53 protein-coding genes, 1 tRNA gene and 2 pseudogenes (2 of these 56 cut by a window edge) are annotated in these 55,818 nt (G+C 72.8%); 22 read left to right on the top strand and 34 right to left on the bottom strand.

From position 1 onward, the window contains the following. Together ACI793_RS00545 and ACI793_RS00540 are read right to left on the bottom strand one after the other, a co-directional pair. Positions 1-583, bottom strand: the 5' end (the start) of a protein-coding gene (locus tag ACI793_RS00545) for a sensor histidine kinase (RefSeq protein ID WP_456604417.1). The gene continues 791 nt to the left of window position 1, outside the view; 583 of the gene's 1,374 nt are visible here — the first part of the coding sequence; its start codon is at positions 581-583; the stop codon falls past the left edge of the window. After that, the gene (locus tag ACI793_RS00540; RefSeq protein WP_456604416.1) at positions 580-1,293 is read right to left on the bottom strand and encodes a response regulator; all 714 of its coding nucleotides are present in this window, start codon (positions 1,291-1,293) and stop codon (positions 580-582) included. The genes ACI793_RS00545 and ACI793_RS00540 overlap by 4 nt, the downstream gene beginning before the upstream one ends. Before the next feature lie 131 nt (positions 1,294-1,424). Between ACI793_RS00540 and ACI793_RS00535 the strand changes: the two genes are divergently transcribed. Beyond that, complete coding sequence (locus ACI793_RS00535) at positions 1,425-1,781, top strand: STAS domain-containing protein (RefSeq protein WP_456604415.1); 357 nt, start codon at positions 1,425-1,427, stop codon at positions 1,779-1,781. Next, positions 1,781-2,044: an STAS domain-containing protein gene (locus ACI793_RS00530; RefSeq protein ID WP_456604785.1), complete on the top strand. Its 264-nt coding sequence runs from the start codon at positions 1,781-1,783 to the stop codon at positions 2,042-2,044. Before ACI793_RS00535 ends, ACI793_RS00530 begins: the two co-directional genes overlap by 1 nt. 62 nt (positions 2,045-2,106) lie before the next feature. Here the strand turns inward: ACI793_RS00530 and ACI793_RS00525 are convergent, their stop codons facing one another. Next, positions 2,107-2,940: a hypothetical protein gene (locus ACI793_RS00525; RefSeq protein WP_456604784.1), complete on the bottom strand. Its 834-nt coding sequence runs from the start codon at positions 2,938-2,940 to the stop codon at positions 2,107-2,109. A gap of 1,081 nt (positions 2,941-4,021) precedes the next feature. Between ACI793_RS00525 and ACI793_RS00520 the strand changes: the two genes are divergently transcribed. Continuing rightward, positions 4,022-6,190 (top strand): KAP family P-loop NTPase fold protein, encoded by a 2,169-nt coding sequence (locus ACI793_RS00520; RefSeq protein ID WP_456604414.1) that lies wholly within the window; start codon positions 4,022-4,024, stop codon positions 6,188-6,190. Positions 6,191-6,613: 423 nt separating this feature from the next. Here ACI793_RS00520 and ACI793_RS00515 read toward each other — a convergent pair. Next, positions 6,614-6,700: transfer RNA gene (locus tag ACI793_RS00515), tRNA-Ser, on the bottom strand. 14 nt (positions 6,701-6,714) lie between these two features. Beyond that, a complete protein-coding gene (locus ACI793_RS00510) occupies positions 6,715-9,393 on the bottom strand; it encodes a putative bifunctional diguanylate cyclase/phosphodiesterase (protein WP_456604413.1) in 2,679 nt (892 codons plus the stop codon). A gap of 233 nt (positions 9,394-9,626) precedes the next feature. Between ACI793_RS00510 and ACI793_RS00505 the strand changes: the two genes are divergently transcribed. After that, positions 9,627-10,775 carry an MFS transporter gene (locus ACI793_RS00505; protein WP_456604412.1) on the top strand — a complete coding sequence of 383 codons (1,149 nt, stop codon included), beginning with the start codon at positions 9,627-9,629 and terminating at the stop codon, positions 10,773-10,775. Positions 10,776-10,871: 96 nt separating this feature from the next. Here the strand turns inward: ACI793_RS00505 and ACI793_RS00500 are convergent, their stop codons facing one another. The 12 genes and pseudogenes from ACI793_RS00500 to ACI793_RS00445 form a co-directional block, all read right to left on the bottom strand. Continuing rightward, positions 10,872-11,903 (bottom strand): ABC transporter ATP-binding protein, encoded by a 1,032-nt coding sequence (locus ACI793_RS00500; protein WP_456604411.1) that lies wholly within the window; start codon positions 11,901-11,903, stop codon positions 10,872-10,874. After that, positions 11,900-12,970 carry an ABC transporter ATP-binding protein gene (locus ACI793_RS00495; RefSeq protein ID WP_456604410.1) on the bottom strand — a complete coding sequence of 357 codons (1,071 nt, stop codon included), beginning with the start codon at positions 12,968-12,970 and terminating at the stop codon, positions 11,900-11,902. The genes ACI793_RS00500 and ACI793_RS00495 overlap by 4 nt, the downstream gene beginning before the upstream one ends. After that, positions 12,967-13,923, bottom strand: coding sequence for an ABC transporter permease (locus ACI793_RS00490; protein ID WP_456604409.1), 957 nt, complete (start codon positions 13,921-13,923; stop codon positions 12,967-12,969). Before ACI793_RS00490 ends, ACI793_RS00495 begins: the two co-directional genes overlap by 4 nt. A gap of 76 nt (positions 13,924-13,999) precedes the next feature. Further along, entirely contained in the window at positions 14,000-14,941 is a 942-nt protein-coding gene (locus ACI793_RS00485; RefSeq protein ID WP_456604783.1) for an ABC transporter permease, read from the bottom strand. Beyond that, a complete protein-coding gene (locus ACI793_RS00480) occupies positions 14,938-16,455 on the bottom strand; it encodes an ABC transporter substrate-binding protein (protein WP_456604408.1) in 1,518 nt (505 codons plus the stop codon). Before ACI793_RS00480 ends, ACI793_RS00485 begins: the two co-directional genes overlap by 4 nt. A gap of 188 nt (positions 16,456-16,643) precedes the next feature. Beyond that, on the bottom strand, positions 16,644-16,799 hold the full coding sequence (locus ACI793_RS00475; RefSeq protein ID WP_456604407.1) for a hypothetical protein: 156 nt from the start codon (positions 16,797-16,799) through the stop codon (positions 16,644-16,646). Positions 16,800-16,812: 13 nt separating this feature from the next. Continuing rightward, a complete protein-coding gene (locus tag ACI793_RS00470; protein ID WP_456604406.1) occupies positions 16,813-17,613 on the bottom strand; it encodes a class E sortase in 801 nt (266 codons plus the stop codon). 250 nt (positions 17,614-17,863) lie between these two features. Next, a pseudogene (locus ACI793_RS00465) lies at positions 17,864-18,646 on the bottom strand (acyl-CoA dehydrogenase family protein); the annotation flags it as partial. Positions 18,647-18,745: 99 nt separating this feature from the next. After that, positions 18,746-19,078: pseudogene (locus ACI793_RS00460) on the bottom strand (acyl-CoA dehydrogenase family protein); the annotation flags it as partial. An 89-nt stretch (positions 19,079-19,167) separates the two neighbouring features. Next, positions 19,168-20,037: a MaoC family dehydratase gene (locus tag ACI793_RS00455; RefSeq protein WP_456604405.1), complete on the bottom strand. Its 870-nt coding sequence runs from the start codon at positions 20,035-20,037 to the stop codon at positions 19,168-19,170. Beyond that, entirely contained in the window at positions 20,037-21,389 is a 1,353-nt protein-coding gene (locus tag ACI793_RS00450) for a 3-oxoacyl-ACP reductase (protein WP_456604404.1), read from the bottom strand. The genes ACI793_RS00455 and ACI793_RS00450 overlap by 1 nt, the downstream gene beginning before the upstream one ends. Before the next feature lie 84 nt (positions 21,390-21,473). Further along, entirely contained in the window at positions 21,474-22,769 is a 1,296-nt protein-coding gene (locus ACI793_RS00445) for an acetyl-CoA C-acetyltransferase (protein WP_456604403.1), read from the bottom strand. A gap of 60 nt (positions 22,770-22,829) precedes the next feature. Between ACI793_RS00445 and ACI793_RS00440 the strand changes: the two genes are divergently transcribed. Together ACI793_RS00440 and ACI793_RS00435 are read left to right on the top strand one after the other, a co-directional pair. Beyond that, positions 22,830-23,531: a TetR family transcriptional regulator gene (locus ACI793_RS00440; protein ID WP_456604402.1), complete on the top strand. Its 702-nt coding sequence runs from the start codon at positions 22,830-22,832 to the stop codon at positions 23,529-23,531. Next, the gene (locus ACI793_RS00435; RefSeq protein WP_456604401.1) at positions 23,528-25,576 is read left to right on the top strand and encodes an acyl-CoA dehydrogenase family protein; all 2,049 of its coding nucleotides are present in this window, start codon (positions 23,528-23,530) and stop codon (positions 25,574-25,576) included. The genes ACI793_RS00440 and ACI793_RS00435 overlap by 4 nt, the downstream gene beginning before the upstream one ends. An 84-nt stretch (positions 25,577-25,660) precedes the next feature. On the opposite strand, the gene ACI793_RS00430 is transcribed toward ACI793_RS00435, so the two are convergent. Then, positions 25,661-28,381, bottom strand: a complete 2,721-nt coding sequence (locus ACI793_RS00430) for a SpoIIE family protein phosphatase (protein ID WP_456604400.1) — start codon at positions 28,379-28,381, stop codon at positions 25,661-25,663. A gap of 183 nt (positions 28,382-28,564) precedes the next feature. On the opposite strand from ACI793_RS00430, the gene ACI793_RS00425 reads away from it, so the two are divergent. Next, a complete protein-coding gene (locus tag ACI793_RS00425; RefSeq protein WP_456604399.1) occupies positions 28,565-29,662 on the top strand; it encodes an EAL domain-containing protein in 1,098 nt (365 codons plus the stop codon). Between the two features lie 64 nt (positions 29,663-29,726). Next, entirely contained in the window at positions 29,727-29,900 is a 174-nt protein-coding gene (locus tag ACI793_RS00420) for a DUF1059 domain-containing protein (protein ID WP_456604398.1), read from the top strand. A 68-nt stretch (positions 29,901-29,968) separates the two neighbouring features. Here the strand turns inward: ACI793_RS00420 and ACI793_RS00415 are convergent, their stop codons facing one another. Further along, a complete protein-coding gene (locus tag ACI793_RS00415) occupies positions 29,969-30,892 on the bottom strand; it encodes an aldo/keto reductase (protein ID WP_456604397.1) in 924 nt (307 codons plus the stop codon). Between the two features lie 265 nt (positions 30,893-31,157). On the opposite strand from ACI793_RS00415, the gene ACI793_RS00410 reads away from it, so the two are divergent. Further along, positions 31,158-31,445: an HU family DNA-binding protein gene (locus ACI793_RS00410; RefSeq protein ID WP_311346105.1), complete on the top strand. Its 288-nt coding sequence runs from the start codon at positions 31,158-31,160 to the stop codon at positions 31,443-31,445. A 130-nt stretch (positions 31,446-31,575) separates the two neighbouring features. Next, entirely contained in the window at positions 31,576-32,832 is a 1,257-nt protein-coding gene (locus ACI793_RS00405; RefSeq protein WP_456604396.1) for a serine hydrolase domain-containing protein, read from the top strand. A gap of 109 nt (positions 32,833-32,941) precedes the next feature. Here ACI793_RS00405 and ACI793_RS00400 read toward each other — a convergent pair whose 3' ends face one another. Continuing rightward, a complete protein-coding gene (locus ACI793_RS00400; RefSeq protein WP_311347146.1) occupies positions 32,942-33,403 on the bottom strand; it encodes a MaoC family dehydratase in 462 nt (153 codons plus the stop codon). A 69-nt stretch (positions 33,404-33,472) separates the two neighbouring features. Here ACI793_RS00400 and folP point away from each other — a divergent pair, with 69 nt between their 5' ends. After that, positions 33,473-34,333, top strand: coding sequence for a dihydropteroate synthase (gene folP / locus ACI793_RS00395; protein WP_456604395.1), 861 nt, complete (start codon positions 33,473-33,475; stop codon positions 34,331-34,333). Between the two features lie 4 nt (positions 34,334-34,337). Here folP and ACI793_RS00390 read toward each other — a convergent pair whose 3' ends face one another. Further along, on the bottom strand, positions 34,338-35,438 hold the full coding sequence (locus tag ACI793_RS00390; RefSeq protein WP_456604394.1) for a DUF1648 domain-containing protein: 1,101 nt from the start codon (positions 35,436-35,438) through the stop codon (positions 34,338-34,340). Then, positions 35,435-35,869: a GntR family transcriptional regulator gene (locus ACI793_RS00385; protein WP_456604393.1), complete on the bottom strand. Its 435-nt coding sequence runs from the start codon at positions 35,867-35,869 to the stop codon at positions 35,435-35,437. The genes ACI793_RS00390 and ACI793_RS00385 overlap by 4 nt, the downstream gene beginning before the upstream one ends. A 191-nt stretch (positions 35,870-36,060) precedes the next feature. On the opposite strand from ACI793_RS00385, the gene ACI793_RS00380 reads away from it, so the two are divergent. The 3 genes from ACI793_RS00380 to ACI793_RS00370 all read left to right on the top strand — a co-directional run bounded on the left by ACI793_RS00380 (position 36,061) and on the right by ACI793_RS00370 (position 38,909). Then, a complete protein-coding gene (locus tag ACI793_RS00380; protein WP_456604392.1) occupies positions 36,061-36,486 on the top strand; it encodes a PaaI family thioesterase in 426 nt (141 codons plus the stop codon). A 74-nt stretch (positions 36,487-36,560) separates the two neighbouring features. Then, the gene (locus ACI793_RS00375; protein WP_456604391.1) at positions 36,561-38,159 is read left to right on the top strand and encodes a 4-coumarate--CoA ligase family protein; all 1,599 of its coding nucleotides are present in this window, start codon (positions 36,561-36,563) and stop codon (positions 38,157-38,159) included. A gap of 102 nt (positions 38,160-38,261) precedes the next feature. After that, positions 38,262-38,909: a lysophospholipid acyltransferase family protein gene (locus tag ACI793_RS00370; RefSeq protein WP_456604390.1), complete on the top strand. Its 648-nt coding sequence runs from the start codon at positions 38,262-38,264 to the stop codon at positions 38,907-38,909. 1 nt (position 38,910) lies between these two features. On the opposite strand, the gene ACI793_RS00365 is transcribed toward ACI793_RS00370, so the two are convergent. Further along, positions 38,911-39,906: an AraC family transcriptional regulator gene (locus ACI793_RS00365; protein WP_456604389.1), complete on the bottom strand. Its 996-nt coding sequence runs from the start codon at positions 39,904-39,906 to the stop codon at positions 38,911-38,913. Positions 39,907-40,056: 150 nt separating this feature from the next. Between ACI793_RS00365 and ACI793_RS00360 the strand changes: the two genes are divergently transcribed. After that, positions 40,057-40,728, top strand: coding sequence for an NAD(P)-dependent oxidoreductase (locus ACI793_RS00360; protein ID WP_456604388.1), 672 nt, complete (start codon positions 40,057-40,059; stop codon positions 40,726-40,728). Between the two features lie 23 nt (positions 40,729-40,751). Next, positions 40,752-41,744, top strand: coding sequence for an NAD(P)H-quinone oxidoreductase (locus tag ACI793_RS00355; protein WP_456604387.1), 993 nt, complete (start codon positions 40,752-40,754; stop codon positions 41,742-41,744). Between the two features lie 54 nt (positions 41,745-41,798). Here ACI793_RS00355 and ACI793_RS00350 read toward each other — a convergent pair whose 3' ends face one another. Further along, on the bottom strand, positions 41,799-43,031 hold the full coding sequence (locus ACI793_RS00350) for a cysteine desulfurase-like protein (RefSeq protein WP_456604386.1): 1,233 nt from the start codon (positions 43,029-43,031) through the stop codon (positions 41,799-41,801). A gap of 89 nt (positions 43,032-43,120) precedes the next feature. Between ACI793_RS00350 and ACI793_RS00345 the strand changes: the two genes are divergently transcribed. Further along, positions 43,121-43,663 (top strand): bacterial proteasome activator family protein, encoded by a 543-nt coding sequence (locus tag ACI793_RS00345; RefSeq protein WP_456604385.1) that lies wholly within the window; start codon positions 43,121-43,123, stop codon positions 43,661-43,663. Positions 43,664-43,721: 58 nt separating this feature from the next. On the opposite strand, the gene ACI793_RS00340 is transcribed toward ACI793_RS00345, so the two are convergent. From ACI793_RS00340 to serS, 4 genes are all read right to left on the bottom strand, one after another. Further along, positions 43,722-45,362, bottom strand: a complete 1,641-nt coding sequence (locus ACI793_RS00340) for a methyl-accepting chemotaxis protein (protein WP_456604384.1) — start codon at positions 45,360-45,362, stop codon at positions 43,722-43,724. 95 nt (positions 45,363-45,457) lie between these two features. Continuing rightward, positions 45,458-46,261: an HAD family hydrolase gene (locus tag ACI793_RS00335; RefSeq protein WP_456604383.1), complete on the bottom strand. Its 804-nt coding sequence runs from the start codon at positions 46,259-46,261 to the stop codon at positions 45,458-45,460. Next, positions 46,254-47,165: an HAD family hydrolase gene (locus tag ACI793_RS00330; RefSeq protein WP_456604382.1), complete on the bottom strand. Its 912-nt coding sequence runs from the start codon at positions 47,163-47,165 to the stop codon at positions 46,254-46,256. Before ACI793_RS00330 ends, ACI793_RS00335 begins: the two co-directional genes overlap by 8 nt. Further along, positions 47,162-48,457: a serine--tRNA ligase gene (gene serS, locus ACI793_RS00325; protein WP_456604381.1), complete on the bottom strand. Its 1,296-nt coding sequence runs from the start codon at positions 48,455-48,457 to the stop codon at positions 47,162-47,164. Before serS ends, ACI793_RS00330 begins: the two co-directional genes overlap by 4 nt. Positions 48,458-48,607: 150 nt before the next feature. Between serS and ACI793_RS00320 the strand changes: the two genes are divergently transcribed. From ACI793_RS00320 to ACI793_RS00310, 3 genes are all read left to right on the top strand, one after another. Next, on the top strand, positions 48,608-50,035 hold the full coding sequence (locus tag ACI793_RS00320; RefSeq protein WP_456604380.1) for a GuaB1 family IMP dehydrogenase-related protein: 1,428 nt from the start codon (positions 48,608-48,610) through the stop codon (positions 50,033-50,035). A gap of 7 nt (positions 50,036-50,042) precedes the next feature. Continuing rightward, on the top strand, positions 50,043-50,390 hold the full coding sequence (locus tag ACI793_RS00315; protein WP_456604379.1) for a metallopeptidase family protein: 348 nt from the start codon (positions 50,043-50,045) through the stop codon (positions 50,388-50,390). 123 nt (positions 50,391-50,513) lie between these two features. After that, positions 50,514-50,849, top strand: a complete 336-nt coding sequence (locus ACI793_RS00310) for a GroES family chaperonin (RefSeq protein ID WP_311347123.1) — start codon at positions 50,514-50,516, stop codon at positions 50,847-50,849. 10 nt (positions 50,850-50,859) lie between these two features. On the opposite strand, the gene ACI793_RS00305 is transcribed toward ACI793_RS00310, so the two are convergent. The 3 genes from ACI793_RS00305 to ACI793_RS00295 all read right to left on the bottom strand — a co-directional run bounded on the left by ACI793_RS00305 (position 50,860) and on the right by ACI793_RS00295 (position 52,052). After that, positions 50,860-51,294 (bottom strand): hypothetical protein, encoded by a 435-nt coding sequence (locus tag ACI793_RS00305; protein ID WP_456604378.1) that lies wholly within the window; start codon positions 51,292-51,294, stop codon positions 50,860-50,862. 60 nt (positions 51,295-51,354) lie between these two features. Continuing rightward, positions 51,355-51,795, bottom strand: a complete 441-nt coding sequence (locus tag ACI793_RS00300; protein ID WP_456604377.1) for a hypothetical protein — start codon at positions 51,793-51,795, stop codon at positions 51,355-51,357. A 101-nt stretch (positions 51,796-51,896) separates the two neighbouring features. After that, on the bottom strand, positions 51,897-52,052 hold the full coding sequence (locus ACI793_RS00295; protein ID WP_456604376.1) for a hypothetical protein: 156 nt from the start codon (positions 52,050-52,052) through the stop codon (positions 51,897-51,899). Between the two features lie 42 nt (positions 52,053-52,094). On the opposite strand from ACI793_RS00295, the gene ACI793_RS00290 reads away from it, so the two are divergent. Next, complete coding sequence (locus ACI793_RS00290) at positions 52,095-52,436, top strand: hypothetical protein (protein ID WP_456604375.1); 342 nt, start codon at positions 52,095-52,097, stop codon at positions 52,434-52,436. Between the two features lie 101 nt (positions 52,437-52,537). Here the strand turns inward: ACI793_RS00290 and ACI793_RS00285 are convergent, their stop codons facing one another. Then, on the bottom strand, positions 52,538-53,011 hold the full coding sequence (locus ACI793_RS00285; protein ID WP_456604374.1) for a MarR family winged helix-turn-helix transcriptional regulator: 474 nt from the start codon (positions 53,009-53,011) through the stop codon (positions 52,538-52,540). 78 nt (positions 53,012-53,089) lie between these two features. Here ACI793_RS00285 and ACI793_RS00280 point away from each other — a divergent pair, with 78 nt between their 5' ends. After that, positions 53,090-55,195: an MMPL family transporter gene (locus ACI793_RS00280; protein ID WP_456604373.1), complete on the top strand. Its 2,106-nt coding sequence runs from the start codon at positions 53,090-53,092 to the stop codon at positions 55,193-55,195. Between the two features lie 101 nt (positions 55,196-55,296). On the opposite strand, the gene ACI793_RS00275 is transcribed toward ACI793_RS00280, so the two are convergent. Further along, positions 55,297-55,656, bottom strand: coding sequence for a hypothetical protein (locus tag ACI793_RS00275; RefSeq protein ID WP_456604372.1), 360 nt, complete (start codon positions 55,654-55,656; stop codon positions 55,297-55,299). Positions 55,657-55,749: 93 nt separating this feature from the next. Then, positions 55,750-55,818, bottom strand: partial view of a prephenate dehydratase gene (gene pheA / locus ACI793_RS00270; RefSeq protein ID WP_456604371.1) — the 3' portion only. 879 nt of this gene lie beyond the right edge of the window; the window shows 69 of its 948 coding nt (coding positions 880-948); its start codon lies off the right edge, out of view; its stop codon occupies positions 55,750-55,752.

The raw sequence follows: 55,818 nt of genomic DNA, 5'->3' as shown, positions 1-55,818 counted from the left end.
CGACCTGCTCGAGCGGCTGCACGGCCCGCCGGCTGGCCCACACGCCGACGCCCGCGCCCGCCGCGGTGGCCGCGACCGCCGACGCGGCCAGCACCGCCGACAGCGTCGCGAGCACCTGCCGCAGCTCGGTGAGCCGGCCGACGGCGTAGAACTCGACGCCCACCGAGCGCAGCGGCACCCCGACCACGAGCGCCGGCCCGGCGGGTGCGTCGATGCGCACGGTCCCCGCCGCGCCACCGGCCACGATGTCCTGCAGCTCCGTCGGGACGTCCCGGGCACCGATGTCCAGGGTGGAGGAGTACCAGGAGTCGCCGCTGCGCAGGACGACGTCGGCTCCTCCCGAGGGCACCAGCTCGGTCAGCAGCTCGCCGACGTCGGTGCCGGCGGTGGCCAGCCGGCTGTTGAGCACGTTCGCGTCGGCGAAGGCCTGGCGGGTGAGCGAGTCCTCCCGCTGCTCGAGCAGGTAGTTGCGGGACAGCAGGAACGTGGCGGTCACCAGCACGATCGACACGAGCAGCGTGACCGCGGCGAACCCGAGGACGATGCGCGCCCGGAGCCCGCGCGGCCCGAGCGCGAGCCTCACTGGGGATCGAGCCGGTAGCCCAGCCCCCGCACGGTGATCACCAGGCGCGGCGCACTCGGATCGGTCTCGACCTTCGTGCGCAGCCGCCGCACGTGGACGTCGACGATGCGCTCGTCGCCGAAGAACCCGTGCTCCCAGACCCGCTCGAGCAGCGCCTGGCGGCTGAACACCCGGCCCGGCGAGCCGGCGAGCTCGCACAGCAGCCGGAACTCGGTGAGCGTCAGCGGCAGCTGCTCCTCGCCGCGGTGCACGGTGCCGCGTCCCTCGTTGAGCACCAACGGCGCGGCCGGGTCGGAGTCCAGCACCACCGCCTCGGGAGGCCGCTCCGAGCTGGCGCCCCCGGCCCGCCGCCGCAGCGCCCTCAGCCGCGCGGTGATCTCCTTGACCTCGAACGGCTTCGTCACGTAGTCGTCGGCACCGGCCTCCAGGGCCGCGACGATGTCGTGCGTGTCGGCCCGGGCGCTGACCACGATGATCGGCAGGTCGTGGTCGCGCCGGACGTCGCGGATGACGGCGTACCCGTCCATAGAGCCCAGCATCAGGTCCACGACCATCAGGTCGGGTGCGGCCATGGCGACCGCCCGCACGGCGTCCTCGCCCGATGCCGCCTCGGCGACGTCGTAGCCCTCGTCCTCCAGCGCCCACCGCAGGGCGGTGCGGATCGAGTCGTCGTCCTCGACGACCAGCAGACGGAGGGGCACGGCCGACATGCTGCCACCGCCGCCGGACCGGCCGCCCAGGCGGTCGGCACCGTCATGCGATCGCAAAGCACCGTCCCAGCGGATCGCAACAACGCTCAGCGACGCTGAGGCTCCCGCCCCCGGCGTCGAGGAGATGCTGCATGACCACCACCGCTGCTGCCCGCCCTGCGGCCGCCGGCCGGGTCGACGCGTCCGGGGACGAGGTGACCATCCACCTCGACGACTCGCTGTTCGCCGACGGTCTGGCCGACGTCCGGTGGCTCCTGCACGACGCGCTGCTGGCCGGCGCCCGGCGGCTGGTGGTCGACCTGACCCGCGTGCAGAACCTGTCCAGCACCGCGGTGGCCAGTTTCCTGTGGGCCCACCGCATCTGCCGCGCCCGCGGCGGCACCGTGATCCTGCGCGGCGCCAACCGGCGCACCCTCGACCTGCTGCGGCGCACCGGGCTGTGGCGCGTCCTCCGGCTCGAGAACGGCCGGGAGAGGAACGCGGCGTGATGCTGTCCGAGACCGTCGATCTGCGGATCGGGTTGATCCGGGCCTCCGGCCACCTCACCGCCCAGGGCGCGGACCTGCTGCGCGGCACCGCCGACTCGCTCCGCGAGGGCGGGCACCGCCGCGTCGTCCTCGACCTCGCCGGGGTGCGGGCCGCCGACGACGCCGGGCTGGATGTGCTGCGCCGCTTGCGCACCGACTTCGCCGAGGACGGCGGCGAACTCGTCCTGCAGCACGCCGGCCAGCTCAGCCCCGAGCCGGTCTGAGCGAACGCCCCGGAGAACCTCCGCCCGGGTCGGCCCGGCGCGGGGCGGGCCGACCCGGCCGGTCAGCGCAGTGCGGTCACCAGCGCGCACGCGGTGGCCCCGGTCGGCTCCACGACGAAGCCGAGCTGCTCCAGGACGTCGAGGATCGCTGCGTTCATCAGCCGCTGCACGGCTTCGTCGGCGGTGGCGCCCCGGGAGTGCTGCAGGCTCATCCGGTCGTGCGGTCGCCAGCTGACCAGCAGTCCGCCCGCGTCCTGGTCCGGGACCAGGCAGACGCCGCCCCCCGACTGCCCGGGTCCGGAGTCGTGCAGCGGCAGGCCCGCCTCGACCAGGGCCGCCGCGACCTCGACCACGAGGGTGGTCAGCGGGTCGGTGTCGGTGAGCAGGTCGTCCCACTCGGCGGGCAGCCGGTCCAGGTGCCGGCCCAGCTCGCCCAGCCAGGCCCGCTCCTCCGGTGAGGGCTTGGGCTTGACCGTGCCGTCGGTGCGCCGCGTGCCGAAGACCGTCACGGCGGAGAGCTCACCGGCGAAGGCGGCCCAGTCGGCGTCGATCCGGTCGGAGAACGGGCCGGCCAGCACCTGGGCGGACTCCCCGACCAGCCACCAGCTGGGACCGCCCTCGGCGACCGCTGCCGGCGCGGGGCGGACCGCGACGCTGCCCGACCGCCCGGCCCCGGCCCGGGCCGGGGCCGCTGCCGCGTCACCGGAGCGGGCGGGGGCACGACGGCCGGCGGGGTGGTTCGCCGACCGCGGGGTGGCCGCCCGCGCGGGCTGCTGCGCACCGTTGCGCTCGAACTCGTACCGGGCCGTGGAGCTGGCTCCGAGAACCACCACCACCCCGACGAAGAGCAGGAAGCCCAGCACCACAACTGCCGGCCAGACCAGCGTCGCGCCCATGGTCACGCGGGTACTCCTCAGCGCCTCTGCCGCGGCGGGGAAGTGCCGCGGACAGGGCAGACGCTAGGGCTGTCCGACGTCTCCCTCGGCAGTCCTGGACCCGCATGTGACCGCCCCGTCACCGGATCGTTGCGGGGGCCCCTCCAGGGGTGTGGTGACCCCTCGCCCAGGGCGGCGTCTTGTCGACAAACAGCCCCCTGACCAGCGTGAAAAGCCACGTCGCGGGGTCGGTCACCCCGAGAGGCACGTCCCGCGTGGCGTGTCGGAGGTGTCGCGCGCAGGGGGACGAGCAGGAGCGGAGGGCGTGGGATTCGACCTACGATGGGTGTTACCCCATAGCGGTTCTCAAGACCGAGCTGCGGTAGGTCTCTGAGCTTGCCGCGGTTGCTCTTGATTTGGATCGCGCTGGTGGAAGCCCGGCCCGGATTGCAGTGGGAACACTGCGGTTCGTCTTGGCCGCGCTCGGGGTTACTGCAAGGAGGCTGCACGCACCAAGGCGATCCTCCTGGGCGCCCTCACTCTCTGTGGATCATGGCGAGAGCGCGGGCGACTGGGCAGACACATCTGTTCCGATGCGGCGTCGGCCGATAGCCGCTCGCGAATGCGTCGGCCGAGGCCGTCGACCACCACCGCCGGACCCCGATCAGTCACCTCGGACGGCTGCAGCCGTTACCGTCCCCTCACGGAGAAGCGCACCACTCCTAGGAGGACATCACGGTCGGCATCGGCGAACCCGAACCGGCAAGACCGCCGCCCGCGCATCCCCGCCGCCCTTGTCACTCTGGGACCCTGCTGGCCACACGCAACAGGTGGGCCCTGCTCGACGCTACCCAGGACATGCGCGCCACCACCGGCAGCAGCTGAGTCCTCGACCCCCAGACATCACCAACGAACCCGCCAGCAGGTGGTGAGACCCGCCGGACGCGTTGCTGCCTCTTCGTTTTTCGGCACCCACTTCGACCACCGTGCGCCACAGACTAAGCGACCCACAGGGCCATTTGCGGCTTCACGTCGACACCAGGATGCCAGACCAGCACCCTCCCGCGGTTGGCCCGTTGTCAAATCTCGATGAAGGAGCGTCATGGCGGCTATCCGCATGTCCGACGAGGCGATCGACGGAAACGGCACAGAAGATCAGTTGGACCGACAGCTGTTCGCGCGGCAACTTGCCGTGACGCTTAACGCTGTTCGTCGCCAGGCGGAATCCGGAGTTCTAGCGGTCATAGGTTCGTGGGGGTCGGGCAAGACCTCAGTCCTCAACATGACTATGACCGAGCTCCAAAATGGACCCTGGGCAATCGCCGAGTTCAACCCGTGGCTATACCCAAACGAATCCGAACTTCAAAATGGCTTTTTTGCCGAACTCCGCGCCGCGATGGAGGGCGAGGCCTGGAGCGAGAGTCGTCGCCAAGTGGGCGCCTTGGGGCGAGCGCTGAGCCCTCTTGGGAAGCTAACAACACTAGCCGCCTTGCCCGACGCAAGCGATTTTTTGAAGGCAATTGCCGGTCAGGTCGAAGGAGACACGAGCGCATCCAAGACTAAGACAATGGCCGAGAAGGCCCTACGAGAAGCTGGACGACCCATTCTAGTGGTCATGGATGACTTGGATCGTTTAACCCCTGACGAACTCCTGCTTACCTTCAAGCTGGTCCGACTTGTTGGAAATTTGCCTAATGTCTACTATCTCTTATCCTATGACGAACGCACGCTTCTTGATGTCTTGAGTGCAACTTCACTTGTGGGCAAGGGGGACAAATCCCGGGCGAGCGATTACCTCGAGAAGATTGTTCAAGTCCGCCTCGATCTGCCACACTTCCGCCAGCACCAGAAGGACGCACTGGTTAATGTCCGTTTCGCCGCTCTTTTGGATCAACTCAACCTGGTCGACAGAGTCGAAGTATCTCGCGTGTCGACGGCATACCGTGCGCATCTATCTCACAGGCTGCAAACGCCAAGATCTGTCAATAGATTTTTCGCGCAAGTTGCCGCAACCTTCCCCACGGAGAGCGCAGCCGAACTCGACTTTGTCGACTTCTTCCTGATCACATGGCTGCGGACATCTGAACCTCGACTGTACTCAATGTTGGCACCCTGGAAGTCAGAGCTGACCGGGGGATCGATCCGCAATCCATACTCAGCACTTGCCGGCGCCATGGGGGGCAAGCCGTCCACTCGCGAAGAAAAGCTGCAGCTATGGCGCCACCGTCTGGAGACGTCGGGTGTCCATACAGACAACATCGGTGGCGTCCTGGAGATTCTGGGCCAGTTGTTCGTTCCGCTACGCGCGCTTATAGGAAATAGCAGTGACAATGCGGCCGCCTATCGTGACGTCGGCCGTCGACAGGGCGTCGGCCATTCCGACTACTTCGACAGATATTTCGCTTACGGCGTGCCGTCCGAAGATGTTCCCGACTCACTGATTTCTGCGGTCATCATCGAGAACACGGAACACAACCTGCTAGGATTCGGAGAGCAGACCAAAGCACTTTTCGAACTCCCCGTGGATGACACTGCGCTAGTAATCCGAAAGTTCGTGACCCGATTCGACGAAGCCCCTCCGAGAATAGGACTTCTGTGGCCATTTAGTGTGCTCTATGCGCGGATGGAACGCCAAGGCGGCCTTGGCGACCCGTCCGAGCTACTGGTCGAGCTAGCCGCCGCTGGATTAAGAGCTGGAATCGGCGAAGATGTCCTAGCATTCTTCGAGCAGATGCTCCAGGTCGATAACGAGGTCTCTGTCCTATTCTTGGCTCGGGCACTACAAGAGATTAGCCACAAGTCGGAGCGAGAGGATCGGGAGCTTCCCTCCTGGTTCGAATCCGCATCCGAACGACTGCGGCAGGCGATCCGCGACTTGTTCTCGGCATCCTCGTTCGATGATGTAACAGTCATGTCGCGCGACCAGATGATGCTGGTTTGGGCTTGGGGCGAGCTTGAACCCGACGACAGAAAAAGTTGGCTGCGGGAGCAGGTGACGTCTGGGCGGTGGACTGTCGTCGAACTTTTTGCCGCACTGCAACAAGGATCCGGCATCTACGGTGCAACGGGATTGATTCCTACTGTTGGCGATGTGCACCTGAGCAAGTTTGAGGATTACATCGGCTTGGACTTTGCTCTGGACAACGCTCGGGAGTCGCTCGAGGAGTTCGAGCTGGTCTCGATCGATTCGCATCGCACGGAGCCGACATTCGCTGATCGTCGAAATGCGGTTGCTAGCGCATTGAAGCGAGAGTTGCTGGAGCGTCAATAGCCGGCTGAACCGCACCGTCGGTATGCCAGCTTACTGCAGGATGGCCAGCCTGGACCGGCACAACCCGACTTGGATTAGGCGACTACTAGGACAGCAGGCGCTGCCCGGGCCCGGGTCGACCGCATCGCGGGCACCGGCCAACGAAGCGGCTCAGAGCAGCCGATGAGCACGGCCAAACCCAGCGGAGCGGCGCCCTGCCATTCACGGGGACGGACTCAACTCGGCCAATGTACCTTCTCCGCGACGCTGCGCTTTCCAGTCGGAACCGCACAGCACACCTCGAGGCATTGCTCTCCGTGATCGACCGCAAGGCTGCACGGCGAAGTCGGGAGCTTCACACTCCCGCCATGGCTGCGTCCTGGCTGCGCGGACGCCCGAGCGACGTCAGGGCTATCCAAGACACGTGCCAACGCGCTCGTCGAGCGGAGGGCGTGGGATTCGAACCCACGATGGGTGTTACCCCATAGCGGTTTTCAAGACCGCCGCCATCGGCCACTAGGCGAGCCCTCCTGGCGGCACCGAGGCTAGCCGGTGACCCGGATCGGCTTCAGGAGGTCGGGTTCAGGACGCCGCGGCGAGGGGATCCGCCGCGCGCTCTCCGCGGCGGCAGCGGTCAGCGGGCGGGACAGCAGGTAGCCCTGCGCGAAGTCGCACCGCTGGTCGCGGAGCCACGCCAGCTGCGCGTCCTCCTGGACGCCCTCGGCGACCACGGTCAGCCCGAAGGTGTGCGCGGCCCGGATCATCAGCTCGACGAGCTCGGCGTGGCCGGACTCCGTCGAGGCGATGAAGCTGCGGTCGATCTTCAGCATGTCCACCGGCATGCCGGCGAGCTGACCGATGGAGGTGTAGCCGGTGCCGAAGTCGTCGATGGCGACGGCGACCCCCAGCTCGCGGAGCGCGACGAGGTGCCCGAACGCGGCCGGCTCGTTGACCAGCACGGTCTCGGTGACCTCGACGACGAGCAGCTCGGGGGGCAGCCCGGACGCGAGCAGGGCGTCGGTGACGTCGCGGACGACGCGCGGGTCCGAGAGGTGGCGACCGGAGACGTTCACCGCGACGGTGAGCCCCGCGGCCGCGCGATCCTCGGCCCGCCACTCCGCGACCTGGCGGGTCGCCTCGTGCAGCACCCACCGGTCCAGGTCGCAGATCAGCTTGCTGCTCTCGGCCACCGGGATGAAGTCGTTCGGCGGGACCATGCCGACGCCGGGGCGGTTCCAGCGGACGAGCGCCTCGTAGCCGTCCAGCCGGCCGGAGCCCAGGGCCACGACGGGCTGGTAGTGCACCTCGAACTCGCCCGCGGCCAGGCCGGCGGACAGCGCCTCCTCCATCTCGACGTGGGCGGACAGCTGGGCGCGCAGCACCTCGTCGAACAGCTCCACCCGCCCCCGGCCGTGCGCCTTCGCGCGGTAGACCGCGGCGTCGGCCTCGGCGAACAGCGCGTCGGCGTCGATACCGGCGTCCTGGGTCACCGCGATGCCCACGCTCGCGCCCACCCGCAGCACCTGGCCCGACCGGCGGATCGGCCGGCTGACCGTGGTGATCAGCCGCTCGGCGAGCTCCACGAGGTCCCGTTCGGCGGAGACGGACTCGACGAGGACGACGAACTCGTCGCCACCCAGCCGGCAGACGACGTCCCCCGGGCGCAGGGTCGCGCGCAGCCGGTCGGCGACCACGCGCAGCACCGTGTCGCCCGTGGCGTGACCGTGCCGGTCGTTGACCGCCTTGAACCCGTCGAGGTCGACGAAGAGCAGACCGGTCATCGTGCCGGCCCGCCGGCCGCGGTGCAGCGCGGCGGTGGTGAGGGCGCGGGCCTGCGTGCGGTTGGGCAGATCGGTGAGCGGGTCGTGGGCGGCCTGGTGCGCCAGCGCGGTCTGGAGCTCCTCCCGCTCGCGGACGGAGTCCACCAGCTGCTCCACCGAGGCGTGCAGCAGCTCCCCCAGCGGCCCGGGGAGCGGCTCGGCGAGCACCGGTGCGGAGAGGTCCCCGCGGGTGACGGCGGCGGCCTGCGCCTGGATGCGGCGGAGCCCCGCCACGGTGGTCGCCAGGGCTGCGGAGACGGTGCGCGCCTCGCGGGGCCCGGTGCGGGAGATGTCCACGAGCTGGCCGTGGCTGATCTGCTCGGCCTCGTCGGCGAGCAGGCGCAGGGCCCGCGACACGGTGCGTCCGACGAGCACGGCGCCGCCCAGCGAGGCCAGCACCAGCAGGACGGCGGTAGCCAGCAGCCGGTCCCGCCGGCCGGTGGCCGCCTCGCGGTCGGCGGTGGAGAGCGCCTGGGCCTCGGCCACGGCGCTGTTCAACAGGTCGGTCAGCTGCGTGTCGCGGGCCGTCGCCTGCTGGACTAGGTCGATCAGCTGCGGGATCGACAGCGTCGTGCCGGCGCCGTCCAGATGGGCTTCCAGGACGCCGTCGACCGCCGCGAACGGCGGGGAGTCCGCGACCTCCCGCCAGTGCTGCTCGAGGACGGGCTGCGAGAGCTCGGCCAGGTTTTGGGTGGCGTGCTGGTAAGCGGCCCAGTTGCCGACCCAAATGGCGTCGTCGATCTCGGTGGCACCGGCCAGCTGCGTGCCGATGAACTCCGGGACCAGCCGTGCCGCCACGGTGGCGACCTCCGCGATCAGCTGCACGTCCCGCGTGGCGGCCGTCGTCACGACCGGGGCCTGCTCCGCACGGGCGGTCCGGGCCGCCTCCCGCTGTCCGACAGCCAGGTCGTCGGCCAGCGCGAGGAAGTCGTCGTAGAGCCCTACGAGATCCCCGCCGCCGGCGTCGGCCGCGTCTCGCACCCAGCCGATGCGGCGCACGGCGGCGGCCGCGGCTGCCGCGACGCCGGAATCAGCCCGGATGTCCTGCAGCGCCCGATCCGTCGCCACGCGGGTCTTCGCCAGGAGCTCCCGGGCCGGATCCCGGAGTCGGGCCACGGCGGCGCCGTCGGCCCCCAGGACGGCACTGCTGACAGGGCTGTCCACGAGCACCACGGTGAGGGTCGGGACGATCTCGCGGATGACGGCGCTGCGCGCGGCGTGCAGTGAGGCGAGCGCGCCGACCGCTGCCTCCGAGCGTGCCGCGCTGTCGGCCTCCTGCACCGCGATACGGAGGATCGCGCCGGTCAGCGCGAGCACGCCGACCAGCGGCACGAGCACCAGTGCCGTCAGGTAGAGCCACAACGGGGTGCCGCGCCGACGCCGGGCAGAGCCCTTGATCCGCATGGACCCTGCGTCGGCGCGCGGGGAGCGGTCCTTGAGCGGCGGCCTCCCCCCTCCGGGGCAGGCACTACCCATGGCCGGTTTCGAGCCGCCCGACGGCGACGTCCGCCGGCCACCGACAATGACGGACGCCGCGCGCCGTGCGGCGGAGCGGGGGGAACGTGTCGCAGGGGCTCTCGGCGGATGCCGGCCAGGGAGGGACCACGAGGCGCCGGTGGTGGATCGCGGCCCCGGCCGTGGCGCTCGTCCTCGTCGCGCTGTGCCTGCGCGCGCCCTTCGCCGCCGTCGGCCCGCTGCTCGGCCAGCTGGGGGACGAGCTCGGTCTGTCCACCGGCTCCCTGGCCGTCGTCACCGCGCTGCCGCTGGTCTGCTTCGGGCTGGTGTCGCCGTTCGCGCCGGCGCTGGCCGCCCGCTGGGGCGTGCACGGCGCCGTGCTCGCCGGGGTCGCGCTGATCGCCGCGGGCGTGCTGCTCCGGGTCGCCGGGGCACCGGGCCTGTTCGCCGGCACCGTGCTGCTCAGCGGCGGCATCGCGGTGGGCAACGTGCTCCTGCCCGCCGTCGCCCGGGCCGAGTACGGGGCGCGGGCCGCCGTCGTCCTCGGGCTGATCACCGCCGCGATGTCGGGCTCGGCCAGCATCGGCGCGGGGCTGGCCCGGCCGCTGTCCGACGCCGCCGGCAGCGCCGTCGCGGGCCTGCTGCTGTGGGGCGTGCTCGTGCTGGTCGCGCTGCTGGCGATGGGAGCACTGGCCCGCGCGCGGCGCGGCGTCCCGCGGCCCGAGGCCGCCCCGTCCGGCGCCCGCACCGGGATGCTGCGCGATCCGGTGGCGCTGGCGGTCACCCTGTTCTTCGGGTTCCAGTCGCTGTCGTTCTACGCGATGCTCACCTGGCTGGCCGACGTGCTGGAGGCGGAGTCCGGCGTCTCCCCCGTCGCGGCCGGCGGGCTGCTCGCCGTCGCCACCGGGCTGGCGGTGCCGCTGGCCCTCGTCGTCCCGGGGCTGTCCGGCCGCCGCCCCGGCCAGCAGCCGTGGGTGCTGCTGGGCACCCTGCCCGTGGTGGTGGCGATCCTCGGGCTGCTGGTCGCCCCGGCCTCGGCGCCGCTGCTGTGGGCGGTGCTCTACGGGCTGGGCAGCGGCACGGCGTTCCCGCTGTCGATGATGCTGATCGTCGCCCGCAGCCGCGACGTCGCGCAGACCGGCCGGCTGTCGGCCACCGCGCAGAGCGTCGGCTACCTGCTCGCCGCGACCGGCCCGCTGGGCGTGGGCCTGCTGCACGACGCCACCGGGGCGTGGGAGCCGGGGCTGGCGCTCATGCTCACCGCCGTCGTCCTCCAGCTGGTCGTGGGGCTCGCCGCCGCCCGGCCCCGGTTGGTGAGCGCCGCCGCCTGACCCCCGCGCCGCCATGATCAGGTGACCTGATCATGGCGCCTCCTCCCTCACGGTGGGCGGTGAGGGAGGACGCTCGGCGGTGAGGGAGGACGTCGTTCAGGACTCGGCGGTGACGCCCTCCGGGGCGGTCGCCGGGGTGCCGACGACGCCGTGCAGGTGGCACGCCGCCTGCTGGCCGGGCGCCCCGACGGGCTGCAGCGCGGGATCGACGTCGTCGCAGGGCTCGAACACGTACGGGCACCGGGTCCGGAAGCGGCAGCCACTGGGGACGGCGGCCGGTGAGGGGACGTCGCCGGTGAGCACGATCCGCTTGCGCTGCCGTTCGAGCTTCGGGTGCGGCAGCGGCACCGCGGAGAGCAGCGCCTGCGTGTAGGGCATCTGCGGATCCGTGCCGACCGCGTCCGCCGGGCCGATCTCCACCACGCGGCCCAGGTACATGACCGCGATCCGGTCCGAGATGTGCCGCACCGCCGAGAGGTCGTGCGAGATGAACAGCAGCGTGAGCCCGAGCTGCCGCTGCAGCCGGCGCAGCAGGTTGAGCACCTGCGCCTGCACGCTGACGTCCAGGGAGGCGATCGCCTCGTCGCAGACCAGGAAGTCCGGCTCCCCGGCCAGCGCCCGGGCGATGCCGACGCGCTGGCGCTGACCGCCGGAGAACTCGTGCGGGTACCGGCCCGCGACGGCCGGGTCCAGCCCCACCAGCTCGAGCAGCTCGGCCACGCGGGCGACCTTGTCGCGGCCCGTGCGGAGCCCGTGCACCTCGAGTGGCTCGCTCACCGTCTGGGCGACCGTGCGGCGGGGGTCCAGGGAGGCGAACGGGTCCTGGAAGACCATGCCGGCCCGGCGGCGCAGCTCCTTGAGCCGGCGCCCCTGCAGCCCGGTGATGTCGGTGCCGTCGAAGCTGATGGTGCCGCCGGTCGAGGGCACCAGCCGGAGCAGCGCGTTGCCCAGCGTCGACTTCCCGCAGCCGGACTCGCCCACCAGGCCCAGCGTCTCCCCGCGGAGGATGTCCAGATCCACGCCGTCCACGGCGCGCAGCACCCCGGTGGGCGTCTTGCGGAACCCGCCTCCCCCGACCGGGAAGTGCACCTCCAGTCCGCGGGCGGAGACGAGGACGTCGTCGCTCATCGCGGGCCTCCTCCCGCGTGGGGAGCCAGGCGAGCGGCCGTGCTCCCGGAGCCGGGCGCGCCCTCCGTGCACCAGGTGGCGGCGCGGTGCGGCAGGGCCACGTCCGCCGACCCGATGACCGCCAGCGGCGGCTGCTCGGTCTCGCAGCGGGCGTCGCCGCGCACCGGGCAGCGCGGCCAGAACACGCAGCCCTCCGGCAGGTCGGTCGGGGCAGGCGGCACACCGGGCACCGTGGCCAGGTCGGGGACGACGCCGTCGACGGCCGGCTGCGCCAGGTCGGGCAGCGCGCCCAGCAGCCCGCGCGTGTAGGGGTGCGACGGGTTCTCCAGGACGTCGTCGACCGTGCCGTCCTCGACGCACCGCCCGCCGTACATGACCAGCACCCGGTCGGCGATCCCCGCGACCACCCCGAGGTCGTGGGTGATCCAGATGACCCCGGTGCCGTGCTCCTCCTGCAGCTTCGCGACCAGGTCGATGATCTGCGCCTGCACGGTGACGTCCAGCGCCGTCGTCGCCTCGTCGGCGATGAGCAGCGCCGGGGAGTTCGACAGCGCGATCGCGATGATCACCCGCTGCCGCATGCCCCCGGAGAGCTCGTGCGGATAGCGGTCCAGCGCACCGACGGGGTCGGGCAGCCCCACCTCACCGAGCAGGTCGGCCGCCCTGCGCCGGGCGGCGGCCTTGTCCATGTCGCTGTGCGCACGGATGCCCTCGACCAGCTGCCGGCCGACGGTGAGCACCGGGTTGAGCGAGGTCATCGGGTCCTGGAACACCATGCCGGCGCCCGGTCCGCGGACCTGCCGCAGCCGCTCCGGCTTCATGGTGAGCAGGTCCTCGCCCTGCAGCAGCGCCCGCCCGGTCACCGTCGCCACCCGCGCCGGCAGGAGCCCCAGCAGGGCCAGCACCGAGACGCTCTTGCCGCTGCCCGACTCCCCCACCACGGCCACGGTCTCGCCGGGGCCGACGCTGTAGGACAGCCCGTTCACGACGTCGGCCGGGCCGCGCGGGGTGCGCAGCCGGACCCGCAGGTCCTCGACCTCCAGCACCGGCGCCGTCGATCCCGTCATCGCCCACTCCCGGCCATGAGCGTGCGCTGGCGTGGGTCGAGGACGTCCCGGAGCCCGTCCCCGAGCAGGTTGAAGCAGAGCACGGTCAGGAAGATCGCCATCCCGGGGAAGAAGGCCAGCCACCAGGCGTCCTGGATGAACCCGCGCCCCTCGGCGAGCATCCGCCCCCAGGACGGGTTGGGTGGCTGCGTGCCCAGGCCGAGGAAGGAGAGCGCCGCCTCGGCCAGCACCGCGAAGGCCAGGCTGATCGAGGTCTGCACGATGATCGGCGGCGCGGCGTTGGGCAGCACGTGCCGGGTGAGCAGCCGGAAGTCCGAGGCGCCCACCGAGCGGGACGCCCGCACGTAGACCTCCTCGCGGACGCCGAGGACGCTGGCCCGCGTCACCCGCGCGAAGATCGGGATGTAGACGATGCCGATCGCCAGCGCGGTGTTGCCCGAGCCGGCCCCGCGGACGGCGAGGATGGCGATGGCCAGGAGCACCGCCGGGAAGGCGAAGAGCATGTCCATGATCCGCATGAGGACGTCGTCGACCCACCGGCCGTAGTAGCCCGCGAGCAGGCCGATGAGCGTGCCGATCAGCAGCGCGATGCCGACCGCGAGGAAGCCCACCCGGAGCGAGACGGCGGCGCCGAGGATCACGCGGCTGAGGATGTCCCGGCCGATGTCGTCGGTGCCGAACGGGTGCGACCAGCTCGGCGGCTGCAGCCGGTCCTCGACGGAGGTCTCGTTCGGTCCCTGCGGCGCGAGCGCCTCGTCGAAGAACGACATCAGGATGATGCCGATGAGCACCACGCCGGCGACGGCGGCCGTCGGGTTGCGCGCCAGCAGGCTCAGCGTCTCCCGCCACCGCGGGCGGGCCGGGCGCAGGGTCGTCGGTCCCGGAGAGGTGTCCTTCGCGTCGCCCTGACCGGCGACCGGGGAGTCCGGCGGGGGCACTGGCGCGCCGGTCATGGCAGCAGGCCTCGGCTGGGAGTCACCGGCAGCAGGCCCCGGTTGGGAGTGACCGGCGGCAGGCCCCGGGTGCGCGTCATCGCCGGATCCGCGGGTCGATGGCGGTGTAGAGCAGGTCCACGACCAGGTTGATGACCAGGAAGACGACGGCGAACAGCAGGATCGCGCCCTGCAGGACCGGGTAGTCGCGGGCCTCGACCGACTGCAGCGCCAGCTGCCCCAGGCCCGGCCAGGCGAAGACGATCTCCACGACGACGACGCCGGACAGCAGGTAGGCCAGTTGCACGCCGGTGACCGTGACCAGCGGCAGCAGCGCGTTGCGCAGCACGTGCCAGGTGAACACCTGCCGCTGCGGCAGTCCCTTGGCCTGCGCCGTCCGCACGTGGTCCGCCCCGATCGCCTCCAGGACGCTGGACCGCACGAACCGGGTGATCACCGCACCCGACACCGTGCCGGTCACCACCGCCGGCATGACCAGCCGCTGCAGCCAGCCCAGCGGGTCGTCGCTGAGCGGCACGTACCCACCCGTCGGCAGCCAGCCCAGCGTCCCGGCGAACACCAGGATCAGCACGATCGCCATCCAGAAGTCGGGCACCGAGATGCCGAACTGGCTGATCACCGTGGCGAACCGGTCGACCAGCGATCGGGGCCGGAGTGCGGAGATCGTGCCCAGGGGGATCGCGATCAGCAGCGCCACGAGGATCGAGGCGAAGGCGAGGGTGAGCGTGGCGGGCAGGCGCTCGGCGATCAGCGAGGTGACGGTCTCCCCGCTGCGGAAGCTGACCCCCAGATCGCCGGTGATCGCCCCGCCCAGCCAGGTGAAGAACTGCTGGATCAGCGGCAGGTCCAGGCCGGACCGCTCCCGCAGGGTGTCGTAGGTCTCCTGCGAGAAGCGGGTGCCCAGCGAGAGCCGCACCGGATCACCCGGTACGAGGTGCACCAGGGCGAAGACGATGACGCTGACCCCCGCCAGCACCACCACCGACTGACCGGCGCGGCGGAGGAGGTACCCGGTCAGGGCAGCTCCACGTTCTCGAAGTTGATCGCCTTGTCCGCGCGGATCTGGTAGCCGGACAGCTCCGGGTCCCAGGCCTGCACGACGTCGGGGTTGTAGAGGTAGAGGTAGGACACGTCGTCGACGATGATCTTCGCCGCCTGGTCGTAGATCTCCTTGCGGGCCTCGTCGTCGGTCTCCGTCGCGCCCTGCTGCAGCAGCGCGTCGACCTCCGGGTTGCTGTAGCCCTGGTAGTTGTTCGGCCCGTCGGTCTGGTGCTGCTCCTGGTAGTAGGCCGCGGGGTCGAGGTTGCCCAGCCACCCCAGGTAGAAGGCGTCGTACTCACCCTCGCCCTGGCGGTCCAGCCAGGTGGCGAAGTCCAGCGTCTCGATCTGCACGTCGATGCCGATCTCGTCCAGCTGGCTGGCGATGACCTGGGCGGCGGTGACCGTCTCCGGGAACTCGTCGGTGACCATCAGGCCCATGGTCAGCGGGGTCGTCACGCCCGCCTGCTGGAGCAGCTGCCGGGCCTGGTCGACGTCGCGCTCGAACGGGGCGTAGTCGTAGTGGAAGAAGCTGTCCTCGGGGATCGCGGTCTGGTTCGGCTGGGCCGCGCCGAACCAGGCGGCCTCCGCCACGGCCTCGCGGTCGACCCCGTAGGAGATCGCGCGCCGCACGTCAGGGTTGTCGAACGGCGGGCGGTCGTAGTTCATGGACATGTACCAGTAGTCGACGCTGGGCGTCGTCTGCAGCTCCACGGAGTCGTCGCCGGCCAGGGACTCGATCCGCTGCGGCGGGACGTTGTCGGTCCACTGCACCTCGCCGTTCTGCAGCGCCGTCAGCGCCGCGGCCGGCTCGGTGATGTAGCGGAACTCGACGCCGTCGACGCTGGGTTCCCCGCCCCAGTAGTCCTCGTAGGCGGTGAGGACGGTGCTGCTGGCGTCGGAGCTCTCCAGCTCGAAGGGGCCGGTGCCGTTGGCCTCGGTGGTCAGGTCCAGGTCCTCGGCGGCGTTCTCCGGCAGGATCGCCATGCCCTTGAACGAGCCGATCCGCTCGAGCAGGTTCGGCGTCGGCTGGGAGAGGGTGATGACGACGGTCTGCGGGCCGTCTGCCTCGACCGACTCGACGTTCTGGAACCGGAAGGCGTTGCTCAGCTCCTCGTCGATGATCCGGTTGTAGGAGTAGACGACGTCCGCGGAGTCGAACTCGCTGCCGTCGTGGAACGTGACGTCGTCGCGCAGCGTGAAGGTCCAGGTGAGCCCGTCCTCGCTGGTCTCCCACGACTCGGCGAGGCTCGGCTCGAAGGTGAGGTCCTCAGCACTCGGGACCACCAGGGTGTCGTAGACGTTCTCCAGCACCTGGAAGCTCGGGTACGCCGTGGTGACGTGCGGGTCGAACTGGTCGGGCTGGGCGCTGACGGCGGCGACCAGCGTGTTGTCACCACCGCCACCGCCGGTGTCCACGGACTCGCCGCCACCGCAGGCGCTCAGCGCGAGGGCGCCGGTCGCAGCCAGCGCGAGGGGTCGGATGGCGCGCACGGGGGCCTCCAGGTGCATCGAGGATCGTCGTCCGCCCTCGACCTTTCACCCGTCCGCGCAGGTCGGCCACCCGAAGACGGCCCTGACGGCGATCGTTGCCGTCTCGCAACATCACGCCCCGCCCCACCCGAGGGAGCGTTCCGCTTGTCCCGGAGAAGCAGGCGGCTTCTCCGCGGAGAAGCCGGGGATCAGTCGACGGTGACGTCGTTGAACGGCAGCCGGGGCTCCACCCACGGGAAGACGACGAACAGCAGCAGCGCGACCACCGCGGCCAGCAGGACGAGCGAGAGCACCGCCCTGCTCGCGGTGCCGCCCGGGAGGTGGCGCCAGATCCAGCCGTACATGCGGGCCTCCGGGTCAGCGGTCGTACAGGGCGTCGGGGCCGTCGGGGTACTGCGCCTTGCTGAGCGCACCGCCGTCGAGACGCGCGTGGATGATCAGCCGCTGCCGCGCGGAGTAGCGGGGATGGCAGGTGGTGAGCGTCAGGTAGGCGCCCGAGGGCGGCGCGCCCGCGGCCGCGTTCGGCGTCGGCGAGACGACCTCCACCGCGGACGGGCTGACGATGTGCATCCCGGGGATGCCGGACGGGTCGGCGTCGACGTCGCCGGTCGCGGGGTCGCCCAGCACCCGGTAGACGAACCAGCTGTCGGCGGTCTCCACGACGATCGGGTCACCGGGCCGCATCGTGTCCAGCTCGAGGAACGGCGAGCCCTTGCCGACCCGGTGGCCGGCCAGCCCGACGTTGCCCGGCTCCCCCGGCATCGCGGAGTCCACGTAGTGGCCCGGGCCCTGGGAGAGCTGCTCCTCGTCCGTGCCCTCGAGGATCACCCGGGTGTAGTCCTCGCCCAGCCGCGGGATGCGCAGCACGGCGAACGGGTCACCGACCTCGACCGGGGGGACCGTCGCCGACGCCGCAGGGACCGCGTCCGGCGCCGGGTCGGGCGACGATTCCCACTCGTCGCGCCGTTCCGAGGATTGCCACTCGTCGCGCAGTTCCTCGGCCAGTTCGTCCTGCCGCTGCGCTGTCAGCAGGTCGGTCACGTAGACCTCGTAGACGACGAACAGGAGCAGGACCAGTCCGGCGGTGACCAGCAGCTCGCCGACCCCGCGGGCCGCGGTGCGCCACCACTGCGAGCTTCCGGGCTCCGGACCTCGCACCTCTGCTCCTCGACGTCGTGGGCACGGTGCCCCGGCCGCGGGCCCCAGCATGCCCGAGACCCGGCATCCGGGACCGCCGCGGACGGACCGGTCCACTGCTCGTGCGGCGCAGTTCAACCCTGCGGCATCCCCCGTTCACCTGTCCGGCGAGAGCCCACCCCCGCTTACCGAGACGGACCTCGCCATACGGCAGCGGACCTCGCGGTGTACCCCGAGGTCCGCCACCGCACGGCGCGGGCCGGACGAGCGGTCAGCGGACGTGGACGCCCGAGATCGTGCGGGCGATGACCAGCCGCTGGATCTCCGAGGTGCCCTCGAAGATCGTGTAGATCTTGGCGTCGCGCGCCATCCGCTCGACCGGGTAGTCGCGCGTGTAGCCGTTGCCGCCGAGGATCTGCATCGCCTGCTCGGTGACCCGCACGGCGGTCTCCCCCGCGACGAGCTTGGACATCGAGCCTTCGGCGGCGGTGAACTGCTGGCCGTTGCGGGCCATCCACGCAGCCCGCCACACCAGCAGCCGGGCGGCGTCGATGGAGGTCTTCATGTCGGCGAGCATGAAGGCGATCGACTGGTTCTCGATGATCGCGCGCCCGAACTGCTCGCGCTGCTTCGCGTACTCCAGCGCGTAGTCGTAGGCGGCGCGGGCGACGCCGATGGCCTGGGCGCCCACCGCCGGGCGGGTGCGCTCGAAGGTCGCCATCGACGGCTGGGTGCGGCCGGTCCGCGCTCCCTCGCGGGCGCGGGCGAGGCGCTCGTCGAGCTTCTCCCGGCCACCGAGCAGGCAGTCGGCGGGGATGCGGCAGTCCTCGAGGACGACCTCGGCCGTGTGCGATGCGCGGATGCCGTGCTTGAGGAACTTCTGCCCCTGCGAGAGGCCCGGCGTCCCCGGCGGGACGACGAAGCTGGCGTGCCCGCGGGCCTTGAGCTCCGGGTCGACGACGGCGTTGACCACGTGGATGTCGGCGATGCCGCCGTTGGTCGCCCACGTCTTGGTGCCGTTGAGCACCCACTCGTCGGTCTTCTCGTCGTAGACCGCGCGGGTGCGCATCGCGCCGACGTCGGAGCCGGCGTCGGGCTCCGAGGAGCAGAACGCGGCGAGCTTCGGCTCGGCCTCGGTGCCGAACATGGCCGGCACCCACTGGCCGACCTGCTCGGGGGTGCCGTTCGCGCTCACCGACGCCGCGGCGAGGCTGGTGCCCACGATCGCCAGGCCGATCCCGGCGTCACCCCAGAAGAGCTCCTCCATGGCGATGGGGATGCCGAGACCGGACTCCTCGAAGGACTGCGTGGCGAAGAAGTCGATCGAGTAGAGCCCGATCTTCGCGGCCTCCTGGATGACCTCCCACGGGGTCTCCTCGCGCTCGTCGTACTCGTGGGCTGCGGGGCGCACGACGTCCTCGGCGAACTGGTGCACCCACTTCTGCAGCTCGATCTGGTCCTCGGTGAGTCCGAACGACACGGCCATCTGGGGGAACCTCTCTCTTCCGGTATGTCTGGCGGCCCCGTCCGGGCCCCGCCCCTGCGAGGGGTGGGAGGAGGGGGTCGGTCAGTCCTTCACAGTGCGCGGATCGTTCCGACCAGGTGCTCGGTGCCGCTGGTCGCACTCCGGACCGCCACGTCCCAGCCCCCGGCCACCTCGGCGGTGGACAGCGTGACGGTCGAGGGCAGGAACAGCGGCTTCCGGAAGGCGACGTCGACGTCGAGCGCCTCGGGCAGCCGGCCGGCCAGCCCGCCCAGCACCCGGGCCTTCACCCACATGCCGTGCGCGATCGCCCGCTTGAAGCCCAGTGCCTTCGCGGTCAGACCCGACAGGTGGATCGGGTTCACGTCACCGGAGACCTTGGCATAGCGGCGTCCGGCGTCGTCGGGCACCCGCCAGGTCGCCGCCGGGCGCTCCAGCGCGCCGACGGCGACGTCGACGTCGGCCTCGGGCGCCCCCGCCGGCGCCTTCGCACCCCGCGACAGGTAGGTCGAGCGGGAGCGCCAGACCTCCTGCCCGCCGGCCGTCGCAGTGGCGCACAGGTCGACCGTCGCGCCGCTGCGGTGCGCGGCGAAGCGCTCGGCCCACACCTCGAGGTCCAGCGCCTCGTCGGCGCGGACCGCGCGCAGCACCTCGATGCGGTTGCGCACGTGCACCAGCCCGACCATCCCCAGCGGGAAGGCGCGGTCGGTCATCAGCGCCATCTGCAGCGGGAAGGTGAGCATGTGCGGGTAGGTCGCCGGCAGGACGTCGCTCAGCGGCATCCGGCACACCCGGGCGTAGGCGGCCAGGTGGTCGCGGTCGACGGTCACGCCGTGCCGGGCCAGGTGCGTGTCGGGCAGGTCGCCGCCCCGCCCGCGGGCGGTGAGGGCGGCCTTCGCGTACAGCGCACCCAGGTTGGGCGCGGCCTCCAGGACCGTGACGTCCGACCGCGGGGCGTCCATCAGGCGCCCAGGAGCGACTGGCCGCACACCCGCACGGTCTGCCCGTTGACGCCGGCGCTGGTCGGCTGCGACAGCCAGGCGATCGTCTCGGCGACGTCGACCGGCAGCCCGCCCTGGTTCAGCGAGTTCAGCCGGGCCCCCACCTCGCGGGTGCCGAACGGCATCTTCGCCGTCATCTCGGTGACGATGAAGCCGGGGGCGACGGCGTTGATGGTCGCGCCGCGCTCGGCGAAGGCGGGCGCCCACGCGCGCACCATGCCGATCACGCCGGCCTTGGACGCCGCGTAGTTGGTCTGCCCGCGGTTGCCGGCGATGCCCGACTGCGAGGAGACGCAGACGACGCGGGCGCCGGGGTTGAGGACGTCGCCGTCGAGCAGCGCCTGGGTGATGTCCAGCTGCGCCTGCAGGTTCACCGACATGACCGAGTTCCAGCGGGCGGCGTCCATGTTGACCAGCAGCTTGTCGCGGGTGATCCCGGCGTTGTGCACGATGACGTCCACGCCGCCGTGCCGCTCGCGCAGGTGCTCCACGAGCCGCTGGGCGGCATCGGGAGCGGTGATGTCCAGCTGCAGCGCCGTCCCGCCGATGCGGTTGGCCACCGCCGCCAGGCTGTCGCCGGCCGCGGGGATGTCCACGGCCACGACGTGCGCGCCGTCCCGGGCCATGACGTCGGCGATCGAGGCGCCGATGCCCCGGGCCGCGCCCGTGACGACGGCGACCTTGCCGGCCAGCGGCTTCCCGGCGTCCTGAGCGGCGGGCACGTCGGCGGCCGAGAGCGTGACGCCCTGCCCGTCGACGTAGGCGGAGCGGCCGGAGAGGAAGAAGGTCAGCGGCCCGGCGACGCCCGACTCGGCACCCTCGGGCACGTAGATCGCGTTGGCCGTCGAGCCGTCGCGCAGCTCCTTGCCGATCGAGCGGGTCAGCCCGTCGACGGCCTGGCGGGCGGCGGCCTGCGCCGGGGAGTCGGCGTCGGCCGGCGGGTCGGTCAGGATCACCACGCGGCCGTTGGCGCGCAGCCGCTTGACCGCCGGGGCGAGGAAGTCGTGCGCCGCGGCGAGGTCGGCCGGGCCGGTCACGCCGGTGGCGTCGAGGACGACCGCGCCGAGCTTCTCCCCGCTCGCATCGCCGTCGGCGACGACGGGTGACAGCACCGTCACCCCGGCGTCGCGGAGGACGCCCGTGACGGTGTCGCGCAGCCGGCCCTGCCCGGCCGAGCCGACGACCGCCGGCCCCTCGAGCAGCGGGTCGCCGGGCTCGTAGCGGCGGAGCACGCCGGGCCGGGGCAGGCCGAGCTGCTTGGTGAGGGTGGTGCCGACGCCGGAGTTCGCGAAGTTGGTGTACCAGTCAGCCACGGGGGTGTTCCTTCCGAGATCCCTGCTTCTCCGCGGTGAAGCGGCGCGCTCTACCGCGGAGAAGCAGGAGAGGGGGGGTCTGGGTCAGGACTCGAGGATGGCGACGACGCCCTGGCCGCCGGCGGCGCAGATGGAGATCAGACCGCGCTTGCCCGGGCCCGCCTCGTGCAGCATCTTCGCCAGCGAGGCGACGATCCGGCCGCCGGTCGCGGCGAACGGGTGGCCGGCCGCCAGCGAGGAGCCGTTGACGTTCAGCTTGGACCGGTCGATCGAGCCCAGCGGCGCGTCGAGGCCCAGCTTCTCCTTGCAGAACGCCGGGTCCTGCCAGGCCTTCATCGTCGAGAGCACCGTGGAGGCGAAGGCCTCGTGGATCTCGTAGAAGTCGAAGTCCTGCAGGGTCAGGCCGTTGCGCGCGAGCATCACGGGGACGGCGTAGACCGGGGCCATCAGCAGCCCCTCGCCGCCGTGCACGTAGTCGACGGCAGCGGTCTGCGCGTCGACCAGGTGCGCCAGCACCGGCAGCCCCTTGGCCTCGGCCCACTCGTCGGAGGCGAGCAGCACCGCGGAGGCACCGTCGGTCAGCGGGGTCGAGTTGCCCGCCGTCATCGTGGCGCCCTCGCCCTTGCCGAAGACCGGCTTGAGCTTCGCCAGCTTCTCGACGCTGGAGTCGGGGCGCAGGTTGTTGTCCCGGGTCAGGCCCAGGTACGGCGTCACCAGGTCGTCGAAGAAGCCGCGGTCGTAGGCGGCGGCCATGTTCTGGTGCGAGCGGACGGCGAGCTCGTCCTGCTCCTCGCGGCCGATCTCCCACTCCTTCGCGGTGATCGCGGCGTGGTCGCCCATCGCCAGGCCGGTGCGCGGCTCGGCGTTGCGCGGCATGTCCGGCACGAGCTGGCCCGGGCGGATCTTCGCCAGCGCCTTGAGCCGCTGCTGGAGCGTCTTGGCGTTGTTCAGCGAGATGAGCACGCGGCGCAGGTCGTCGCCCACGGCCAGCGGGGCGTCGGAGGTGGTGTCGACGCCGCCGGCGATGCCCGACTCGATCTGCCCGAGGGCGATCTTGTTGGCCACCAGGATCGCGGCCTCGAGCCCGGTGCCGCACGCCTGCTGGATGTCGTAGGCCGGCGTCGTGGCCGCCAGCGTCGAGCCGAGCACCGACTCGCGGGTCAGGTTGAAGTCACGCGCGTGCTTGAGGACGGCGCCGGCGACGACCTCGCCCACCTGCTCCCCCTGGAGCCCGAACCGGGCGACCAGCCCGTCCAGGGTCGCGGTGAGCATGTCCTGGTTGGACGCCTGCGCGTACGCGGAGTTGGATCGGGCGAACGGGATGCGGTTCCCGCCGACGATCGCCGCCTTGCGGGTCGCCGGCTTCGCGGTGTCAGCCATGGGGACCTCCGGGGGTCGGGTGAGTGGCCGGTACTGAGAGTACGCGGTACTGTTGATCACATGAAAGCCGAGGCGGTGAGACGCTCCTCGCAGTCCCTCGGGGGCGCCCCGCGGGCCTCCGGCAATGTCACCCAGGCACGCGACCGGCGCGACTCGAGGTGGGACGAGCACCGCCGCGCGCGCCGGGAACAACTCGTCCAGGCGACGCTCACCGCCGTCGCCCGGCACGGCGCGGGCGTCGGCATGGACGAGATCGCCGCCGCGGCCGGCACCAGCAAGACGGCCGTCTACCGGCACTTCGCCGACCGCTCGCAGCTCTACGTGGCGGTCTGCACCGAGGTCGCCGAGCGGCTGCTGGCCGAGCTGCGGACGGCGATGCGCAGCAGCTCCGACCCGCACGGCATGACCGCCGCCGCGATCGGTACCTACCTCGCCTTCCTCGAGGCCGAGCCGGAGGTCTACCGCTTCGTCGTCTCCCAGCACCCGGCCGAGGACGCCGACCCCATCGCCAACCTGGCCGACCTCGTCGGCGACCAGGCGGCGGCCCTCATGGCGCTCGCCCTCGAGCAGGCCGGCCGCGACTCCGGCCCCGCCGACGCATGGGGCCACGGCCTGGTGGGGATGGTCCGGTCGGCGGCCGACTGGTGGCTGCGGGCCGGCCGCCCCATGCTCCGCACCGAACTGGCCGCACACCTGACCGATCTCGCCTGGGCCGGACTCTCCGGCGTCGTGGCACCCGCGCACCCGTTGGAGGGAAAGTGACGAGCACCCCGAACACCTCGGTCGACCCCAAGGTCCTCCAGGAGGTCCTGGACGGCCGCTGGGCGCACGTCCGCCGGGACGCCCGCGAGAACCTCGACGACCCGGAGATGCTGCCGGTGTACGGGGAGACCATGCAGGAGGCCCGTGACCGCGTCACCCGCATGTCGAAGAAGCTGGCCGATTCCGGCCGCGTCGTCCTGGGCTTCCCCAAGGAGTACGGCGGCCAGGACGACTCCGGCGGCTCCGTGACCTCCATCGAGATGGTCGCGTTCAACGACCTCTCGATCATGGTGAAGACCGGCGTCCAATGGGGCCTGTTCGGCGGCGCCCTGCAGCTGCTGGGCACCCGGCGCCACCACGAGAAGTACCTGCGCGACGTCATGAGCTTCGACCTGCCCGGCTGCTTCGCGATGACCGAGACCGGCCACGGCTCCGACGTCCAGCAGCTGCGCACCACGTGCACCTACGACCCGCGGACGCAGACCTTCGACCTGCACACCCCGCACCAGGCCGCGCGCAAGGACTACATCGGCAACGCGGCCAAGGACGGCCGGATGGCGGTGGTCTTCGCCCAGCTGATCACCCAGGGGAAGAACCACGGCGTGCACGCCTGGCTGGTGCCCATCCGCGACGCGGACGGCACCCCCTGCCCGGGCGTCACCATCGGAGACGACGGCCCGAAGGCCGGTCTCGCGGGCGTGGACAACGGCCGGCTGAGCTTCGACCACGTGACCGTGCCGCGCGACATGCTGCTGGACCGCTACGGGCAGGTCGCCGAGGACGGCACCTACACCAGCTCGATCGAGAACGAGACCCGGCGCTTCTTCACCATGCTGGGCACGCTGGTGCGCGGCCGGGTCAGCGTCGGCGGCTCCGCCGGGTCGGCGACCAAGCTGGCCCTGGACATCGCCGTCCGCTACGGCGACGTGCGCCGCCAGTTCGCCGCCCCCGGCGAGGACCGCGAGATCGTCATCAACGACTACCTCGTGCACCAGCGCAAGCTCCTGCCGGCGCTGGCCAAGACCTACGCGCTGCACTTCGCGCAGGGCGAGCTCGTCTCGACGATGCACGACGTCCAGACGGCGGTGCACGTGCACGGCCAGGAGATCGACGAGCAGGCCCAGCGCGAGCTGGAGTCCCGCGCCGCCGGGCTCAAGGTGGCCCAGACCGCGCACGCCACCGCCACCATCCAGATGTGCCGCGAGGCCTGCGGGGGTGCGGGCTACCTCCAGGAGAACCGGCTGCCGCACCTCAAGGCCGACACCGACGTCTTCACCACCTTCGAGGGCGACAACACCGTCCTGCTGCAGCTGGTCGCCAAGGGCCTGCTGACCGGCTACCGGGACAACTTCGGCTCGCTCGACGGCTGGGGCCGGGTGGGCTTCGTCGCCGACATGGTCCGCGAGACGGTGCTGGAGCGGACGGCGGCGCGTGCGCTGATCGCCCGGCTCGTGGACGCCGTCCCGGGTGTGGACGACGTGCCGATGCTGGAGCGCGGCTGGCAGCTGAAGATGCTGGAGTTCCGCGAGAAGCACTCGCTGGAGGGCGCGATCCGCCGGCTCCGCAAGAACTCCACCACCGAGGGCATGGCGCCCTTCGACATGTTCAACGACGTCCAGGACCACGTCCTGAAGTCGGCCCAGACGCACATCGACCGGGTCGTGCTCGAGGCCTTCGTCGAGGGCGTGGACCGCACGACGGACCCCGCCGCGAGGCAGCTCCTGGACAGCGTCTGCGACCTCTACGCGCTGTCCACCATCGAGGCGGACAAGGCCTGGTTCCTCGAGCACGGCCAGCTCACCCCGGCCCGGGCCAAGGCGCTGACCTCGACGGTGAACGGGCTGCTCAAGGAGCTGCGGCCGCACCTGGTCACGCTGGTCGACGCCTTCGCCATCCCGGACGCGTGGAAGGCCGCGGCGATCCTGGAGGAGGAGCCCGGGCGCCAGGAGGCCATGGCCGCCCGGGACGCCGAACTGCGTGCGCGGAACGGCGAGGACACCGTCGAGGGCACCGCGACCGACCTGGACGTCCCCCCGGGCCAGTGATCCCCCGCGATCATCGGGTTGTTGCCACCGACACGCGCCGCCACGCCGCGCACACCGGCAACAACCCGATGATCGTCCCCCGGATCAGCCGAGGCGGAGGGCGAGGACGGCGACGTCGTCCTCGGCGTCCGGCAGGAACATCCGCCGCAGCACCCGGTCGCACACCTCGTCCAGCGGTAGGCCCGCGCACTCGCGCAGCACCGCCAGCAGCTCCTCGGTGCCCGCGTCGATGTCGCGGTCGCGCCGCTCGACCAGCCCGTCGGTGTACAGCAGGACCGTGGCGCCCGGGGCGAGCGCGACGGCCCGGTCCTCGCGGACGAAGCCGGGCTGGACACCGAGCAGCAGGTCGGCCTCCGCGACGTCGAGCAGGCGCACCTCGCCGTCGGCGTCGAGCAGGACCGGCGGCGGGTGGCCGGCGCTGGACCAGCGCAGCCGCATGCCGCCGGCCTCCTGCGGCTCCAGGTGGGCCACCAGCGCCGTCGCCATGGTCTCCAGCGCCAGCCCGGCGAGCGCGCGGTCGAGCTCGGTCAGCACCCCGGCCGGCGAGCCACCGCTGGAGTAGCTGATGCCGCGCAGCAGGCCGCGGACCTGCCCCATCGCCGCGGCGGCGCGGGTGTCGTGCCCGACGACGTCGCCGATGGCGAGGACGGTCGTGCCGGAGGGCTGCTGGAAGGCGTCGTACCAGTCGCCGCCGATCTCGGCGCCCGCCGCCGCCGGCACGTACCGCACCACGACCTCGCAGTCCGGGATGTCGGGCGGCTCGGTGAGCATGCTGCGCTGCAGGGCGTCGGCCAGTGCCCGCTGCTGGCCGTAGAGGCGGGCGTGGTGCAGCGCCATCCCGGCGCGCCGGCCGATCTCGACGGCGGTCTCGACATCGGCAGGCGAGTGCGCGCCCCGGTCGGCACCGTTGAGCAGGCAGAGGACGCCGACGGTCTGCCCGCGGATCGTCAAGGGCACGGCCGCCACCGACGACGGCGCCAGCTCGGTGAGCATCGCCTGCGCCTGGGGGTCGGCGAGGACCGCGGCGATCCGCTCGGGCGGCAGGTCCCGCACGACCAGCGGCTGGCCCGTGCGGAAGACCCGCCGCGGTGCACCCTCCGGCGTCACCGTCCGCACCATGCGCTGCACGTAGTCCGCCACGAACGCGCGGCGCGCGGGGTCCCGGTGCGCGCTGGCCGTCTCCTGCAGGCGGCCGTGGTCGTCGGTGCTCACGATCCAGCACCAGTCGCCCAGCCGGGGCACGACCAGCGAGGCGAGCCGCTGGAGCTGCTCGCCGGTGTCCAGCGTGCCGGACAGGACGCGGCCGGCCTCGGCCAGCAGCTCGAGCCGCTGGTTGGCCTCCGTCATGGCGGTCACCGCGCTGTCCCGGGCGGCGTCGGCCCGGAGCCGGGAGACGCTCAGCGCGATCTGCGCGGTCAGCCCCTCGAGCAGGCGCAGCTCGTCGGTGTCGAACGGGTGGTCGGTGGTCCAGTACGCGACGAAGCTGCCCAGCACCCGCCCCTCGACCAGGAGCGGCAGCGCCGCCAGGGCGCGCAGCCCCAGCATGTCGATCACCCGGGCCATGGCCGGGAAGCGGGCGACGGCCTCGTCCGGATCGCCCAGCACGACCGACTCCCCCGTGCGCGCGGTGTACTGCGTGGGCAGCGCGTCGTCGAGGGCGATGAGCACGCCGTCCTCGGGCAGCGCGGCCTCGCCGTCCCGGAAGACGTCCAGGACCCGGCGCCCCAGGTACAGCCGGGCCGCCTCCGCACCGGGCTCGCGGACGGCGACGCCGCCGGACACCGCCCCCAGCACCTCCGCGCCGCGCAGGGTGATGTCGGCGAGCTCGCCGATGCCCGTGGCGTTGGCCACCTCCACCGCCACGGCGGCGATCGCGGCCGTCCGCTGCACCGCCACCAGCCGCGACTCGGCCTGGTCCCGGGCGTCGGTCACGTCCAGGACGGTGCCGAGGATCCGTTCGGGTGCACCGTCGGCGTCGGAGAGCACCCGGCCCCGGCACACGATCCAGCGCACGCCGTCGCCGCGCCGCACGATGCGCAGCTCCACCGTGTACTGCGCGCGGGCCTCGATGGCCTCCTGCATGACCTGCTCGGCCGACTCGCGGTCGTCGGGGTGCACGTACTCGGACATGAGCAGGTCCATGGGCAGACGGAGCGCGCCCTGGTGACCGAAGATGGCGGCGCTGCGCTCGTCCCAGTCCATCTCGCCGCGCCGCAGGTCCACCTCCCAGATGCCGACGGAGCTCGCCTCCAGGGCGACCCCGAGGCGCCGGGTGGACGACGTGACGGCGGCGTTGGCGGCCGCGAGCTCCAGCTCGGCCACCACCGAGCTCGCCAGCTGCCGCAGCAGCTCGGCCTGGTCGACCGTCCACGGGCGCGGCTCGGCGTCGTACAGGGCGAGCACCCCGACCACGTGCCCGGCCGCCGTGGTCAACGGTGACCCGAGGTAGGCGCCCACGTGTCCCGAGGTGACCGCCGGCAGGCCGGCGACACGGTCGTCCGCCCGCGCATCGGGGACGGCGAGCGGGCTGCCGCCGGCCACGACGATCGCCGACAGGGGGCCGGTGAGCACCGCCGGACCCCCGACCACGCCCGCCGGCAGGCCGTGCCCGCCCACGACGACGTCCTCGTCGGTGAACAGGGTGACCTTCGCGTGGCCGGCGCCCACCAGCCGGGCGGCCAGGCCGGACAGCCGGTCGTAGGAGGCGGGCCCCGAGACCTCCGACAGCAGCCGGCGGGCCGCGGCGATGCGCACCGGGTCGGTCAGGGCGTCCTCGACCGCGGCGGTCACCTGCGAGCCGGGCACCCGAGCTCCCCCCTGGCCGTGGCCGGCGGCACCGGAACAGGCGCTGCCGGATTCATGCTTGCACGCCGGGGGCACCGCGTCCGGACGACCCGACCCGGGCCACGGCCCGGGGAGCGCACCCCCCGATGGGTGACGCAGCACGCCCCCGGTCAAGGACGGGGCCGTTCCGTCCGATGACAGGGCATGCTCGGCACACGCACGGCCCGCCTGCCGGACTGCCGTCCGCTGCTGGCCGACCCGGACGACCTGACGCTGGCCTTCCAGCCGATCGTCGCCCTCGAGACCGGCACGGTGGCCGGCTACGAGGCGCTGGCCCGCTTCCCGGGCGCTGCCGGGCCCGACGTGTGGTTCGCCGCCGCGGCCCAGGCGGGGATCGCCGCCGAACTGGAGGCGCTGGCCATCCACAAGGCGCTCGCCGTCGTCCCGGAGCTGCCCACCGACACCTTCCTCACCGTCAACGTCAGTCCCCACCTGCTCGGCACCGCACCTGTCCAGGACGCCCTGGCCACCCGGCCCGACCTGCACCGCATCGTCGTCGAGCTGACCGAGCACACGCCCGTCGACGACCTGGACGCCCTGCGGCGCCAGACCGACGCGCTCCGGGCGCGCGGCGCGCTCGTCGCCCTCGACGACGCCGGCAGCGGCTACTCGGGGTTGCAGCAGATGGCCGCCCTGCGCCCGCAGCTGGTCAAGCTCGACCGCGCGCTGGTGGCCGACGCCGACGCCGACCCCGTCCGCATGGCACTGGCCGAGATGGTCGGCGAGTTCGCCGGCCGCATCGACGCGTGGCTGCTCGCCGAGGGCGTCGAGACCCCGGCCGAGCTGGCCGCCTTCGCCCAGCTCGGCGTCCCGCTGGCCCAGGGCTGGCTGCTGGGCCGCCCCGGCCCCACCTTCGCGCCGCTGGCACCGGAGGTGACGCAGCTGGTGCGCGGCCAGGTGGCCCGTGCCCGGCTCACCGAGAGCGTGGCCAGCCTGCTGCGCCCGGTGCGCCAGTGCGCCCAGACCGAGACCGTTCCCGGCATGCCACCCGCGGTCCTGGTCGGTCAGCACGGCGAGCCGGCCGGGCTGCTGCTCAGCGACCCGCGGACGGCGGAGGTCTACACCGCACCGGTGTCGCTGCGGGTGCACCCGTCGACCGACATCCAGCAGACGCTCGAGCGCGCCCTGACCCGCGCGCCCGCCCACCGGTGGGAGCCGGTGGTGTGCACCGACCCGACCGGCCACGTCCTGGGGATCCTCCGCGTCGAGGACCTGATCGACGCGGCCCGGAAGAGCCGCTGACCCCTCCAGACCCCGGTCGCTCGACGGCCGGTCGCACGTCCGCCCACCGACAAGGAGTCCACCCATGAAGCGCTTCGCCTGCGGCGACGTCATCCCCGGCTGCAACGCCACCTTCACCGCCGCCGACGAGGACGGGATCTTCGCCCAGTGCATGCCGCACGGCGCCGCCGAGCACGGCATCACCGAGGTGACCCCGGAGCTGCAGGCGACGGTGCGCAGCCTCATCACCACCGTCTGACCGAGGCCTCCGGTCCCCCGCCGCCCGCCGTGATCCCGCGGGCGGCGAGGGGCACCGGGTCCTCGGGGCTACCCGGCGCTGGCCGCGTCCAGCCGCTCGTGCTGCTCCGCAGTGAGCACGAGGTCGCGCATCGGCAGCAGGTCGGCCAGCTGCTCGACCGTCCGGCCCGACGCGATGGGTGCCACCACGGTGGGCTGGTCGGCGAGCCAGCGGAGCGCCACCGCCGGCACGGGTGCGCCGTGCTCGCGGGCGACCTCGCCCAGCGCGGTGAGCACCCGGTCGCCGCGCTCCCCCACGTACGCCGCCGCACCCTTCGCGCGCGGTGAGTCGATCTGCTCACCCGCCCGGTACTTCCCGGTGAGGAAGCCCTTGGCCAGCCCGAAGTAGGGCAGCGTGCCGATCCCCTGCGCCTGCACGGCGTCGCGCAGCTCGCCCTCGAAGGCGCTGCGCTCCATCAGGTTGTAGTGCATCTGCAGCGCCGCGTACCCGCCGACGCCCAGCCGCTCGGCCGTCTGGCGGGCCTCGGTCAGCCGCGCCGCCGAGTAGTTCGACGCCGCGACGTGGCGCACCTTCCCGGCCTGCACGAGCGCGTCGAACGCCGTGAGCGTCTCCTCCAGCGGCGTCGTCTCATCGTCGTAGTGGGCGTAGTAGAGGTCGATGCGATCGGTCTGGAGCAACCGCAGCGACCGCTCGGCCGCCGCCTGGATCTCACCCGCCGCCAGCGGGTGCTCCTTCTTGCCCGGTGACGCCTTCGTGGCCACCACCACCCGGTCGCGCACACCGCGGGCCGCCATCCAGTCGCCGAGGATCTGCTCGGAAGCGCCGTTGCCGTACATCTCCGCGGTGTCGACGAACGCCGGCTGCGGGCTCACGGCGTCGAGGAATCGGTCGAGGACGGCGAAGGACGTCGGGGCATCGGCGGTCCAGCCGAACACGTTGCCGCCCAGGCAGAGATCGCTCACGGTCAGGTCGGTCCCGGGAAGCTGTGGCATGCGCCCCACGCTAGGGGTGCCGAACGTCATCTGCGCTGTGGCGGGTGTGACCCAGGAGCCATCTCGCGGCCGGAAATCGCCGCCCACTGGCGAATTGTCGGGCCGACATGGCAGCGTGCCCCCCGGTCCGGCTCTCGTCTGCCGGACACGGACTCCCGCGCCTCCGCGGCGCGGATCCGGACCGCCCCCGGCGCAGATCGCGCCCCGGGCGCCGGCCGGGGTGTCGAATCCGGGCACTCCGCCGTCCCTCACGAAAGGAAGCTCGATGAACAAGGCTGAACTGGTCTCCGCCATCGCCAAGCGCGCCGACGTGCCGGCCTCGACCGTGGACGCCGTCCTCGCCGGTCTCCAGGAGGAGCTCGTCGACGCCATCACCCGCGGCGACAAGGTCGCCGTCTCCGGCCTGCTGACCGTCGAGCGCACGCAGCGCTCCGCTCGCACGGGCCGCAACCCGCAGACCGGCGAGACGATCGAGATCGCGGCCGCGAACACCGTCAAGGTGACCGCCGGCTCGAACCTCAAGAAGGCCGCGAGCGCCGTTCCGGTCAGCTGACCGACGCGCTCTGCCGTCGCCGTCGGGCGTCGCGCCGCACCCGTGTGGTCCGGGCCACAGTGCCATGGGCCAGGATGCGGGTGCAGGCGCCGCCCGACGGCGGACGGCGCACAGGGCAGCGGAGGTCCACGTGGGCAGTGATCTGACCGTCAGCACCGACCCGGCCGAGGTCGGCTTCGACGCCGGCCGGCTGGAGCGGCTCGACCGGCGGCTCTCCCGCTGGGTGGACGACGGGCAGCTCCCCGGCTTCCTGGTCACCGTCGCCCGGCACGGGAAGCTGGTGCACGTCGGCCGCGGCGGCCTGCGCGACATGGACGCCGGCCTCCCGGTCGAGGACGACACCCGCTGGCGCATCTTCTCGATGACCAAGCCCATCACCTCGGTCGCGGCGATGATGCTGTACGAGGAGGGGGCCTTCGAGCTCACCGACCCGATCACCAAGTGGCTGCCCGAGTTCGCCGAGACCCGGGTCTACGTCGCGGGCTCGGCCCAGAAGCCGGTGACCGTCCCGCAGATCGAGCCGATCCGGGTCTGGCACCTGCTGACGCACACCTCCGGGCTCACCTACGGCTTCCACCACGCCCACCCCGTCGACGCCATCTACCGGGCCATGGGCCACGAGTGGGGTAGCCCGCGCGGCGCCGACTCCGCCGAGGTCTGCCGCCAGTGGGCATCGGCCCCGCTGGTGTTCCAGCCCGGCAGCGAGTGGAACTACGGCGTCTCCACCGACGTCCTCGGCCGGCTCGTCGAGGTGATCTCGGGCCAGACGCTGGACGAGTTCTTCGAGTCCCGGATCTTCGCGCCGCTGGGCATGCGGGACACCTCCTTCGGCCTGCGCGCCGAGGACGACCCCGAGTCGCTGGCCCGCCTGTACCTGGCGACGCCGGGCAAGCCGGGTGGGCCGTCGTCCGGGATGACGTTCAGCGAGGCCATGGACCGCGGAGCGCACCGCAAGCCGGAGTTCCTGTCCGGCGGCGGCGGACTGGTCTCCACGGCCGGTGACTACCTGCGGTTCATCGAGATGCTCCGCCGCGGCGGCTCCTACGACGGCGGCCGGCTGCTCAGCCCGCGCACGATCCGGCAGATGCGGACCAACCACCTGCCCGGCAACGTGGACCTGGTGACCTACGGCCGGCCGCTGTTCGCCGAGACGCCGATGCGCGGCGTCGGCTTCGGGCTGGGCTTCTCGATGGTCCTGGACCCGGCCGCCTACGGCGTGCTGTCCAGCCCGGGCGACTACAGCTGGGGCGGGGCGGCGTCCACGGCGTTCTACGTGGACCCGGTGGAGGACGTGACGGTGCAGTTCTTCACGCAGCTGCTGCCCTCGAGCACCCTGCCGCTCCGCAACTACCTGCGCCAGCTGGTCAACCAGGCCCTCGTCGACTGAGCCCCGGACTCCCGTCCGGGATCAGGTTCCCTGATCGTGCAGCGTCCTCCCTCACGTCCCACGGTGAGGGAGGACGCTCGATGATCAGGGTCCCTGATCCCAGCGGGCGTCAGACGTAGCGGCGGTAGACGACGGTCGCGACCATCGCCGGCTTGCTGCCGCCCTCGATCTCCATCGTCACAGCGAGATTCATCGCGATGCCGCCGGCGAACGGGGTGGCGGACTCCATCGTCGCGCCGGCCCGCACGCGGGCGCCCACGGGCACCGGCGAGGGGAACCGCACCTTCTCGGTGCCGTAGTTCACGCCCATGCTGAACCCGGTGATCGTGACGATCTGCGGGACCAGCGACGGGAGCAGCGACAGCGTCAGGTAGCCGTGCGCGATCGGGCCACCGAAGGGGCTGTGCTCCTTGGCCCGCTCCGGGTCGGTGTGGATCCACTGCTGGTCGCCGGTCGCGTCGGCGAACTGCTGCACCTGCTCCTGCGTGATCGTGACCCAGTCGCTGTAGCCCAGGTGCTGCCCGACCAGCCCCTGCACGCCCTCGACGCCGTCGACGGTGGTCTGCGCCATCTGCTCGTCCCCTCTGCTCGATCTGGTTGGCTGACTCCACCACACCGGGCGAGCCTGCGGAGGAACGGGTTGCTGCGACTGGGCGCGCTGGACGTGCCGGACGGCGCCTTCGTCGTCATGGCGATCGTCAACCGGACCCCCGACTCGTTCTACGACCGCGGGGCGACCTTCGAGCTGGCCGCCGCCGTCGAGCGGGTGGACCGGGTCGTCGCCGAGGGCGCCGACATGGTCGACGTCGGGGGCGTGAAGGCCGCCCCCGGTGAGGACGTCGACGCCGCCGAGGAGATCCGCCGCACGGTGGACCTGGTCGCCGCCATCCGCGCGGCGCACCCGGCGCTGCCGATCTCGATCGACACCTGGCGCGCGGAGGTGGCCCGCGAGGCGCTCGCCGCCGGCGCCGACGTCGTCAACGACGCCTGGGGCGGGGTCGACCCGGAGCTGGCCGCCGTCGCCGCCGAGGCCGGCGCCGGGCTGGTCTGCACGCACGCCGGCGGGCTGCCGCCGCGCACCCGCCCGCACCGCGTGCAGTACGACGACGTCGTCGCCGACGTCGTGGGACGGACGACGGCGCTGGCCGAGGCCGCCGTCGCCGCGGGGGTGGACCGCGACCGGGTGCTCGTCGACCCGGGGCACGACTTCGGCAAGAACACCCGGCACTCTCTGGAGGCGACCCGGCGGCTGGACGAACTGGTCGCGACCGGCTGGCCGGTGCTCGTGGCGCTGTCGAACAAGGACTTCGTCGGCGAGACCCTGGGCGTGCCGCTGGAGGAGCGGCTCACCGGCACCCTGGCCGCGACGGCGGTCAGCGCCTGGCTGGGTGCCCGGGTGTTCCGCGCCCACGACGTCGCCCCCACCCGCCAGACGCTGGACATGGTGGCCTCGATCCAGGGGACCCGGCCGCCGCTGCGCACGGTCCGCGGCCTGGCCTGACCGCTCACGCCACGAGCAGGGGCACCGCCAGCCCGAGCGCGAGCACCACGACCAGGCCCACCGTGACGGCGATCCCGCCGGGCGAGCCCAGGTTCACCGTCCAGCCGATGCCGACCCGCTTGGGCACCCAGACCGACGGGTCGTCGCGGTTGACGTAGACCAGCCCCCCGGGCCAGAAGCGGTCGTCGTCCGGGGCCTCCGCCCGCACGGGAGCCGGGGAGCGGTCGGCCCCACCCAGCTCCCGGCGGTAGCGCCGGACCGCCTCGGCGGTGCAGCCGAGCAGCGCGACGACGAACAGGACGAGGACGGCCGCGCTCCAGCGCAGCCCCTCCGGGTGCAGCAAGGCGTCGAGCGCCAGGGCGCTGACGAGCGCCGTCGTCGCGAACGTGATCGTGGCCAGCACCCACTGCGCGGCCCCCTGCTGGGCCCGTGCCCGCCGCAGGGCGTGCTCCGGCGGATCGCCGGGGTGCACCCGGACCGGCGCGCGGGTCGAGGCATGGGCGAGCACGACCATGAGGGCGAGCGTCCCCCATCCGACCCACACCGTGCCCAGGGCCGTCCAGGGCGAGGTGTCGGCGAAGGCGTCGGGCGTCCCCGAGAGGTCCCAGTGGACGGGCACGCGGTCCGGCAGGTCGCCGTAGCGGAGGGCACCCACCACCGTCGTACCGGCGAGGAGGACGACGGAGGCGAGGTACCAGCGCACCGGGATCTCCGCCTCGTCGCGGGCCGCGGTGACCGGGGCCGACATGCGGACGGCCTTGCCGGCGAACCAGTCCCCCGCCGCCTTCGCCGCCATGATCGGGCGGCGCGCGCGCACGAACGCTCCCACCCCGCCCGCGGTCACGAGCAGCACCGGCACGACGACGGCGGCCTCCGGGGCCGCGGCCGCCAGCGCGCCGGTTGCCGCCAGCGCCACTCCGGTGACGGCGAGGACGGCGAGCCGGTAGGCGTGCAGCGCCCGGCGGACGGCGGGGTCCGCGATCCGGTCGGCGGGGACGCTGACGCCCAGCGGCAGGGTGGGCCGGGCCAGTGCCGGGGTGATCAGGAAGGTCCCGCCCAGCAGCGCGGTCATCCCCCAGCCGAGTGCGAGTGTGGACCAGGTCATGGCGCCCCCTCCGGGCTCGCGCCGGCCGCAGCCGGGCTGGTGAACGACGCGGCCAGCCGGTCGCAGATCCCGACCGCCTCGGCCGGCGGCATCCCCCGCGCGACCGCCTCCGCGAGCAGCGTGCGGGCCCGGGCCGTCCAGTCGGCGACGAAGGCGGCGTCGGGAGGCCCGCTCGTCGGGTCCCGGACGACGACGGATCCCGACTTGCTCGTCGTGGCGACGAGGCCGTCCTGGCGCAGGCCGTCGTACGCCTTCGCGACCGTGGCGACGTTGATGCCAAAGGCCCGGGCGACGGTGCGGACCGACGACAGCGGCTGGCCCCGGACGAGCCGACCGGAGGCGATCGCCTCGATCAGCCGGTCGCGGAGCTGCTGGTAGATCGGCACGGGGGACAGCGGGTCGATCTCGACCAGCACCGCCTCATCTGACATAGCTGTATTAGTACCAGTAGCACAGATGGCGGATCAAGTGGCTCGTCGACGCCGCTCCGCCGGACAGGGGGTCAGCCGCCCGCCCTCGGCGCACGGCGGCCGCCCACGCGGTCGACGGCGAGGGGGACTGGCATCCCGCGAGAGCGAGGCTCTCGGGCGCGGGTGGGGAGCGCGTCGCTAGGTTGCCGGGCATGGCCGCCACGGGATTCCTCACCGCCGACGAGCTCAACGCGATGCTGCCGGGCACCTTCCCCGGGCTGCTGGGCATCGTCGTCGACAGCCACCAACCGGGCCGGCTGACCTCGCACCTCGACGTACGCCCCGAGCTGCTGGCGCCGAACGGCTACCTGCACGCCGGCACCGTGGTCACCCTCGCCGACACCTCCTGCGGCCTGCCCACCCGTGCGCTGCTGCCCGAGGGCTCGAGCGGGTTCACCACCATCGAGCTCAAGAGCAACCACCTGAGCACGGCGCGCGAGGGCCGGATCACCTGCGAGGCCACCAACGCCCACGCGGGGCGGACGACGCAGGTCTGGGACGCCGTGGTGCGCAACGCGGAGTCAGGGAAGACGATCGCGCTGTTCCGCTGCACCCAGTCGGTGCTCTGGCCCCGCTGAGCGCAGCCAACCCGCGTGTGCCGTCCGACACGCCGGATGTGAGACTGGCGCCACACCAGCAACGAGGAGGCACCGTGGCACTGGCCAGTCCGTATCCCGACGTCGAGATCCCCAACGTGTCCGTCCCGGAGGCCGTTCTCGCCGCCGGCAGGGAGCGGCCCGACGCCCCCGCGCTCATCGACGGCCTCAAGGGTGACGTGATCACCCACGGCCAACTGGCCGGCTACGTCGACCGCGTCGCGGCCAACCTGCACGCCCGCGGCCTGCGCAAGGGCGACGTCGTCGCCGTCTTCTGCCCCAACACGCAGTGGTTCCCCGTGGTGTTCCACGGCATCGCCGCCGCTGGCTGCGTCATGAGCCCGATCAACTCGCTCTACACGCCCGACGAGATCGCCTTCCAGCTCAAGGACTCGGGCGCGAAGATCCTGATCACGATCTCGATGTTCATGGACCGGGCGTCCGCCGCGGTGGAGAAGTCCCCGGTGGACGAGATCGTCGTGCTCGACGGCGCCGAGGGCCACGCCAACCTGTTCGACCTGCTGGGCGCCGACGCCCCCAGCGTGCAGGTGGACTTCGACCCGGCGAACGACCTGGTCACGCTGCCCTACTCCAGCGGCACCACGGGCCTGCCCAAGGGCGTCATGCTCACCCACCGCAACCTGGTGGCGAACGTGACCCAGTGCCTGCCGCTGCTGAAGACCGGCGCGGAGGAGCGGATCATCGCCGTCCTGCCGTTCTTCCACATCTACGGCCTCACCGTGCTGATGAACCAGGGCCTGGCACTGGGCGGCACGGTGGTGACCCTCCCGCGCTTCGACCTGGAGGACTTCCTCCGCACCATCCAGGACCACAGGATCACCCGGGCGTTCGTGGCGCCACCCATCCTGCTGGCGCTGGCCAAGCACCCGCTGGTCGACCAGTACGACCTCAGCTCGCTCGAGTCGATCCTCTCCGGTGCCGCTCCGCTGGACGAGCAGCTGGCACTGGCCGTCGAGCAGCGGCTGCGCAAGGGCGCGAACACCGGCGTCACCGTCGGGCAGGGCTACGGCATGACCGAGCTGTCCCCGGTCTCGCACACCACGCCCGACCTGGACGCCATGCCGCCGGGCTTCTCCGGCGAGGTGCCCAAGGGCTCGGTCGGCTTCGCGATCCCGAACACCGAGTGCCGGCTGATCGACCCGGCCACCGGTGAGGACGCCGCACCGGGCGAGCGCGGCGAGCTGTGGGTCCGCGGCCCGCAGGTGATGAAGGGGTACCTCAACAACGAGGAGGCGACCCGTTCCACCGTCGACTCCGAGGGCTGGCTGCACACCGGCGACGTCGCCGTCGTGGACGACAACGGCATCTACACCGTCGTCGACCGGGTCAAGGAGCTGATCAAGTACAAGGGCTACCAGGTGGCCCCGGCCGAGCTCGAGGCCGTGCTGATCAACCACCCGGAGATCGCCGACGCCGCGGTCATCGGTGTGCCGGACAAGGAGAGCGGCGAGGAACTGCCCAAGGCGTTCCTCGTCCGGGCGCAGGGCTCGCAGGTCACCGAGGACGCCGTCCTGGCCTACATGGCCGAGAGGGTCGCCCCGCACAAGAAGATCCGCTTCGTCGAGTTCATCGACGAGGTGCCGAAGTCGGCGGCCGGCAAGATCCTGCGCAAGGAGCTCAAGGCCCGCGTCTGAGGTGAACCGGGGGCATCCCCGGGGTAGTGCACGGACCCGACCGGACCCCGGCCGTCGCGATCGTCGCGGCGGCCGGGCCCGGCTGACGTGAGGACCCCGCCGATGCTCCCGCTCTACTGGCTCACCGTCCAGACCGTCGGCACCGCCATCCGCAGCGGTTGGAAGCCGCAGGTCAGCGGGCTGGAGCACGTCCCGGCCGAGGGCGGGGTCGTGCTGGCCGGCAACCACCAGTCCTTCGCCGACCAACTGTTCCTGGGTGCCGTCATCCCCCGCCACGTCGCGTTCTGGGGCAAGACCGAGTACTTCACCGGCACCGGCCCGCGCGGCGCCCTCAACCGCGGCCTGATGCACGGGCTGGGCGTCATCCCGGTGAACCGGGACGGTGGCGCGGCCTCGGACGCGGCGTTCGAGTCCGCCGTGCCGGTGCTCGACGGGGGCGGGATGGTCGCGGTCTTCCCCGAGGGGACCCGCTCGCCCGACGGACGGCTGTACCGCGGCCGCACCGGCGCGCTGCGGCTCGCCCAGCGCTGCGGGGTCCCCGTCCTCCCGGTCGGGATCACCGGCACCCGCGACGTGCGACCGGGAGACCTGCTGGGCCGGCGCCGTCCCCCCGTGACGATGCGCTTCGGCCGCCCGGTCGACGTCACCGGTGCCGACGTGCGCGCCGCCACCGATGCCCTGATGGCGACGATCCAGGAGCTCAGCGGCCAGGAGTACGTGCCCCACTACGCGCAGAAGAAGGCGGCCTGAGCTACGCCCGCGCCATCGCGGGCCGGTCGACCGCTGCAGGGCCCACCGCCTCGTCCGGCCGGCCGCGCGCCGCCACCGGCGGCATCCCGGTCACCCGCCGGTAGGCGCGGGAGAACGCTGCCTCGGACTCGTAGCCCAGCCGACGGGCCAGCTCCCCCACCCGGGCGCCACGGCCCAGCTCGACCGTGGCCAGGTGCATCCGCCACCGCGTCACGTAGCGCAGCGCCGGCTCCCCCGCCAGCTCGGTGAACCGGGCCGCGAACGCGGACCGCGACATCCGGCTCTCGCGGGCCAGCCGCTCCAGGGTCCAGGGAGCGCCGGGATCCTGGTGCACCAGCGCCACCGCGCGCCCGATCCGGGGATCGCGCAGCGCGCGCAGCCAGCCCGGCTCCGTCGCCGCCGTCTCCAGCCAGCCACGGATCGCCTGGATCACCACGACGTCGGCGAGCCGGGTGACCACCGCCTCCGTCCCGGGCCGGTCGTGCCGCACCTCGTCGGTGATCATCCCGAGCAGCACCGGCAGCCAGCCGCCGCCTGCCGCGTCGCCGGCCTCCACGAGCACCGAGGGCAGCAGGTCGAGCAGGTGCGCCGCCCCGGGCCGTTCCGGCTCGAGCACCCCGCACACCAGGCGGGCGGGGACGCCGCCGCCGTCGAGCCGCAGGACGGCGGAGTGCGGGTCGATCATCTCCTGCGGGAGCAGGTCGGCGCGTCCGGCGATCGGAGCGCCGGGCCCGCTGCGGAGCAGATGACCCCGCCCGTGCGGCACCAGCGCGAGGTCGCCGGCACGGAGCTGGTGCGCGACGCCGCCCACCTCCAGCAGGCAGCTGCCCTCGGTGACCACGTGGAAGCTGATGCACCCCTCCAGCGCCGGCATCTCCACGCCCCACGGCGCGCTGCCCTCCGCCCAGCAGTAGAAGGTGCCGCGCATCCGCAGGTCGCCGAGCACGCCGCCCAGTGGCTCCATCGGCGCCCAGGGGACCACCGGCTCCGCACCCATGGCGTCATCGTGCCCCGGATCGAGCCGTCGTCCAGGCCCTCGGGACGAACGGTCATGCTTTCGGGACCCGCAGCCATTCTGCGCACCCTCCGTCCGCGCCACGGTGGATCCGTCGGCGGTCGCCGGCGGACGACGGAGGAGGAGCGGGACATGTTGGTGGCGGTCGTGGGAGCAACGGGTGGGACGGGACGGGCGGCGGTGGAGGCGCTGGCCGCCGGCGGGCACGAGGTGACCGCGCTGGCCCGGCGGGCGAGCACGGTGTTCGGCGGGCAGGCGGGCGTCCGGCCGGTCGACGGCGACGCCACGGCGGCAGCCGACGTGGACGCCGCCGTCCGCGGTCAGGACGCCGTCGTCGTCGCGCTCGGCATCGCGGAGAGCGCCGTGCGGGTGCGGCTGCGGGGCCCGGCCGGCACCCCGCTGGACGTGCGCTCCCGGGGCACCGCCACCGTCGTGGCCGCCATGCGGCAGCACGGCGTGCGACGCCTGGTCGTGCAGTCCTCGTACGGCGTCGGGGAGACCCGGGACCGGCTGCCACTGTCCTCCCGGCTGGTCTTCGCCCTGCTGCTGAAGCCGCAGATCGCCGACCACGAGGTGCAGGAGGACGTCGTCCGCCGCAGCGGCCTGGACTGGACCCTCGTGCAGCCGGTGTACCTGACCGACGGCGACGAGCCGGCCACCCGCTCCGTCGACGGGTCGGTCGAGGGGATGAAGGTGTCCCGCCGCGCCGCGGGCGAGGTGCTCGCCCGGCTGGCCACGGGTGCGCACGACGTGGGCCGGTGCGTCTCGGTGTCCGGAGCCGCGACCGTCGCCGCCCCCGCGTGACGGGGCAGCTCTAGGGTCGGGCCATGCGCGCGGTGACGATCAGCGAACCCGGAAGCCCCGACGTCCTCGGCTGGTCGGAGGTCCCCGACCCGGTCTGCGGCCCGGGCGAGGTGATCGTCGACGTCGCCGCCACCGCGGTGAACCGCGCGGACCTGATGCAGCGGCAGGGCTTCTACCCGCCGCCGAAGGGCGCCAGCGAGATCCTCGGCCTGGAGTGCAGCGGCGTCGTCAGCGAGGTCGGCGAGGGCGTCCTCGGCTGGTCGGTCGGCGACGAGGTGTGCGCGCTGCTCTCCGGTGGCGGGTACGCCGAGCGCGTCGCCGTCCCGGCCGGGCAGCTGCTGCCGAAGCCCTCCGGCGTGGAGCTGGCGACCGCCGCGGCGCTGCCCGAGGTCGTCTGCACGGTCTGGTCCAACGTCTTCCTGCTCGCCGGGCTCTCCCGCGGCGACAGCTTCCTGGTGCACGGCGGCTCGAGCGGCATCGGCACGATGGCCATCCAGCTGGCCGCCCGCGCCGGCGCACGGGTGTTCACCACGGCCGGGACGGCGGCCAAGCTGGACGTCTGCCGCGAGCTGGGCGCCGAGGTCGCGGTCAACTACCGCGACGAGGACTTCGTCGAGCGGGTGCGCGAGGCGACGGAGGGGCGCGGGGTGGACGTCGTCCTGGACAACATGGGCGCCAAGTACCTGGACCGCAACGTCGACGCCCTCGCCGTCGGCGGGCGGCTGGTGATCATCGGCATGCAGGGCGGCAGCAAGGCCGAGCTGAACATCGGCAAGCTGCTGACCAAGCGGGCCTCGGTGCACGCGACCGCGCTGCGCTCCCGCCCGGCGACCGGGCACGGCGGCAAGGCCGAGATCATCGAGGCGGTGCGGCGCGACGTGTGGCCGGACGTGGAGCGCGGCACGATCCGCCCGATCGTCGACCGGCGGCTGCCGATGTCGCGGGCGGCCGAGGCGCACCGCGTCGTGGAGGCCAGCGAGCACGTCGGCAAGGTCCTGCTGCTGCCCGCCGACTGAGGAAGGCCCCCACCGCTCGCACGCCCGGGGCGGGTCCCCGCGGCGGGGCCGCCGTCAGCGGGGGCGGGGCATCGGGCGCGGGCGCAGACCGGCGACCGCGTCGATGACCAGGCCGACCTCGTCCGGGGTGTTGTAGTGCATCAGCCCCAGCCGGACGACGCCGCCGTCCTCGGTCACCCCGAAGGCGTCGAACAGCTCGCGGGCGTAGGCGTCCCCGTCCCAGACGCAGATCCCCTGACGGTTGAGCTCGGCGGCGACCTGCCGGGGGCGCATGTCCTCGACGCGGAACGCCAGCGTCGGCGTCGTCCGCACCGGCCGGCCCAGCACCTGCACGTGCCGCATCGCGCGCAGCGCGTCGTCCAGCCAGCCGAACAGCTCCCCCTCGTACCGGGCGACCGCCGCCATGGAGGCCCGCAGCCGGTCCCTGCGGGAGCCGGTCGCCCCGCCGTCCAGCGCGGCCAGGTGGTCGACGGCGGCGGAGACCCCCGCGTACAGCTCGTAGGGGGCGGCACCGGTCTCGAAGCGGTCGGGGACCTTGTCCGACGTCGGCAGCAGCTTGTCCGGGTGCAGGTGCGCCAGCAGCTGCGGATCCGCCACCACCGCGCCAACGTGCGGGCCGCACCACTTCGACGCCGACAGGGCGACGAAGTCCGCCCCCATGGCGGTGCGGTCCAGGTACATGTGCGGGGCAGCGTGGGAGGCGTCGACGTAGACCATCGCCCCCACCGCGTGCGCCCGGTGCGAGATCTCGGCGACCTCCGGGCAGGTGCCGATCGCGCTGCTCGCCGCGGTGAGCGCCACCAGGCGGGTCCGCGGGCCGAGCAGGTCGTCGTACTGCCAGGCAGGGAGTTCGCCGGTCTCGATGTCCACCTCGGCCCAGCGCACGGCCACGCCGCGCTCCGCGGCCAGCTGGACCCACGGCCGGATGTTGGCGTCGTGGTCGAGCCGGCTCACCACGATCTCGTCGCCCGGCCGCCACGTCTTGGCGATCGCCCGGGCCATCGCGTACGTCACCGCCGTCATGCTCGCGCCCAGGACGACGCCGCCGGGGACACCACCGACCAGATCGGCCACCGCCGCGCGGGCCCCGGCCACCAGGCCCTCGGCCCGTGCGGAGGCGGCGAACACCCCGCCCCGCTCGGCGACGGGCATCCGCAGCGCGTGCCCGACCGCCCGGGCGACGTCCTCGGGCAGGAGCGCACCGCCGGGACCCTCGACGTGGACGTGGCCGTCGGCCAGCGCGGGGAAGAGACCACGGACCCGAGCGACGTCGAGCCGGGCCTCCATGCTGGGCACCCTAGTTGTCCCGAACCGCCCGGCCGAGCGGCGGCGGGACCTCGCGTTCGGGCCTGGCGCGCGCGGGGCAGGATGGAGCCATGACTGCACCCGGCAACGGCAGCGAACGTCCGCAGCAGGTCGTCGTCGTGGGGCCCGACGGCCAGCCCGTGGGGACCCTTCCGATGGGCGAGGACGGCGACGGCACACCGATGCAGGTGGGCGAGATGGTGGAGCAGCCCGCGAAGGTGATGCGGATCGGCACCATGATCAAGCAGCTGCTCGAGGAGGTGCGCGCCGCGCCCCTGGACGACGCCAGCCGCAACCGGCTGCGCGACATCCACGCCTCGTCGATCCGTGAGCTCGAGCAGGGCCTGGCCCCCGAGCTGCGCGAGGAGCTGGAGCGCATCACCCTGCCGTTCAGCGAGGACCAGACGCCCTCGGACGCCGAGCTGCGCATCGCCCAGGCCCAGCTGGTGGGCTGGCTGGAAGGTGTCTTCCACGGCATCCAGACGGCGCTGTTCGCCCAGCAGATGGCCGCGCGGGCGCAGCTGGAGGAGATCCGCCGCAAGGCGCTGCCGGGCGGTCAGCCCGGCGGCGGCGCCCAGCCGGACCTCCGCCCCGGCGGGGGCCAGTACCTGTAACGCGAGGACGACGACGGCGCCGCACCCGGATCGGGGTGCGGCGCCGTCGTCGGTGGGATCAGACCTTGAAGCGCCCGACGGCCTCCTGCAGCTCGCCGCTCATGCGGGCCAGCTCGCCCGCCGCGGACTGGGCGTCGGCCACCCGCTGGTTGGTCTCCTGGGTGCCCGCGGCCAGCCCCGAGATCGCCGCGGCGATGCCCTGGGTGCCGCTGGCCGCCTCGGCGACGTTGCGGTTCATCTCGTTGGTGGTCGCCGTCTGCTCCTCGACCGCCGCGGCGATGGTCGCCTGGAAGTCGTTGATCTCGCCGATGACCGTGGAGATCTGGCTGATCGCGTCGACGGCCCCGGCGGTGTCGGCCTGGATGGCCTCGACCCGCTGGGAGATGTCCTCGGTGGCCCGCGCGGTCTCCTGCGCCAGCTCCTTGACCTCGCTGGCGACGACGGCGAAGCCCTTGCCCGCCTCGCCGGCCCGTGCCGCCTCGATCGTGGCGTTGAGCGCCAGCAGGTTGGTCTGCTCGGCAATGCCGTTGATCAGCTTGATGACCGTGGCGATCTCCTGCGAGGAGTCACCCAGCTTGCCGACCGTCTTCGTGGTGTTCTCCGCGACCGACACGGCCTGACCGGCGACCCGGGCGGCCTCGGTGGCGTTGTGCGCGATCTCGCGGATCGCCGACTCCATCTGCGAGGACCCGGTGGCCACCGTGTCCACGCTGGAGGCCACCGCACCGGCGGAGGTCACCACCTCGTCGGCCTGGCCGGCGGCGGTCTCCGCGTTCTGCCGCATGCCCTCCGCGGCTCCGCTCAGCTGCTGCGACGCCGCGGCCAGCCGGGTGGAGGAGTCGCCGACCAGCACGAGCACGTGCCCGATGGCGTCGAGGGTCTCGTCCAGCGACTCGGCCATCTCGCCGAGCTCCGCGCCACCGGTCTTGCCGGCCCGGACCGTCAGGTCACCGGCCGCGACGAGGCCGAGGACCTCGCGGATCCGCTGCACCGGGCCGGTGACGCCGCGGGAGACGACGAGGGCCAGCAGCACGCTCATGACCAGCCCGGCGGCCATGATGCCGAGGGTGAGGTTGCGCCCGGTCGCGTACGCGTCCGCCGCCCGCTCGGCCGTCGCCGACGCCTCCGCCTGGGCGGCCGCGGTGGCGGTGATGATCGACTCCTTGATGATCACCTCGTTCTCGCCCATGATCTGGAGCAGCTCGCCCGCCCGCGAAGGGCTGTCGGTCAGCGTGCCGCTCTGCAGCTCGGCCAGGGCGGGGAGGTAGTTCGCGACCGCGGTGGAGAAGTCGGTGAAGGCCGCCCGCGTGTCCGAGGACAGCGGCATCGCCTCGACGCCGGCGATCCGGTCGCCGAGGATCTGCATGTACTCGGCGGCGCCCGCCTGGGCCTTCGCGATGGTCTCCTCCGGCAGCGTCGGGATGGCTGCCCGGGCGACGTTGGCCGACAACTGCCACCAGTCGGCCTCCAGCTGACGCAGGCCGTCCAGGGGGATCGCGCCGCGGTCGTACACCTGCTGGGCGTTGTCGCTGAGCGCCGACATCCGGTTGATGCCGAAGGCGCCGACGCCGACGGTCGTCAGTGCGACGACCAGGATCGCGCCGAGCATCCGGCTGCGCAGGCCGAAGCGGACGCCGCGGGCACCCGCCGCCGGTTCCTCCGGGGCCCCCCCGTTCGTACGCACTCCGTGCTCGTCCACCTGGTTCATCCCTGCCCGCTTCCTGTACCGACTGCTCGTCCGACTCCGTCGCTTGGCCTATCGGCCGGACGGGGCCGGAAGTTGAGCAGAAGCGGTCAGAGGGCGGCCAGGAAGGCGGCGACGCCGTCCTCGTCGTTGCCGATCGTGACGTCGGTGGCGACGGCGAGCAGGTCCGGATGGGCGTGCGCCATCGCCACCGCACGTCCTCCGGCCTCGCGGACCCAGTCGAACGCGGCGATGTCGTTGGGCATGTCCCCGAAGACGACGACGTCCTCCGGCCCGACGCCGTGGCGCTCGGCGACGGCGGCCAGCCCGGACGCCTTCGTCACGCCGATCCCGGAGATCTCCGCGAGGGCGTCGGTCGAGGAGCAGGTGACCGTGGCCTGGTCGCCGATGACCTCCTCCACCAGCGCGACGAACTCGTCCCGCGGCAGGTCCTCGTGGCGGGCCAGCAGCTTGGCGACCGGCTGGCCCACCATCTCCTCCAGCGTCGCCTGCGCGACACCGGGCGCGTCGACGTCCCACCGCGGCTTGTAGATCGGCTCGTGACGGAACTCCAGCCCGTACTCCACCGCGAACCAGGTGTCGGGCTGCCGCCGGCGCAGCTCGGCGGTGATCGACCGGAGGACGTCGGGGTGCACCGGCTCCTCGCGGGTGATCTCGAAGGTCTCCAGGTCCAGGAGGACCGCGCCGTTGCAGCAGACCGCCGTGCCGCTGCCGAGCACCTTCCGGATGCGGTGCATCCAGCGCGGCGGGCGGCCGGTCGCGAGCACGAAGGGCACCCCGCCGGCGCGCCAGCGGTCGATCTCGGCGACGGTCGCGGCGCTGACGGTGTCGTCGGAGCGCAGCAGCGTGCCGTCCATGTCGCTGGCGATCAGCCGCGGCTTCCAGTCAGACATCGGCGAGCACCGCCTCGAGGTAGCGGGCGACGCCGTCGACCTGGTGGCCGCTCGTGACGTCAGCCGTGAGCGCCCGGACGCTGGGGTGGGCGTTCGCCACGGCCACCGCACGGCCGCCGGCGTCCTGGACCGCGCCGAGCATGGGCAGGTCGTTGGGCATGTCGCCGAAGACGAGGACGTCGCCGAACCCCACGCCGTACCGGTCCAGGGCCAGCTGCAGGCCGCTGGCCTTGGTGATCCCCGGCGGCAGCACCTCGATGAAGCCCAGGCCGGCGTGCGTGACCTCGGCGTCGGCGGGGTCGACCACCTCGCGGGCCAGGGCGAGCAGCTGATCCTGGTCGAGGTCGGCGGAGCGGAGGAAGGCCTTGAGGACGGCGCCGGGCGGCAGCACCTCGTCACGGGACAGCAGCGAGCTGGGCTCGGGGTAGGGCCAGCCGAAGCCGTGCTGCACCCTCAGCCGCGCGTGCACCTGGCCCTGCTCGGCGGCCTCCTCGACGGCGAGGACGACGTCGCCGGCCACCCGCTCGATCTGCTCGATCACCCGGAGCGCCTGCTCGCGCGGCAGGGCGACGGCGCGCAGCACCTCGTCGCGTTCGAGGTCGACGACGAACCCGCCCTGCGACAGGACGGCGATGCCCCGGTGGTCGAGGGCCGCCTTCACGCTGTCGAGCAGCCGCGGGCCGCGCCCGGTGACGCCGACGACGGGGATGCCGGCGTCCCAGCAGGCCTCGAGCGCGGCGCGGGTGCGCGGGCTGACGGTGCCGTCGGCGGTGAGCAGGGTGCCGTCGAGGTCGCTGGCCACGAGCTTGGGCCGCCATCCGCCGACCGCGCCGAGCTCGACCACCCGGTCGGCGCCCTCGAGGATCCCGTGCGGCGGGATCGCCCGCGGCGGGCGTGCGGTCATGCGGGAGGCACCGGCGCGACCAGCGTCATGCCCGGGGTCAGCGCCTCGACCCCGCCCAGCCACGGGCGCAGCGCGGCCGGCACGTGGACCGAGCCGTCGGCGCGCTGGTGCACCTCGAGGAGGCAGGCGATGGTGCGGGCGATGGCGCACAGCGTGCCGTTGAGCGTGGTCGCGGTCTGGTTCTTCCCGTCCGCGTCGCGGTAGCGGATGGTGAGCCTCCGGGCCTGGAAGGTGGTGCAGTCCGACGTCGAGGTGAGCTCCCGGTAGGTGCCCTGGGTGGGAAACCACGCCTCGATGTCGTACTTGCGTGCAGCGCTCGTGCCCAGGTCGCCGGCGGCGATGTCGACCACCCGGTAGGGGAGCTCCAGCGCCTGGAGGAACTCCTCCTCCCACTGCAGCAGCCGCAGGTGCTCGGCGGCAGCGTCCTCGGGTGCACAGAAGCTGAACATCTCGACCTTGTCGAACCAGTGCACGCGGATGATGCCGCGGGTGTCCTTGCCGTAGGAGCCGGCCTCGCGGCGGAAGCAGGACGACCAGCCGGCGTAGCGCTTCGGGCCCTTCGACAGGTCGAGCACCTCGTTGGCGTGCATCCCGGCCAGCGCGACCTCGGAGGTGCCGACGAGGTACAGGTCGTCGCGCTCGATCCGGTACACCTCCTCGTCGTGCTCGCCGAGGAACCCGGTGCCCTCCATGGCGCTCGGCTTGACCAGCGCGGGGGCGACGACGGGGGTGAACCCGGCGGCGACGGCGCGGCTGATGGCCAGCTGGGCGAGCGCGAACTCCAGCAGCGCGCCGGGGCCGGTGAGGAAGTAGAAGCGGGAGCCCGACACCTTGGCGCCGCGCTCCATGTCGATCGCCCCGAGGGCCTCGCCGATCTCGATGTGGTCGCGCACCGGGAAGTCGTAGGTGGGCACCTCGCCGACGGTGCGCAGCGTGACGGCGTCGTCCTCACCGCCCGGCGGGACGTCGTCGTGGACGACGTTGGCGATCCTCAGGTGCGCGGCGCGGAGCGCGGCGTCGGCCTCCCGCTCCGCCTCCTCGGCCTGCTTGGTCTCCGCGGCCAGCGCCTTGGCCCGCTCCAGGACGGCGGGCCGTTCCTCCGGCGTCGCCTTCTTCACGGCCTGGGAGGCGGCCTTCTGCTCGCCGCGCAGGTCGTCGCCGCGCTGGACCGCCTCGCGCCGGGCCGCGTCCGCGGCGAGGAGCACGTCGACCAAGGACTCGTCGTCGCCCCGAGCCCGCTGGCTGGCACGGACGAGGTCGGGGTTCTCGCGCACGAGTCGCAGGTCGATCACTCTGCAACTTTCTCATCCTCCGGATGAGAACGCGGCCAGGAGCCGTGCCCGGGCTGCGACGAGCGCGTCCGGCTCCCGCGTCGGGGGACCTCCGGCCCCCGCGCCGCGGAAGCCCGCGCATGCGACCTTGCGTCAGGGACAATGACCGTCATGCGGTTTCTGCAGCGGCCCGACCACGACCTCACCTACGCCGACGTCTTCATGGTGCCCAACCACTCGACGGTCGGCTCGCGGCTCGAGGTCGACCTGACCACGCCGGACCGCGTGGGCACGACCATCCCGATCGTCGTCGCCAACATGACCGCGATTTCGGGACGGCGGATGGCCGAGACCACCGCACGCCGGGGCGGTCTGGCCGTGCTGCCGCAGGACATCCCGGTCGACGTCGTCACCGAGGTCGTCTCGTGGGTGAAGCACCGGCACCCGGTTTACGACACCCCGATCACGCTCTCCCCCAGCTCGACCGTCGGCGAGGCGCTGTCGCTGCTCACCAAGCGCGCGCACGGGATCGTCGTCGTGGTCGAGGACGGTTCGCCGGTCGGCGTCGTCACCGACGGGCAGTGCCAGGGCGTGGACCGGTTCACCCAGCTGTCCGAGGTGATGACCCGCGAGCCGCTCACCATCCCGGCCGGCACCGACCTGCCCAAGATCTTCGACGTCCTCTCCGGTGAGCGGATCAGCGCGGCACCCGTGGTGGACGGCGACCGGCTGGTCGGCGTCGTCACGAAGAAGGGCGCGCTGCGCTCGGCGATCTACACCCCGGCGCTGAACGCGGACGGGCAGCTGCTCACCTCGGCCGCCGTGGGCATCAACGGCGACGTCGCGGGCAAGGCCGCCGCCTTGCTGGCCGCGGGCGTCGACGTGCTCGTCGTGGACACCGCGCACGGGCACCAGGAGAAGGCGATCGAGGCGCTGGGCGCGGTGCGCTCGGTGGCCGGCTCCGTGCCGGTCGTGGCCGGCAACGTGGTGACGGCGCAGGGCACCCGCGACCTGATCGAGGCCGGCGCCGACGTCGTCAAGGTCGGCGTGGGCCCCGGCGCCATGTGCACCACCCGGATGATGACCGGCGTCGGCCGGCCGCAGTTCTCCGCCGTCGAGGAGTGCGCCGCCGAGGCCCGCTCGCTGGGCAAGCACGTGTGGGCCGACGGCGGCGTGCGGCACCCGCGCGACATCGCCCTGGCGCTGGCCGCGGGCGCGGCCAACGTGATGGTCGGCTCCTGGTTCGCCGGCACGTACGAGTCGGCCGGCGACATCCACGACGACGGCTCGGGCCGGCTCTACAAGGAGAGCTTCGGCATGGCGTCGGCGCGCGCGGTCAAGGCGCGGACGGCGACGCAGAGCGGGTTCGAGCGGGCGCGGGCCGGCCTGTTCGAGGAGGGCATCTCGTCGTCCCGGATGTACCTGGACCCGGTCCGCCCGGGCGTGGAGGACCTGATCGACCAGATCGTCGCGGGCGTGCGGTCGTCGTGCACCTACGCGGGGGCGCGCACGGTGGACGAGCTGCACGAGCGCGCGGTGCTGGGGGTGCAGAGCGCGGCCGGGTACGAGGAGGGCCGCCCGCTGCCGACGTCCTGGTGACCCGAGCGTGAAGGCGCTGCCGCTGCCGGTGTTCGAGGCGCTGGTCGCCGACGCGCTCGACGAGGTCCCGCCGGAGCTGATGAAGCTCATGGACAACGTCGTCGTCCTGGTCGAGGACCGCAACCCCGAGGAACCCGAGCTGCTGGGGATCTACGAGGGCTACGCGCTGACCGAGCGCGGCTGGGAGTACGGCGGGGCGCTGCCGGACCGGATCATGATCTACCGGGAGGCGATCTGCGACATCTGCGAGACGGCCGAGGAGATCGTCGAGGAGGTCACGATCACCGTCGTCCACGAGATCGCGCACCACTTCGGCATCGAGGAGGACCGCCTGCACGAGCTCGGCTGGGGCTGACACACGTCCGCCCCCCTCCCGCCGAGAAGTGAGTTGTTGCCGCCGACACGGGCGGACACGCCGCGGCCGGTGACCACAACTCGGCTCTCGGCCGCTGCAGGCGCCCGGGTAGCGTCGGACGACGTGCCCGACGACATCGCCGCCACCGGCAAGCTGCCGATCAAGATGCTGCACGACCGCATCCTGGTGGCGCTCCGCAAGGAGGACGGCGACCGGCGCTCCAGCGGCGGCATCCTGATCCCCGCGACCGCGCAGGTGGCCAAGCGGCTGGTGTGGGGCGAGGCCAAGGGCGTCGGCCCGAGCGTGCGCCAGGTGAAGGTCGGCGACCAGGTGCTCTTCTCCCCCGAGGACCAGCACGAGGTCGAGGTGCACGGCGAGGACCTGATCATCCTGCGCGAGCGCGACGTGCACGCCGTCGCCGCGGAGCGCATCGAGGAATCGACCGGCCTCTACCTCTAGGGCTCCACCTCTACGGCTCCAGCTCGCGGTCGGTGCACTCCCCGAGGTCCCGGAGGCTCCGCGCCTCCGGACACACGAACTGCTGCCAGTCGGCGCTGCGGTAGTTGTCCCGCCGGTGGTCGAGGAAGGTCTCCATCCCGCCGCCCGGCAGCGCCCGGTGGTAGAGGAACACGGGACCGGCATCGGCGCCGTACCCCACGACGACCAGTTCCGCGGTCCCGCCGGCGGCCAGCGCCGCCTCGAAGCAGTCGACCGCTGCCCCCTGCGGCTCGTCCTGGCCGATGTACTGGTCGACGCGACCGCAGTCGGGCAGCACGGGCCGGTCGGCGAACACGTCCGGGAGACCGACGGGAATCGGCTGCGGGGCGTCCCCGGGGCCGAAGCCGGACAGCAGCAACGCGACCAGGCCGACGAGCCACTGCCGGAGCAACCATTCATCGGGCACTCTGCCCGCCCCTCCCGTCCGGGACGCGCCGATCCTCTCTCGGGCAAGGGCCCCGCGGGGTCAGAGCTCGCGGTACTCGCACTCCGACGGCGCCACCACGAACGTCCGCGGGTCCGGGCAGCGGAACCAGGTCAGGCTCGGATACCCGAAACCGCCGCCACGGTAATCGACGAAGACCTCGACGCCGCCCTCCGGGAGCGCCCGGTGGTACTCGACCATCGGCTCGCCCTCGACCGATGCCGACTCGACGACGAGCTCGGCCCCGGATCCGTCGGCCAGCGCCGCGTCGAAGCACTCGAGCTCCTCCTTCCCGACATCCACCGCGGCCCTGACGTCCGCCTGGCCGGGACCGACGACGGTGCGACCGCAGTCCGCCAGCGGGGGCCGGTCGGTGAACCGATCCCGGTCCGAGGGCGCGAGGACCAGCCAGAGGCCCACCCCCACCAGCGCCAGCACAGCCAGGACGACGACCCACAGCCAGGCGGTTCGCTCGCGGAGCACCTGTCCTCCTCGGTCCGGGAGGCGCCAGCCTGCCCGGGACGGCGGCGCGGTGGAACCGGCCGGCGAGCAACCGTGGCCCGATCGGTACCGGCGCCTGCGGCTCAGGGCACGGCCTCGGCTGCTCCCTCGTCCTCGCAGTCCAGGCCGAGGGCGATGAGCCGGCGGTACTCGGCCGTCTTCGCCTGCACGGCGGCGAGGTCCTCGTGCAGCTGCGCCGGCTGGGCCTCGATCGCGGCGGCAGCGCAGCCCCGCCCCACGGGTCCTTGCCCGGGAACCGCCCGGCGAAGATCATGTCCGCCATGACGCGCCCCGGAGCCCGCCCCGTGGCCATGGGCCTGTGGGCAGGCTGCGTCGCGGGCGCCGCCCTGCTGGCCGCGCGCCCCGGCGATCCCGGTTCGGTCCCGGGCGCTTGGCTCCTCGTCCTGGCCCTCGCGGCACTCCTCGCGGCGCGTGGCAGCCGGGCGGCCTACGGGCTCCTGATCGTCCTGAACACCGGTCTGCTGCTCACCGTGTTCCTCCTGGCCACCCCGATCGCCGCGTCCCTGTGGCTCTTCTACGGACTGGTCGCCGCCGGGCTCGTGGCGCTGGTCGGCGTCCCCCTGCTCGCCCGCGACCGATCACCGGCCAGTCCGCTTCCCTGACCGCGCCGCGACCGGACGACCCCACCGGATGTGCACGAACGGTGGTATCGCGGGCCGCTGAACCACGGTATGTGCACGAACGGTGCCGTCGCGGTTGCCGGTCAGGGCGCCGGCTCCCCGCGGGAGTGGCGCGTGACCACCGCGGTCATGTCCGCCAGCCAGCGGCGGACGACGTCCAGCTCCTCGTCGCTGTAGCCCTCCATCGCGGCCACGAGGTCGCGCGCCAGGCCGCCGAAGTGCTCGGCACCCGCGGCCATCGCGGTCTCGGACATCTCCAGGCCCACCCGGCGCCGGTCCTCGGGATCGCGTACGCGCCGGACGTGGCCGACCCGCTCCAGCCGGTCGACCAGCGCCGTCACCGAGGCCGAACGCAGGTCGACGGCCTCCCCCAGCCGGCCGGCGGTCAGCGCCTCCCCGCGGCGGGCGGCGTCCATGATCGCCACCAGCGCACGGACGTCGGTGCGGTTGAGCCCGTGCACGTCGGCGAACCGCTGGCCGACGGCATCGAGCTCCACGTTCAGCCGGCGCAGCATCAGCCCGAGCTCCTGCCGCGCACGGGCCGCCTCGTCGTCCACCTCAGCCGCTCCCTCGCATCTCGCCGTCGTCCGCGATAACCTCTCGATGATCGAGATAATCGACCGTCAAGGGACATCATGCCTCGCCGTACCCGCATCCTCCGCTGGCTGATCCCGGCGCTCGTCGCCATCGCCTGGCTGGCGATCGCCGGCCCACTGGGCTCCTTCAGCGGCAAGCTCGGGGAGGTCTCGGAGAACGACTCCGCCGCCTTCCTCCCCGACAGCGCGGAGTCCACGCGGGTCACCGAGCTGCAGCGGCAGTTCCAGACCGAGCGCGCGCTGCCGGTGATCCTGCTCTGGGAGAGCGCCGAGGGCACGCTCGACGAGGCCGCCGTCGCCGAGGCGCAGCAGCGGGTCGACGAGGCCGTCGCCATCGCCGAGGACGCCGGCGCCCTGAAAGGCGAACCGTCGCCGGTGATCCCGTCGGAGGACGGCGTGGCGGTGCAGGCCGTCCTGCCGTTCGACCCCGACCTGGGCGACACCCTCGGCGAGGTCGTCGGCGAGCTGCGGGACCTGCCGGCGATCGAGGGCACCACCCAGTACGTCACCGGCCCCGGCGCGCTCTTCTCCGACTTCGCCGAGGGCTTCGCCGGCATCGACGGGCTGCTGCTGCTCGCGGCGTTCGGCGTCGTCCTGCTGATCCTGCTCGTCGTCTACCGCAGTCCCCTGCTGCCGCTGCTGGTCATCGGCACCGCGGCCATGGCGCTGGTGGTCTCGCTCGCGGTCGCCTACTTCCTGGCCGACCAGGGCTGGATCACGGTCAACGGCCAGAGCCAGGGCATCGCCTCGATCCTGGTCGTCGGCGCCGCCACGGACTACGGCCTGCTGCTGGTCGCCCGGTACCGCGAGGAGCTGCGCCGGGAGAAGTCCCCCGTCGCCGCCATGAAGGTGGCGCTCCAGCAGTCGTGGGAGCCGATCCTGGCCTCGGGCGGCACGGTCATCCTCGGCGTGCTCTGCCTGCTCTTCTCCGACCTGGGCTCCAACCGCGCGCTCGGGCCGATCTCCGCGGTGTGCATCGCCTTCGCCATGCTGGCCGCGCTCACCTTCCTGCCCGCACTCCTGGTCCTGCTCGGCCGCGGCGCGTTCTGGCCCTTCCGCCCGAAGTACGGCGACGAGCACGCCTCCGGCCGGGGCTGGGAGCGCATCTCCACCTCGGTCGGCCGCCGCCCCACCCGGTACCTGGTCGGCAGCCTCGGGGCACTGGTCGTGCTGGCGCTGTTCCTGCCCACCTTCGACGCCGACGGGATCCCGCTGTCCGAGGCCGTGCGCGGTGGCTCGGAGTCCGGCGAGGGTCAGGAGGTGCTCGCCGAGCACTACGAGGCGGGCGCCGCCGCCCCGGCCGTGATCATCACCCCGGACGACACCTGGCAGGAGGTCGCCGATGCCGCGGCCGCGACCGACGGCGTCGCGGAGGTGCAGCCCTTCACCGGTGGGGGCCCGCCCGGGGCCGGCGGCGGTGAGCCGGTCGTCGTCGACGGGCTCGTCCGGCTGGAGGCGACCCTGGACGACGCCCCCGACAGCGAGGCCGCGCAGAGCACGGTGTCCGACCTGCGGACCACGCTGGACGACGTCGAACCGGACGCGCTGGTCGGTGGCTCCTCGGCACAGGACCTGGACACCCAGGAGACCGCGGCCCGCGACCTGGCCGTGATCGTGCCGCTGGTGCTGCTCGTGATCACGGTCGTGCTCGCCCTGCTGCTCCGCGCGATCGTCGCGCCGATCCTGCTGGTCGCCACCACCGCGCTGAGCACCGCCGCGACCGTGGGCGTGGCCGCGCTGGTGTTCGAGCACCTCTTCGGCTTCCCGGGCAGCGATCCGCAGGTGCTGCTGATCGGCTTCGTGTTCCTGGTGGCCCTGGGCATCGACTACAACATCTTCCTGATGACCCGCGCCCGCGAGGAGTCGATCCGACACGGAGCCAGGGACGGCGTCCTGCGCTCGCTGGCGGTGACCGGAGGGGTGATCACCAGCGCCGGGCTGGTGCTCGCGGCCACGTTCGGCGCGCTCACCGTGCTGCCGCTGGTCATCCTCATCCAGCTGGGGTTCCTCGTCGGCTTCGGCGTGCTGCTCGACACCTTCGTCGTCCGCACCCTGCTGGTGCCGGCCGCGGTGCGACTGATCGGCGACCGGGTCTGGTGGCCCAGCGCGCTCGCGAAGGGCCCGGTCGAACCCGACCGCAGTTGATCATCGTCTTCGGTGCACTCCTCGCGGCGTGTCCGTCCGTGTCTCCGGCAAGAAGTCGATGATCGGCTGGGGCCGGCGTCCGGGGAGTTCCCTCGACGATGTCAGCCGGCGGTCCAGATCCAGACCATGAGCGCCAGGCCGACGGCCACCCACACCAGCGGGATGCGGTTCGTCCGCCGGGCCGCCGCGTACCGCCGGGTGCCGAACAGCGTCCAGGCGGCGATCGTGGTGCCGACGGCGACGAACGGATAGGCCCACCAGGCGAGGAAGATCGGCGCGGCCAGGGGCGAGTCCCAGTTCGCCAGGCCCATCGTGCCGGCGATGGCCAGCAGGAACCACGGCAGCAGGAACACGACGTAGCAGACCTGCAGCAGGCCCAGCTCCTGCGCCGCCCGGCGGCGTGCGGGATCCGGCCCGGGCGCGGGTCCGTCGTAGCGTCCCGGCGGCGTCGCGTGCATCACGGCGGCGGAGCGTAGCGACCCCGCGGCCCGGGATATGCGCATTCGGGGCTCCCAGCCGCCTGATGCCCCCGAGTGCGCAGATCTCGCGGAGGGCTACACCCGCCCGGTGCGCACCCTCGCCAGCCACTCGGCCGCCTCGCCGAAGGCGGCATCGGCCGACTT

It is taken from the genome of Blastococcus sp. SYSU DS0617 (genome assembly GCF_054051075.1).
This window is presented reverse-complemented; position numbering and strand designations above follow the sequence as displayed.

Bases quoted from the DNA above. Each gene is read 5' to 3' on its own strand.
- ACI793_RS00410 (WP_311346105.1), top strand. From the start codon at position 31,158: ATGAACAAGGCTGAACTGGTCTCCGCCATCGCCAAGCGCGCCGACGTG.
- ACI793_RS00510 (WP_456604413.1), bottom strand. From the start codon at position 9,393: ATGCGGATCAAGGGCTCTGCCCGGCGTCGGCGCGGCACCCCGTTGTGG.
- ACI793_RS00455 (WP_456604405.1), bottom strand. From the start codon at position 20,037: ATGGACGCCCCGCGGTCGGACGTCACGGTCCTGGAGGCCGCGCCCAAC.
- ACI793_RS00385 (WP_456604393.1), bottom strand. From the start codon at position 35,869: ATGTCAGATGAGGCGGTGCTGGTCGAGATCGACCCGCTGTCCCCCGTG.
- ACI793_RS00350 (WP_456604386.1), bottom strand. From the start codon at position 43,031: ATGGAGGCCCGGCTCGACGTCGCTCGGGTCCGTGGTCTCTTCCCCGCG.
- ACI793_RS00280 (WP_456604373.1), top strand. From the start codon at position 53,090: ATGCCTCGCCGTACCCGCATCCTCCGCTGGCTGATCCCGGCGCTCGTC.
- ACI793_RS00290 (WP_456604375.1), top strand. From the start codon at position 52,095: ATGACGCGCCCCGGAGCCCGCCCCGTGGCCATGGGCCTGTGGGCAGGC.
- ACI793_RS00360 (WP_456604388.1), top strand. From the start codon at position 40,057: ATGTTGGTGGCGGTCGTGGGAGCAACGGGTGGGACGGGACGGGCGGCG.
- ACI793_RS00425 (WP_456604399.1), top strand. From the start codon at position 28,565: ATGCTCGGCACACGCACGGCCCGCCTGCCGGACTGCCGTCCGCTGCTG.
- ACI793_RS00535 (WP_456604415.1), top strand. From the start codon at position 1,425: ATGACCACCACCGCTGCTGCCCGCCCTGCGGCCGCCGGCCGGGTCGAC.
- ACI793_RS00400 (WP_311347146.1), bottom strand. From the start codon at position 33,403: ATGGCGCAGACCACCGTCGACGGCGTCGAGGGCGTGCAGGGGCTGGTC.
- ACI793_RS00420 (WP_456604398.1), top strand. From the start codon at position 29,727: ATGAAGCGCTTCGCCTGCGGCGACGTCATCCCCGGCTGCAACGCCACC.
- ACI793_RS00330 (WP_456604382.1), bottom strand. From the start codon at position 47,165: ATGACCGCACGCCCGCCGCGGGCGATCCCGCCGCACGGGATCCTCGAG.
- ACI793_RS00355 (WP_456604387.1), top strand. From the start codon at position 40,752: ATGCGCGCGGTGACGATCAGCGAACCCGGAAGCCCCGACGTCCTCGGC.
- ACI793_RS00320 (WP_456604380.1), top strand. From the start codon at position 48,608: ATGCGGTTTCTGCAGCGGCCCGACCACGACCTCACCTACGCCGACGTC.
- ACI793_RS00390 (WP_456604394.1), bottom strand. From the start codon at position 35,438: ATGACCTGGTCCACACTCGCACTCGGCTGGGGGATGACCGCGCTGCTG.
- ACI793_RS00475 (WP_456604407.1), bottom strand. From the start codon at position 16,799: ATGTACGGCTGGATCTGGCGCCACCTCCCGGGCGGCACCGCGAGCAGG.
- ACI793_RS00380 (WP_456604392.1), top strand. From the start codon at position 36,061: ATGGCCGCCACGGGATTCCTCACCGCCGACGAGCTCAACGCGATGCTG.
- ACI793_RS00370 (WP_456604390.1), top strand. From the start codon at position 38,262: ATGCTCCCGCTCTACTGGCTCACCGTCCAGACCGTCGGCACCGCCATC.
- ACI793_RS00525 (WP_456604784.1), bottom strand. From the start codon at position 2,940: ATGGGCGCGACGCTGGTCTGGCCGGCAGTTGTGGTGCTGGGCTTCCTG.
- ACI793_RS00335 (WP_456604383.1), bottom strand. From the start codon at position 46,261: ATGTCTGACTGGAAGCCGCGGCTGATCGCCAGCGACATGGACGGCACG.
- ACI793_RS00540 (WP_456604416.1), bottom strand. From the start codon at position 1,293: ATGTCGGCCGTGCCCCTCCGTCTGCTGGTCGTCGAGGACGACGACTCG.
- ACI793_RS00490 (WP_456604409.1), bottom strand. From the start codon at position 13,923: ATGACCGGCGCGCCAGTGCCCCCGCCGGACTCCCCGGTCGCCGGTCAG.
- ACI793_RS00415 (WP_456604397.1), bottom strand. From the start codon at position 30,892: ATGCCACAGCTTCCCGGGACCGACCTGACCGTGAGCGATCTCTGCCTG.
- ACI793_RS00445 (WP_456604403.1), bottom strand. From the start codon at position 22,769: ATGGCTGACACCGCGAAGCCGGCGACCCGCAAGGCGGCGATCGTCGGC.
- ACI793_RS00440 (WP_456604402.1), top strand. From the start codon at position 22,830: ATGAAAGCCGAGGCGGTGAGACGCTCCTCGCAGTCCCTCGGGGGCGCC.
- ACI793_RS00495 (WP_456604410.1), bottom strand. From the start codon at position 12,970: ATGACGGGATCGACGGCGCCGGTGCTGGAGGTCGAGGACCTGCGGGTC.
- ACI793_RS00365 (WP_456604389.1), bottom strand. From the start codon at position 39,906: ATGGGTGCGGAGCCGGTGGTCCCCTGGGCGCCGATGGAGCCACTGGGC.
- ACI793_RS00530 (WP_456604785.1), top strand. From the start codon at position 1,781: ATGCTGTCCGAGACCGTCGATCTGCGGATCGGGTTGATCCGGGCCTCC.
- ACI793_RS00500 (WP_456604411.1), bottom strand. From the start codon at position 11,903: ATGAGCGACGACGTCCTCGTCTCCGCCCGCGGACTGGAGGTGCACTTC.
- ACI793_RS00345 (WP_456604385.1), top strand. From the start codon at position 43,121: ATGACTGCACCCGGCAACGGCAGCGAACGTCCGCAGCAGGTCGTCGTC.
- ACI793_RS00520 (WP_456604414.1), top strand. From the start codon at position 4,022: ATGGCGGCTATCCGCATGTCCGACGAGGCGATCGACGGAAACGGCACA.